Origin of the sequence: Erwinia persicina NBRC 102418 (assembly GCF_001571305.1) — a bacterium.
Classification (GTDB): domain Bacteria; phylum Pseudomonadota; class Gammaproteobacteria; order Enterobacterales; family Enterobacteriaceae; genus Erwinia; species Erwinia persicina.
In genome coordinates, this window is the sequence record NZ_BCTN01000006.1 from 173,015 (window position 1) to 230,685 (window position 57,671).

The 57,671-nt window shown below is 55.9% G+C and carries 53 protein-coding genes and 1 other RNA gene (2 of these 54 running past the window's edge); 21 read left to right on the top strand and 33 right to left on the bottom strand.

Features of this window, described 5'->3' with window-relative positions:
- Positions 1–198, top strand: partial view of a PTS lactose/cellobiose transporter subunit IIA gene (locus EPE01S_RS08880; RefSeq protein WP_174522415.1) — the 3' portion only. Its footprint begins 144 nt before the window's first position; the window shows 198 of its 342 coding nt (coding positions 145–342); the start codon falls outside the window, past its left edge; the stop codon is at positions 196–198.
- A gap of 76 nt (positions 199–274) precedes the next feature.
- On the opposite strand, the gene lysA is transcribed toward EPE01S_RS08880, so the two are convergent.
- The gene (gene lysA, locus EPE01S_RS08885; protein ID WP_062744273.1) at positions 275–1,528 is read right to left on the bottom strand and encodes a diaminopimelate decarboxylase; all 1,254 of its coding nucleotides are present in this window, start codon (positions 1,526–1,528) and stop codon (positions 275–277) included.
- 123 nt (positions 1,529–1,651) lie between these two features.
- Between lysA and EPE01S_RS08890 the strand changes: the two genes are divergently transcribed.
- Entirely contained in the window at positions 1,652–2,572 is a 921-nt protein-coding gene (locus tag EPE01S_RS08890; RefSeq protein WP_062744274.1) for a LysR family transcriptional regulator, read from the top strand.
- Here EPE01S_RS08890 and EPE01S_RS08895 read toward each other — a convergent pair.
- Positions 2,569–3,732: an MFS transporter gene (locus EPE01S_RS08895; RefSeq protein WP_062744275.1), complete on the bottom strand. Its 1,164-nt coding sequence runs from the start codon at positions 3,730–3,732 to the stop codon at positions 2,569–2,571. The two genes, EPE01S_RS08890 and EPE01S_RS08895, sit on opposite strands and share 4 nt — an antisense overlap.
- 482 nt (positions 3,733–4,214) lie before the next feature.
- Here EPE01S_RS08895 and EPE01S_RS08900 point away from each other — a divergent pair, with 482 nt between their 5' ends.
- Positions 4,215–4,838 carry a trypsin-like peptidase domain-containing protein gene (locus EPE01S_RS08900; protein WP_062744276.1) on the top strand — a complete coding sequence of 208 codons (624 nt, stop codon included), beginning with the start codon at positions 4,215–4,217 and terminating at the stop codon, positions 4,836–4,838.
- A 77-nt stretch (positions 4,839–4,915) separates the two neighbouring features.
- Here the strand turns inward: EPE01S_RS08900 and EPE01S_RS08905 are convergent, their stop codons facing one another.
- The 3 genes from EPE01S_RS08905 to prfB form a co-directional block, all read right to left on the bottom strand.
- Positions 4,916–5,416 (bottom strand): cupin domain-containing protein, encoded by a 501-nt coding sequence (locus EPE01S_RS08905; protein WP_062744277.1) that lies wholly within the window; start codon positions 5,414–5,416, stop codon positions 4,916–4,918.
- 114 nt (positions 5,417–5,530) lie between these two features.
- Positions 5,531–7,051 (bottom strand): lysine--tRNA ligase, encoded by a 1,521-nt coding sequence (lysS, locus tag EPE01S_RS08910; RefSeq protein ID WP_062744278.1) that lies wholly within the window; start codon positions 7,049–7,051, stop codon positions 5,531–5,533.
- 9 nt (positions 7,052–7,060) lie between these two features.
- Positions 7,061–8,159 (bottom strand): peptide chain release factor 2 gene (gene prfB / locus EPE01S_RS08915; protein WP_137269027.1). Its coding sequence is split into 2 segments (ribosomal slippage): positions 7,061–8,083 and positions 8,085–8,159, totalling 1,098 coding nucleotides; the frame shifts between segments, so codons are not numbered across the junction.
- A gap of 211 nt (positions 8,160–8,370) precedes the next feature.
- On the opposite strand from prfB, the gene EPE01S_RS08920 reads away from it, so the two are divergent.
- Entirely contained in the window at positions 8,371–8,994 is a 624-nt protein-coding gene (locus EPE01S_RS08920; protein ID WP_062744280.1) for a LysE family translocator, read from the top strand.
- 70 nt (positions 8,995–9,064) lie between these two features.
- Here the strand turns inward: EPE01S_RS08920 and recJ are convergent, their stop codons facing one another.
- From recJ to xerD, 3 genes are read right to left on the bottom strand one after another with little or no spacing between them, the layout of a single operon-like run.
- Positions 9,065–10,783 (bottom strand): single-stranded-DNA-specific exonuclease RecJ, encoded by a 1,719-nt coding sequence (gene recJ / locus EPE01S_RS08925; RefSeq protein WP_062744347.1) that lies wholly within the window; start codon positions 10,781–10,783, stop codon positions 9,065–9,067.
- A gap of 4 nt (positions 10,784–10,787) precedes the next feature.
- Complete coding sequence (gene dsbC, locus EPE01S_RS08930) at positions 10,788–11,492, bottom strand: bifunctional protein-disulfide isomerase/oxidoreductase DsbC (RefSeq protein WP_062744281.1); 705 nt, start codon at positions 11,490–11,492, stop codon at positions 10,788–10,790.
- A 45-nt stretch (positions 11,493–11,537) separates the two neighbouring features.
- Complete coding sequence (gene xerD / locus EPE01S_RS08935; RefSeq protein ID WP_062744282.1) at positions 11,538–12,431, bottom strand: site-specific tyrosine recombinase XerD; 894 nt, start codon at positions 12,429–12,431, stop codon at positions 11,538–11,540.
- Positions 12,432–12,611: 180 nt separating this feature from the next.
- Between xerD and fldB the strand changes: the two genes are divergently transcribed.
- Positions 12,612–13,130 (top strand): flavodoxin FldB, encoded by a 519-nt coding sequence (gene fldB, locus EPE01S_RS08940; RefSeq protein WP_062744283.1) that lies wholly within the window; start codon positions 12,612–12,614, stop codon positions 13,128–13,130.
- A gap of 97 nt (positions 13,131–13,227) precedes the next feature.
- On the opposite strand, the gene creD is transcribed toward fldB, so the two are convergent.
- The 5 genes from creD to sdhE all read right to left on the bottom strand — a co-directional run bounded on the left by creD (position 13,228) and on the right by sdhE (position 17,444).
- Positions 13,228–14,589 (bottom strand): cell envelope integrity protein CreD, encoded by a 1,362-nt coding sequence (gene creD / locus EPE01S_RS08945; RefSeq protein ID WP_062744284.1) that lies wholly within the window; start codon positions 14,587–14,589, stop codon positions 13,228–13,230.
- Between the two features lie 82 nt (positions 14,590–14,671).
- On the bottom strand, positions 14,672–16,096 hold the full coding sequence (creC, locus tag EPE01S_RS08950) for a two-component system sensor histidine kinase CreC (RefSeq protein ID WP_062744285.1): 1,425 nt from the start codon (positions 16,094–16,096) through the stop codon (positions 14,672–14,674).
- Positions 16,096–16,791 carry a two-component system response regulator CreB gene (creB, locus tag EPE01S_RS08955; protein ID WP_062744286.1) on the bottom strand — a complete coding sequence of 232 codons (696 nt, stop codon included), beginning with the start codon at positions 16,789–16,791 and terminating at the stop codon, positions 16,096–16,098. Before creB ends, creC begins: the two co-directional genes overlap by 1 nt.
- Positions 16,784–17,197, bottom strand: coding sequence for a protein YgfX (locus EPE01S_RS08960; protein ID WP_062744287.1), 414 nt, complete (start codon positions 17,195–17,197; stop codon positions 16,784–16,786). Before EPE01S_RS08960 ends, creB begins: the two co-directional genes overlap by 8 nt.
- Entirely contained in the window at positions 17,178–17,444 is a 267-nt protein-coding gene (gene sdhE / locus EPE01S_RS08965; RefSeq protein WP_062744288.1) for an FAD assembly factor SdhE, read from the bottom strand. Before sdhE ends, EPE01S_RS08960 begins: the two co-directional genes overlap by 20 nt.
- A 226-nt stretch (positions 17,445–17,670) precedes the next feature.
- Here sdhE and ygfZ point away from each other — a divergent pair, with 226 nt between their 5' ends.
- Positions 17,671–18,657 (top strand): tRNA-modifying protein YgfZ, encoded by a 987-nt coding sequence (gene ygfZ / locus EPE01S_RS08970; protein ID WP_062744289.1) that lies wholly within the window; start codon positions 17,671–17,673, stop codon positions 18,655–18,657.
- A gap of 15 nt (positions 18,658–18,672) precedes the next feature.
- Here ygfZ and trhA read toward each other — a convergent pair whose 3' ends face one another.
- Positions 18,673–19,326 carry a PAQR family membrane homeostasis protein TrhA gene (gene trhA, locus EPE01S_RS08975; RefSeq protein ID WP_062744348.1) on the bottom strand — a complete coding sequence of 218 codons (654 nt, stop codon included), beginning with the start codon at positions 19,324–19,326 and terminating at the stop codon, positions 18,673–18,675.
- A gap of 209 nt (positions 19,327–19,535) precedes the next feature.
- Between trhA and EPE01S_RS08980 the strand changes: the two genes are divergently transcribed.
- Complete coding sequence (locus EPE01S_RS08980) at positions 19,536–20,144, top strand: HD domain-containing protein (RefSeq protein WP_062744290.1); 609 nt, start codon at positions 19,536–19,538, stop codon at positions 20,142–20,144.
- A gap of 104 nt (positions 20,145–20,248) precedes the next feature.
- On the opposite strand, the gene EPE01S_RS08985 is transcribed toward EPE01S_RS08980, so the two are convergent.
- The 8 genes from EPE01S_RS08985 to EPE01S_RS09020 form a co-directional block, all read right to left on the bottom strand.
- Complete coding sequence (locus EPE01S_RS08985; RefSeq protein ID WP_062744291.1) at positions 20,249–20,992, bottom strand: SDR family oxidoreductase; 744 nt, start codon at positions 20,990–20,992, stop codon at positions 20,249–20,251.
- A gap of 80 nt (positions 20,993–21,072) precedes the next feature.
- Positions 21,073–23,934 carry an aminomethyl-transferring glycine dehydrogenase gene (gene gcvP, locus EPE01S_RS08990; RefSeq protein WP_062744292.1) on the bottom strand — a complete coding sequence of 954 codons (2,862 nt, stop codon included), beginning with the start codon at positions 23,932–23,934 and terminating at the stop codon, positions 21,073–21,075.
- 78 nt (positions 23,935–24,012) lie between these two features.
- Positions 24,013–24,396 (bottom strand): glycine cleavage system protein GcvH, encoded by a 384-nt coding sequence (gene gcvH / locus EPE01S_RS08995; protein WP_062744293.1) that lies wholly within the window; start codon positions 24,394–24,396, stop codon positions 24,013–24,015.
- Positions 24,397–24,414: 18 nt separating this feature from the next.
- Complete coding sequence (gene gcvT, locus EPE01S_RS09000) at positions 24,415–25,527, bottom strand: glycine cleavage system aminomethyltransferase GcvT (RefSeq protein WP_062744294.1); 1,113 nt, start codon at positions 25,525–25,527, stop codon at positions 24,415–24,417.
- A gap of 443 nt (positions 25,528–25,970) precedes the next feature.
- On the bottom strand, positions 25,971–27,173 hold the full coding sequence (gene ubiI / locus EPE01S_RS09005; protein WP_062744295.1) for an FAD-dependent 2-octaprenylphenol hydroxylase: 1,203 nt from the start codon (positions 27,171–27,173) through the stop codon (positions 25,971–25,973).
- A gap of 13 nt (positions 27,174–27,186) precedes the next feature.
- The gene (ubiH, locus tag EPE01S_RS09010; protein ID WP_062744296.1) at positions 27,187–28,365 is read right to left on the bottom strand and encodes a 2-octaprenyl-6-methoxyphenyl hydroxylase; all 1,179 of its coding nucleotides are present in this window, start codon (positions 28,363–28,365) and stop codon (positions 27,187–27,189) included.
- Positions 28,362–29,678 (bottom strand): Xaa-Pro aminopeptidase, encoded by a 1,317-nt coding sequence (pepP, locus tag EPE01S_RS09015; RefSeq protein ID WP_062744297.1) that lies wholly within the window; start codon positions 29,676–29,678, stop codon positions 28,362–28,364. The genes ubiH and pepP overlap by 4 nt, the downstream gene beginning before the upstream one ends.
- A 57-nt stretch (positions 29,679–29,735) precedes the next feature.
- On the bottom strand, positions 29,736–30,314 hold the full coding sequence (locus tag EPE01S_RS09020) for a YecA/YgfB family protein (RefSeq protein ID WP_062744298.1): 579 nt from the start codon (positions 30,312–30,314) through the stop codon (positions 29,736–29,738).
- A gap of 170 nt (positions 30,315–30,484) precedes the next feature.
- Here EPE01S_RS09020 and zapA point away from each other — a divergent pair, with 170 nt between their 5' ends.
- From zapA to EPE01S_RS09035, 3 genes are all read left to right on the top strand, one after another.
- Positions 30,485–30,814 (top strand): cell division protein ZapA, encoded by a 330-nt coding sequence (gene zapA, locus EPE01S_RS09025; protein WP_062744299.1) that lies wholly within the window; start codon positions 30,485–30,487, stop codon positions 30,812–30,814.
- 41 nt (positions 30,815–30,855) lie between these two features.
- A non-coding RNA gene (gene ssrS, locus EPE01S_RS09030) (6S RNA) lies at positions 30,856–31,040 on the top strand.
- A 91-nt stretch (positions 31,041–31,131) separates the two neighbouring features.
- Positions 31,132–31,719 carry a 5-formyltetrahydrofolate cyclo-ligase gene (locus EPE01S_RS09035; protein WP_062744300.1) on the top strand — a complete coding sequence of 196 codons (588 nt, stop codon included), beginning with the start codon at positions 31,132–31,134 and terminating at the stop codon, positions 31,717–31,719.
- Positions 31,720–31,798: 79 nt separating this feature from the next.
- On the opposite strand, the gene serA is transcribed toward EPE01S_RS09035, so the two are convergent.
- Together serA and rpiA are read right to left on the bottom strand one after the other, a co-directional pair.
- Positions 31,799–33,037: a phosphoglycerate dehydrogenase gene (serA, locus tag EPE01S_RS09040; RefSeq protein WP_062744301.1), complete on the bottom strand. Its 1,239-nt coding sequence runs from the start codon at positions 33,035–33,037 to the stop codon at positions 31,799–31,801.
- 334 nt (positions 33,038–33,371) lie between these two features.
- Positions 33,372–34,031 (bottom strand): ribose-5-phosphate isomerase RpiA, encoded by a 660-nt coding sequence (rpiA, locus tag EPE01S_RS09045; protein WP_062744302.1) that lies wholly within the window; start codon positions 34,029–34,031, stop codon positions 33,372–33,374.
- A 202-nt stretch (positions 34,032–34,233) separates the two neighbouring features.
- Between rpiA and EPE01S_RS09050 the strand changes: the two genes are divergently transcribed.
- On the top strand, positions 34,234–35,133 hold the full coding sequence (locus EPE01S_RS09050) for a LysR family transcriptional regulator ArgP (RefSeq protein WP_062744303.1): 900 nt from the start codon (positions 34,234–34,236) through the stop codon (positions 35,131–35,133).
- 79 nt (positions 35,134–35,212) lie between these two features.
- Here the strand turns inward: EPE01S_RS09050 and EPE01S_RS09055 are convergent, their stop codons facing one another.
- From EPE01S_RS09055 to epd, 6 genes are all read right to left on the bottom strand, one after another.
- A complete protein-coding gene (locus tag EPE01S_RS09055) occupies positions 35,213–35,938 on the bottom strand; it encodes an oxidative stress defense protein (RefSeq protein WP_062744349.1) in 726 nt (241 codons plus the stop codon).
- Between the two features lie 158 nt (positions 35,939–36,096).
- Positions 36,097–36,711 carry an arginine exporter ArgO gene (gene argO / locus EPE01S_RS09060; RefSeq protein WP_062744304.1) on the bottom strand — a complete coding sequence of 205 codons (615 nt, stop codon included), beginning with the start codon at positions 36,709–36,711 and terminating at the stop codon, positions 36,097–36,099.
- A gap of 212 nt (positions 36,712–36,923) precedes the next feature.
- A complete protein-coding gene (gene mscS, locus EPE01S_RS09065) occupies positions 36,924–37,799 on the bottom strand; it encodes a small-conductance mechanosensitive channel MscS (protein ID WP_062744305.1) in 876 nt (291 codons plus the stop codon).
- 182 nt (positions 37,800–37,981) lie between these two features.
- Positions 37,982–39,061 carry a class II fructose-bisphosphate aldolase gene (gene fbaA, locus EPE01S_RS09070; protein ID WP_062744306.1) on the bottom strand — a complete coding sequence of 360 codons (1,080 nt, stop codon included), beginning with the start codon at positions 39,059–39,061 and terminating at the stop codon, positions 37,982–37,984.
- Positions 39,062–39,142: 81 nt separating this feature from the next.
- Positions 39,143–40,309: a phosphoglycerate kinase gene (pgk, locus tag EPE01S_RS09075; protein ID WP_062744307.1), complete on the bottom strand. Its 1,167-nt coding sequence runs from the start codon at positions 40,307–40,309 to the stop codon at positions 39,143–39,145.
- Positions 40,310–40,358: 49 nt separating this feature from the next.
- Entirely contained in the window at positions 40,359–41,378 is a 1,020-nt protein-coding gene (epd, locus tag EPE01S_RS09080; protein WP_062744308.1) for an erythrose-4-phosphate dehydrogenase, read from the bottom strand.
- Between the two features lie 378 nt (positions 41,379–41,756).
- Here epd and EPE01S_RS09085 point away from each other — a divergent pair, with 378 nt between their 5' ends.
- The gene (locus tag EPE01S_RS09085; protein WP_062744309.1) at positions 41,757–43,619 is read left to right on the top strand and encodes a sulfatase family protein; all 1,863 of its coding nucleotides are present in this window, start codon (positions 41,757–41,759) and stop codon (positions 43,617–43,619) included.
- Between the two features lie 81 nt (positions 43,620–43,700).
- Here the strand turns inward: EPE01S_RS09085 and tkt are convergent, their stop codons facing one another.
- Positions 43,701–45,692, bottom strand: coding sequence for a transketolase (gene tkt / locus EPE01S_RS09090; RefSeq protein ID WP_062744310.1), 1,992 nt, complete (start codon positions 45,690–45,692; stop codon positions 43,701–43,703).
- 289 nt (positions 45,693–45,981) lie between these two features.
- On the opposite strand from tkt, the gene loiP reads away from it, so the two are divergent.
- Positions 45,982–46,734, top strand: coding sequence for a metalloprotease LoiP (loiP, locus tag EPE01S_RS09095; RefSeq protein WP_062744311.1), 753 nt, complete (start codon positions 45,982–45,984; stop codon positions 46,732–46,734).
- Positions 46,735–46,780: 46 nt separating this feature from the next.
- On the opposite strand, the gene speB is transcribed toward loiP, so the two are convergent.
- Positions 46,781–47,701 carry an agmatinase gene (gene speB / locus EPE01S_RS09100; protein ID WP_062744312.1) on the bottom strand — a complete coding sequence of 307 codons (921 nt, stop codon included), beginning with the start codon at positions 47,699–47,701 and terminating at the stop codon, positions 46,781–46,783.
- A gap of 100 nt (positions 47,702–47,801) precedes the next feature.
- Entirely contained in the window at positions 47,802–49,778 is a 1,977-nt protein-coding gene (speA, locus tag EPE01S_RS09105; RefSeq protein ID WP_072277432.1) for a biosynthetic arginine decarboxylase, read from the bottom strand.
- Positions 49,779–50,570: 792 nt separating this feature from the next.
- Between speA and metK the strand changes: the two genes are divergently transcribed.
- From metK to ruvX, 8 genes are all read left to right on the top strand, one after another.
- Positions 50,571–51,725 (top strand): methionine adenosyltransferase, encoded by a 1,155-nt coding sequence (gene metK, locus EPE01S_RS09110; RefSeq protein WP_062744314.1) that lies wholly within the window; start codon positions 50,571–50,573, stop codon positions 51,723–51,725.
- 378 nt (positions 51,726–52,103) lie between these two features.
- The gene (locus tag EPE01S_RS09115) at positions 52,104–53,501 is read left to right on the top strand and encodes a sugar porter family MFS transporter (protein ID WP_062744315.1); all 1,398 of its coding nucleotides are present in this window, start codon (positions 52,104–52,106) and stop codon (positions 53,499–53,501) included.
- A 190-nt stretch (positions 53,502–53,691) separates the two neighbouring features.
- On the top strand, positions 53,692–54,204 hold the full coding sequence (locus EPE01S_RS09120) for a SprT family zinc-dependent metalloprotease (protein ID WP_062744316.1): 513 nt from the start codon (positions 53,692–53,694) through the stop codon (positions 54,202–54,204).
- Between the two features lie 121 nt (positions 54,205–54,325).
- A complete protein-coding gene (gene endA, locus EPE01S_RS09125) occupies positions 54,326–55,039 on the top strand; it encodes a deoxyribonuclease I (protein ID WP_062744317.1) in 714 nt (237 codons plus the stop codon).
- 53 nt (positions 55,040–55,092) lie between these two features.
- Entirely contained in the window at positions 55,093–55,824 is a 732-nt protein-coding gene (rsmE, locus tag EPE01S_RS09130; RefSeq protein ID WP_062744318.1) for a 16S rRNA (uracil(1498)-N(3))-methyltransferase, read from the top strand.
- Between the two features lie 66 nt (positions 55,825–55,890).
- The gene (gene gshB, locus EPE01S_RS09135) at positions 55,891–56,835 is read left to right on the top strand and encodes a glutathione synthase (RefSeq protein ID WP_062744319.1); all 945 of its coding nucleotides are present in this window, start codon (positions 55,891–55,893) and stop codon (positions 56,833–56,835) included.
- Between the two features lie 90 nt (positions 56,836–56,925).
- Positions 56,926–57,489 carry a YqgE/AlgH family protein gene (locus EPE01S_RS09140; RefSeq protein ID WP_062744320.1) on the top strand — a complete coding sequence of 188 codons (564 nt, stop codon included), beginning with the start codon at positions 56,926–56,928 and terminating at the stop codon, positions 57,487–57,489.
- Positions 57,489–57,671 carry the beginning of a Holliday junction resolvase RuvX gene (gene ruvX, locus EPE01S_RS09145; protein WP_174522416.1) on the top strand. 240 nt of this gene lie beyond the right edge of the window, so only the first 183 of its 423 coding nucleotides appear in the window; the start codon lies at positions 57,489–57,491; the stop codon falls past the right edge of the window. Before EPE01S_RS09140 ends, ruvX begins: the two co-directional genes overlap by 1 nt.

Here is a 57,671-nt window from a genome sequence, read left to right on the forward strand (position 1 = left end):
GGGGCCCATAAAATCCAGACCCAGCTGATTGGGGCCGATGAGGGCTGCGGCAAGGTGCCGGTGACGCTGATCCTGGTCCATGCGCAGGATCATTTGATGAATGCGATGCTGTGTCGGGATCTGGCGGAGGAGATTGTGTTACTGAGGAAAGAGATGTTTGCCGGACAGGACACCCTATCGGCACGGGGTGAGCGATAAAACGATCCGCCCCGCAGGGGATTGCCGTCCGGGGGCTGACCTTCTTTTCCGGTCAGCCCATCCGCACGTTGCCCGATTACAGCTCCAGGGCCAGTAGTTCTGCCACGGTTTGTGCACGACGGATCTGGCGCGGCTGACCATTTTCAAACAGCACTTCCGGGATCAGCGGGCGGCTGTTGTAATTCGACGACATCGATGCTCCGTAAGCGCCGGTATCGTGGAAGACCAGATAATCACCCACCTGTACCGCAGGCAGCGCACGCGTTTCGACCTTGCCGCCTTCCAGCTGGGTAAAGACGTCTCCCGATTCACACAGCGGCCCGGCCACCACGCTGTCCACGGTGTGGTGCTCGTCCAGCAGACGACCATCTCCGGCGATGGCTGAGATATGGTGATAGCTGCCGTACAGCGATGGACGCATCAGGTCGTTAAACCCGGCATCCACCAGCACAAAGTGGCGGCTGCCCATCGATTTCACGGCGCGTACCTGGCTTATCAGCACGCCCGACTCCGCCACCAGGAAACGTCCCGGTTCAATCTCCAGTTTCACCGGATGGCCGAGATGCTGCGCCACCCGCTGACGCGCGGCATCCCATAGGCCGAAATAGTGGCGGGTATCGATAGTTTCTTCACCAAAGTGATACGGAATGGACAGCCCGCCTCCGGCGGAGATCGCCTCCAGATCCTGACCAAAGCTCACCACCAGGCTGACCATCGCATCACATACCTGCTCCAGGTGGCTGTAATCCACACCGGAACCGATATGCATGTGGATCCCCACCAGCTTCAGCTGATACTGCTGAATAGCCTCCAGCGCCAGCGCCATATCGCCATGCCAGATACCGTGTTTGCTGTTTTCACCACCGGTATTGGTTTTCTGACTGTGCCCGTGGCCAAATCCCGGATTAACGCGCAACCAGACCGGATGTCCGGCGGAAACCTGCCCAAGCTGATGCAGCATATCGACAGAACCGGCATTGACCGGCACCTTCAGTTCAGCCACCCGCGCCAGGGTCGGTTCATCCAGCAGGTCGGCGGTAAACACAATTTCATCGCCCCCCGCCACGTAGCCCGCCGCCAGCGCGCGTTCAATCTCGCCCAGCGACACGGAGTCGACCTTGACACCGGCGCTGCGCATCAGGCGCAGGATATGAATGTTAGAGCAGGCTTTCTGGGCAAAGCGCACCACGTCGAACTGTTGCAGCTGGCGGATGCGTTCATGAATAATCGCAGCATCATACGCCCAGAGCGGGCCGTCGTATTGCAGCGCCAGCGGCAGCAGGTTGTCCTGAGTCAGGGCGGTGGTGGTGTCGGTCAGCAGGCGTGGCATAAGCGTTCTCCCTAAAATGATACGGCCATTACGCCACAGCCTGATGTGGGATAAAAATATCTTTTTTATTGGACTCTATTCACCCATGATATGGGTTATCTGCACACAATCCGGTAATCATCGATGGCAGGCATTTCTCTGCGTCATATTGAAATTTTTCATGCCGTGGTCACCACCGGCAACCTGACTGAAGCCGCCACGCTGCTGCATACCTCACAACCTACCGTCAGCCGCGAGCTGGCCCGTTTCGAAAAACTGACCGGTTTGCAGTTATTTGAACGAGTACGGGGCCGGTTGCAACCCACGGTGCAGGGGCTGCAGCTGTTTGAAGAAGTGCAGCGATCCTGGTACGGGCTTGACCGCATTATCAGCGCCGCCGAGGGGCTGCGCCAGTTTCGTCAGGGGGAGCTGTCAGTCGCCTGCCTGCCGGTGTTTTCCCAATCGCTACTGCCGCTGCTGTGCCAGCCGTTTATGCAGCACTACCCGGAGCTGAGTCTGAATATTATTCCGCAGGAATCTCCGCTGCTGGAGGAGTGGCTGTCGGCACAGCGTTACGATCTGGGTCTTACTGAAACCACGCATACACCGGCGGGTACCGATCGCACTGCCCTGTTTACCGGCGATGAAGTCTGTGTGCTGCCCGCCGGGCATGCCCTGGTGCAGCGAACCACGCTGACCCCAGCGGATTTCAACGGACAGAACTACATCAGTCTGTCGCGCACCGACAGCTACCGACAGATACTGGATGGTATTTTTGCCGAACACGGGGTGCAGCGGCGAATGGTGATGGAGACGCACAGTGCAGCGTCGGTCTGTTCAATGGTAAAAGCGGGGATTGGCGTGTCAATTGTGAACCCGCTGACGGCGCTGGATTACGCCGACAGCGGGGTGGTGATACGGCGTTTCAGCATCGCCGTGCCGTTCACCGTCAGTCTTATCCGGCCACGTCACCGGCCCGCCTCTGCGCTGGTCGACGCCTTTAGCCGGCACCTGCATCAGCATATCGCGCCGTTCAGCGAGCGGCTGGTACAGCGGCTGCGTTAAGCGCGGGCCTCCTGGGGGCGACCGCGCGATCCCCGGAAGGTATACAGGCAGACCAGCAGCCCGGCCACCGCCAGTAACGCGGCTGAGACCGGCACCGCCGTCAACCCGTAGCCACCGCCAATGACGGCGCCACCGACCCAGGCGCCCAGCGCGTTGCCGACGTTAAAGGCGGAAATATTCAGCGTCGAGACCAGGTTCGGGGCATCTTTGCCGTGGCGGACCACGTTAATCTGCAGGGCAGGAACCATCGCAAAGGTAGCCATTGCCCACAGGAACAGGGTGATTTCTGCCAGCCACAGCGAATGGCTTGTCCAGCTGAACAGCAGGGAGAACACCGCAATCAGCGAGAAGCTGAGGATCAGGCTGAAGGACACTTTCCAGTCTGCCAGTTTGCCACCAAGGATATTCCCGACTGTCAGACCAGCACCGATCAGGAACAGCGTCCAGCTAACCCCCCGGTCAGTGATACCGGTGACTTCTAACAGCAGTGGCGCGATATAGCTGAACAGCGCAAACATGGCAGCAGCGAAGAAGACGGTCATCAGCAGGGACAGCCAAAGCTTGCCGTTATTGAGCGCACTTACCTCTGACGCCAGGTGCACCGGTTTTTCATCTTTGTTGGTGGGCAGGCTGACAATCAGGCCAATAAAGGCCAGCACACCAATCACCGCTACGCCCCAGAACGTGGCGCGCCAGCCAAACATCTGACCAAACCAGGTTCCCAGCGGGACACCCAGCACGTTCGCCAGCGTTAAGCCGGTAAACATCAGTGCGACTGCCGAGGCCTGTTTACCCGGCGCCACCAGGCTGGCGGCCACCACGGCCCCGATACCAAAGAAGGCCCCGTGACAGAGTGCGGTCACAATACGCGCCAGCATCAGCAGGTTATAGGTATAGGCCAGTGCGCAGAGGACATTGCCCACGATAAAGATTGCCATCAGCAGGGTCAGCGTCCGCTTACGCGGCAGTTTGGCGGTCAGCAGGACCATAATCGGTGCCCCGATTGCCACGCCGAGCGCATAGCCGCTGATCAGCCAGCCTGCAGAGGGTATAGACACCCTCAGGTCATTCGCGACCTCCGGCAACAGCCCCATAATGACAAATTCGGTGGTGCCGATAGCAAAGGCACTCAACGCCAGCGCCAGTAATGAAACAGGCATGTCACACACTCCCAGGAGAATAGAAAACCCGCCCTCTGCCAGCAGAGAACTCATTCGGGTATTGATTTAAATTAACGCAGTCGCTCAGGATGAGTGATCTGGGTCACAGCAACTTATTAAAACATAGCAGCAGAAAGGCTTACAGCGCGGATTCAGCAAGAGACTGTTGTCTTACAGGCAAGAATCGTCTGATTCAGCTCATCACAAGACGAAAAAAAAGCGATCGAGTGCACATTTCGTCAACGTAGTTCGCTATACTTTGCCCTAATCCCAAATTACATCATTATTTCTAATGATTCTTTTTTGCGATTCATCCTAAGATTTTAACTGAAGACTGAGCTTTATCGGGCCCTGGGGAATATGCTGATTTGTTTTTTGCGTATTCAATACATTAAAGTTTTACGAACGCGAGCCGATATATCCGTAAACGAGGTAATGACCTCTCCTGCTGTGCCTGAATCACTCATTACTGAGGAGACCCGATGCGACTCGCCATTTGCCTGCTAGCCCTTTTTCTGGGCGGGTGTTCTGTAGGGAAGTATCAGTACAGCAGTGAAGCGCATGACCGGGTGGATATGACCGTCACCGGCATTCCAACTGTTCTGGGGCTGGGGACGCTGGGCACCATCATCCCACTGACGGCCAACTACAGTCTGACGGCGGCCCATGTCGCTAAGTTCTCTATGTACCGGGTGAAGTCCTATCATCCCGAGTGCGATCTGGCAGTGGTTTATCACAAAAATGATAATCCCCCTCCCCCGCATTTTCGTAATGGTCTGATCGGCGACAAAGTGAACATGTATGGCTACAGCTTTATCTCGGCGATGCCGGTGGCCTCAACCGGCACTAACCTGATCAATACCGGGCTGAAAAATTCCTGGAATAAAGTCAGCTGCGTGGTGGTGGCATCAGATGCGGGCGTGGTACAGGGCATGTCCGGCGGCGCGGTGTATAACGCCTCTGACGACTCTATCGGCGGGGTGATTGTGGGCTACAGCAAGCGCATTAACGACATGAAAACCGGCAAAACGCTGTATAAAGATGTCTCGCTGTATATTCCCTACGCCCGCTTTAAAGACTGGCTAAATGATGCAGTAAAATCCTGAAGCTCAGCGCAGCACATGGACGCCAGCAGAAACACCTTCGTCGCCCGGACAGGTATCGTACTGCCCCAACGTTTTTCTCATGGCCCTTTTTTCAGTATGTCAGGCAATCCGTCGTGAGGGCCAAAATCCTGTTCTGGCGGGTTTTCCCAGCGGTCCTCTCGCGTTGAGAGGTAGACCGGATTTTTGGGATACCAGATGCGGTTATCTTTTTTATTCGCTTCGCCGACCACCATAAAGCGGGCCTCACGATCGCTATTATTGATAAAGGTATGACAAATACCGCTGCCCGCCGGGAATGCCACCGCATCTCCGGGCCTTAACCGATGCAGCTCGCCGTTGATCCATACGTCCGGTTCGCCTTCCAGCACAAAAACAAACTCTTCTTCCGCACTTTCTGCGTGGGGGTACGACATTCGCCGCCCCGGCAGTAAGCGTTCATGGTGAATCCCCAGACGCGTCAGGCCCAGAGCTCTGCCAAGCGGGGCGCCAATCGACATCAGCTCGTCGCTGTCCGGATAGTGTTCATTATCCTCTCCCTCCAGTTCCTGCCAGTGGCGGATAAAACCAGGTCGGGCCATGGGGATTCTCCCTGCAGTACGATGTGATAAAACGTAACTATTGGCTATTTTGCCGAGGGACGCAAAAAAAAACGGCCAGCGATAAGGCTGACCGTTTGATGCTGCGATATACGCTTACTTGTTGCCTGGCCGCATTGCCGGGAACAGGATCACATCACGAATGGTGTGGCTGTTGGTAAACAGCATCACCATACGGTCAATACCGATCCCCAGACCTGCCGTTGGCGGCAGACCGTGCTCCAGTGCTGTCACGTAGTCTTCATCGTAGAACATCGCTTCGTCATCACCGGCGTCTTTCGCATTAACCTGCTGCAGGAAACGCTCTGCCTGATCTTCCGCATCGTTCAGCTCGGAGAAGCCGTTACCGATTTCACGGCCGCCAATAAAGAACTCGAAGCGATCGGTGATCTCCGGATTCTGGTCGTTACGGCGTGCCAGCGGCGAAACCTCTGCCGGGTATTCCGTGATGAACGTTGGCTGGATAAGATGCGCTTCGGCGGTCTCTTCGAAGATCTCGGTAACCAGACGGCCCAGGCCCCAGCTCTTCTCGACTTTGATGCCCAGAGACTGTGCAATCACTACCGATTTATCAAAGTCATCGAGATCGGCCAGAAGGGTTTCCGGACGATATTTCAGAATGGCTTCTTTCATCGTCAGCTTTTCAAACGGCTTACCGAAGTCGAACTCCTGATCGCCGTAAGGCACCACGGTGTTGCCCAGAATATCCTGCGCCAGCGTACGGAACAGGCTTTCGGTCAGTTCGATCAGGTCTTTATAATCCGCATAAGCCATATAGAGTTCCATCATGGTGAACTCTGGATTATGGCGTGGGGAGACCCCTTCATTACGGAAGTTACGGTTGATTTCGAAGACGCGATCGAACCCTCCCACCACCAGGCGCTTCAGATACAGCTCCGGGGCAATACGCAGGTACATATCAATGTCCAGCGCATTATGATGGGTGATAAACGGACGCGCCGCCGCGCCGCCGGGGATCACCTGCATCATCGGGGTTTCCACTTCCATAAAATCGCGGCCCACCATAAAGCTGCGGATGCCGGCCATGATCTGGGAGCGGATTTTAAACGTGTTGCGCGACTCGTCGTTAGCGATCAGGTCAAGGTAACGCTGACGGTAACGGGTTTCCTGATCGGCCAGGCCGTGGAACTTGTCCGGCAGCGGGCGCAGGGCTTTGGTCAGCAGACGCAGTTCGCTACAGTGAATCGACAGCTCACCGGTTTTCGTCTTGAACAGCTTACCGCGTGCCCCGACGATATCGCCGAGATCCCACTTCTTGAACTGTTCGTTATAAATACCTTCTGCCAGATCGTCGCGGGCAACGTAAAGCTGAATACGGCCACCCACATCCTGCAGCGTGACGAAAGAGGCTTTACCCATAATGCGACGGGTCATCATACGGCCTGCCACGCTGACTTCGATGTTCAGTGCTTCCAGCTCTTCGTTCTCTTTGCCATCAAATTCGGCATGAAGCGTATCGGAAGTCCGGTCACGGCGGAAATCGTTCGGGAACGGCAGACCGGCTTCACGCAACGCGGCCAGCTTCTCACGGCGCGATTTCAATTCATTGTTCAGCTCAAGTGCAGCATCAGCGGCCTGCGGTTGTTGTTCAGACATGTGAGTTCCTTATAAACCTGCTTTCAAACTTGCTTCGATAAAACGATCCAGATCGCCGTCCAGAACCGCCTGAGTGTTGCGCGTCTCTACGCCGGTACGCAGATCCTTGATGCGGGAATCATCCAGCACGTAAGAGCGGATCTGGCTACCCCAGCCGATGTCAGACTTGTTGTCTTCCGCCGCCTGTTTATCCGCATTTTTCTTCTGCATTTCATATTCGTAAAGCTTCGCACGCAACTGCTTGAAAGCCTGGTCTTTATTTTTATGCTGAGAACGATCGTTCTGGCACTGCACCACAATGTTGGTCGGTAAGTGGGTAATACGCACCGCCGACTCGGTCTTGTTAACGTGCTGACCACCTGCCCCTGAAGCGCGGTAGACGTCGATACGCAGGTCGGCCGGGTTAATATCAATATCGATGTTGTCATCCACTTCCGGGTAAATAAACACCGAACTGAACGAGGTATGTCGACGGCCACCGGAGTCAAACGGGCTTTTACGCACCAGGCGATGCACGCCGGTTTCAGTACGTAACCAGCCGAACGCGTAGTCGCCGATGATTTTGATGGTCGCGGATTTGGTGCCTGCGACTTCGCCGTCAGACTCTTCGATGATTTCAGTCTTGTAACCACGGGCTTCCGCCCAGCGCAGGTACATGCGCAGCAGCATGCTGGCCCAGTCCTGAGCTTCCGTTCCGCCCGAACCGGCCTGGATATCCATGTAGCAGTCGGCGCTGTCGTATTCACCAGAAAACATGCGGCGGAACTCTAACTCACCGAGTTTCTTTTCCAGCACGTCAAGTTCAGCAATCGCTTCGTTAAACGTGTCTTCATCTTCGGCTTCTACCGCGAGCTCCAGCAAACCAGCGACATCTTCCAGCCCCTGCTCCATCAGATCCAGCGTTTCAACAACGGCCTCTAATGCGGAACGTTCTTTACCCAGCGCCTGTGCGCGATCGGGTTCGTTCCAGACATCAGGCTGCTCTAGTTCAGCGTTAACTTCCTGTAAGCGTTCTTTCTTGGCATCATAGTCAAAGATACCCCCGAAGGACGCTGCTGCGTTCAGTGAGATCCTGAATACGGTTCTTTACCGGATTAATTTCAAACATGGTTTTAGAATCTTTTTAGGTGATCGAAAAGGGCGTAATTGTAACCACGCAGTTTAACCGAAATGGCGCACAGTTTGTAGCACTGAACGCGCATTGCGTATTCAGTGCCCCTGAGGGATGGCCTTCTTTTTCGCTCATCCTGCCATAATTTGTCAGGGGTGACCCCCTCTTTCCGGTCAGCCCTGAGTATCGCAAAGATTGGAGCCTGAAAATGTCTGTGACCGATGCCCTGGTGGCCTTTACCTTTGCGGCCACCCTGCTCACCCTCACGCCGGGGCTGGATACCGCGCTGATTTTGCGTACCTCCGCCGTGGAGGGAACGAAAAAAGCGATTCAGGCACAGCTGGGGATTAATGCCGGGTGCCTGGCCTGGGCGGTCGCGGTGGCTTTTGGTCTGGGGGCGCTGATTGCCGTCTCTGAACTGGCGTACAACCTGCTGAAGTGGTGCGGGGCGGCCTATCTCGCCTGGCTGGGCGTGCAGATGCTGTTGAAACCGCGTGCAAATATGGGTGAGGCAGCGCTGGCAACCGGATCACAGAACGCGTTCCTGCGCGGCTTTTTCGGCAACCTGCTTAACCCCAAGGTGGGCATTTTCTATGTCTCTTTCCTGCCGCAGTTTATTCCAACCGGGCATTCGCCGGTGCTATGGACGTTCGGACTGGTGCTGATCCATGTGGTACTGGGTACGCTGTGGTCGTCGCTACTGATTGGCAGTACGCGTAAGCTGTCCGGCGTGCTGAAGCGTGAGAAGGTGGTGAAGTGGCTGGACCGCACCACCGGCACGGTATTTCTGCTGTTTGCTGCCAGGCTGGCATTAAGCCGCCGCCCGGGATGAAACCCGGGCCGGCCTGCTGTTTTGGTCAGCCCGCTGCCTGTCATCATGCCCCCGCCATAGCAGGGGCAGATTACAATGCCCAGAGATGTTCGATAATCAGCTGCACAGTGCGGTTGCCTCGGAACTCATTGACGTCAAGCTTGTACGCCAGCTCGACCTGCCGGACACTCGGATCGGGCCACAGCGTCGTATCAATATTAAAGGCGATGCCGTCCAGCAGCGGCCCGCCGCCCAGCGGCTCAATCATCACTTTAAGATGACGTTCGCCCACCAGTTTCTGCTGTAACAACCTGAACTTACCGTCAAACGTCGGCTCCGGGAACGCCTGCCCCCACGGGCCCGCTTCGCGCAGCAGTTCGGCCGTCGGCAGCGTCAGCTCCTGGGCCATCAGTTCGCCATCGGACCAGATGATCCCCTGCAGAGATTCAGCATCGAGCCAGTCCCCCACCAGTTCAGAAAAACACTGGCGGAAGCGCTCAAAGTTAGCTTCTTCCAGCGACAGGCCTGCCGCCATCGCATGGCCACCAAATTTAATGATCAGCCCCGGATTCAGTGTATCCAGCCGCTCCAGCGCATCGCGCATATGCAGCCCGGCAATTGAGCGTCCCGATCCTTTCAGCGTCCCGTCACCTGCCGGTGCAAAGGCAATCACCGGACGGTTGAAACGCTCTTTCAGACGGGATGCCAGAATGCCGACTACCCCCTGATGCCACTCAGGATGGTACATAGCGATACCCAGCGGCAGCGCTTCGCTGGTGCTTTCCAGTTTATCGCACAGGGCGAGGGCTTCGGACTGCATTCCCTGCTCGATCTCTTTACGCGTCTGGTTCAGCGCGTCGAGCTCGCTGGCCAGCATTCGTGCCTGGCCCAGATCTTCACTCAGCAGCAGCGCCACGCCGACCGACATATCATCCAGTCTTCCTGCCGCATTCAGACGCGGCCCGAGGGCAAAGCCCAAATCACTGGCAGCGAGCTGACGCGCATCGCGGTTAGCGATTTCCAGCAGTGCGCGAATCCCCGGACGGCACTTACCGGCACGGATACGACTCAGCCCCTGCCAGACCAGAATACGGTTGTTCGCATCCAGCGGTACCACGTCGGCCACGGTACCCAGCGCCACCAGATCCAGCAGCTCTGCCAGATTGGGCAGTGGCGTCACCCCGCTGTCGCGCAACTGCGCGCGCAGCGCCAGCATCAGGTAGAACGCCACGCCAACGCCCGCCAGCGACTTGGAGGGAAAATCACAGTCAGCAAGATTAGGGTTAACGATGGCTGCCGCCTCCGGTAACGTATCACCCGGCAGGTGGTGATCGGTCACGATCACCGCAATGCCTTTCTCGTTGGCCAGGGTCACCCCGGCGTGTGAGGAGATACCGTTATCTACGGTCAGGATCAGCTGGGCACCACGGGCTGCGGCCTGCTCCACCACTTCCGGGCTCAGACCATAACCGTCATCAAAACGGTTGGGGACCAGATACTTGACGTTCTGCCCGCCCATGCTGCGCAGTGCCAGCACGGTCAGCGCGGTGCTGGTGGCGCCGTCGGCATCGAAATCACCGACGATCATAATGCAGAGGTTGTCAGCCAGCGCCTGTTGTAAAAGAGTCGCAGCCGTCTGAATACCACTCAGCGACTGGAAGGGGTGCAGATATTTCGCCCCCCGCTCCAGCTCACTGGCCTGCTGTATGCCCCGGCGGGCATACAGACGATGTAACAGCGGGTGAAGATCGGCAGGGAGTGCAGCAGCGTCCGTCGCCTCGCGACGACGGAGTTCAGTTTTACGATTCACCAACTCAGCCGCCGTTTTTCTGGCTATCGAGGAATTTCTTCAGATCCTGCGGGCTCTGGTAACCCGGGATCATCGTCCCGTTTTCCAGCAGCATTGCCGGCGTGCCCTGAATGCCGTAAAGCACACCTAATTTATACTGTTGACCAATATCGATTTTGCCATCAATCGGTGACACTGCCTCGCCTTTCATCGCCGCGTCAAAAGCTTTACGCGGGTCACCCGCCGACCAGATCGATTTCATCTCCTTCGCCACGTTGCCGTTCATACCCTCACGTGGGAAAGCCAGATAGCGCACGGTGATCCCCAGTGCGTTGTAGTCAGCCATCTGCTCGTGCAGCTTGCGGCAGTATCCACAGGTAATATCAGTAAAGACCGTCACCACATACTGCTGCTTAGGTGCTTTATAAACGATCATCTCTTTGCTCAGTGCTTCCACTTTCTTTTCCAGAAGCTGATTAGTGACGTTGACCGGCTGGCTGCCACTGACGTCATAGAGCGGACCCTGGACAAAATGTTTGCCGTCATCGGTCACGTACAGCACACCGCTTTCGCTCAATACCGTTTTAAAACCAGGCAGTGGCGAAGGCTGGATCTCGGTCTGCTGTAAGCCCAGCTTACTGAGAGACTGTTTAATGGCGGCATCGTCGGCATGGGCCAGTCCACTGGCCAGCGCGATGAGTCCCGAAAGTAACAGGTAGTGCTTCTTCATTTCATGTCCTTATAGCCTCACTAAGCGGGCTGTATTTTATATCAATCAGGCACGTGGATGATGCTGCTGGTGTAACTGGCGCAGTCGTTCGGTCGCTACGTGCGTGTAAATCTGGGTGGTCGATAAATCGCTGTGACCTAACAGCATCTGTACGACACGCAAATCGGCGCCGTGGTTCAACAGATGGGTAGCAAACGCATGGCGCAGCACGTGCGGAGACAGTTTTGCGCTATCGATGCCCGCCAGTGTGGCGTAATGTTTAATGCGATGCCAGAAAGTTTGCCGGGTCATTTGTTGCGCGCGGTTACTGGGAAACAGTACGTCCAGCGTCTGGCCGTTAAGCAGCCACGGGCGGCCATACTCAATAAACTGTTCGATCCAGTGAACCGCCTCTTCGCCCATCGGCACCAGCCGCTCTTTATTTCCCTTGCCGATGACGCGCACCACCCCCTGCCGCAGGCTGATATCGCTCAGGGTCAGCCCCACCAGTTCGGTCACGCGCAGCCCGGTGGCGTAAAGCAGCTCGAGCATCGCTTTATCACGCAGCTCAATGGGCTGATCGAGGCAGGGAGCCTGAAGCAGTCTTTCCACCTGCGCTTCAGACAGGTCTTTCGGCAGGCGCTGTGGCAGCTTGGGCGACGATAACAACGCACTGGGATCGTCCGCACGCAGCTTTTCACGGTAGAGATACTGGAACAGGCGGCGCATCGCACTGAGCAGGCGTGCCGAACTGGTGGCCTTGTAGCCCCCCTCAAGCCGTTCCGCCAGGAAGCCCTGTAAAGCTATCGCATCCACGGTCAGCAGCGACAGCTGATGATGCGCCAGCCAGCCGCAGAGCGACCGCAGATCAAGACGATATGACGCCACGGTATTTTGCGCCAGATTACGCTCGATCCACAGCGCATCAAGAAACTGCTCAATCAGATCGTTATCCTGCACCTCAACCTCTCCAGTCTGTCGTTATCATAACGATGAGTGCGCAACTAAAACCCATTTAATGCTTTAAAAACAGCATGATGACATATCGTACTGTCGTACAAAGTGCACCCATTATGCCTTATTCCTGCCGCCTTCTGATATAATCGCCGGCAGACTTTAGGAAAAACGAGTGCCACTACCATGAATATTGGTCTGTTTTATGGATCCAGTACCTGCTACACCGAGATGGCCGCCGAGAAGATCCGTGACTTTATCGGGGACGATCTGGTCACGCTGCATAACCTGAAAGACGATTCTCCGGCGCTGATGGAACAGTACGATTTGCTGATCCTGGGTATTCCGACCTGGGATTTTGGCGAACTGCAGGAAGACTGGGAAGCGATCTGGACAGAACTGCCGCAGCTTAATTTACAGGGCAAGGTGGTGGCCCTTTACGGCATGGGGGACCAGGGGGAGTACAGCGAATGGTTCCTGGATGCACTGGGGATGCTGCACGAGGTACTGGCGCCCTCCGGCGTGCAGTTTGTGGGTTACTGGCCGCTGGAAGGCTACGAGTTTACCAGTAAAAAACCGCTGACCGCCGATGGTAAGCAGTTTGTCGGTCTGGCGCTGGATGATATCAACCAGTTTGAGCAGACTGACGAACGTATTGCCCAGTGGTGTGAACAGATCCTGACGGAGATGGCCGAACTGCTGTAATCGTGGTGCCCAACACAAAAGGGCCGGTCAAAGAGATGACCGGCCCCTGAGCAGGGGCGAACCTTCTGTCACGGTTCGCCCTGTTGTGTTCAGCCGCTTATTTCCACAGACCGAAACGTCCCTTCCCGTCCTGCCCTGCTTCGCTACTCTCCTGCGGTTTAGCCGCTGCGGACAGCCGGTACCAGTCGATATTACGCGTCAGCGCCATTACCGCCGCCAGTGCCGCCATCAGCACGCCGGTGCCCAGCAGCAGCGCGCTGTCTTCCGACTGCAGCAGCTGCCACAGCACCGCATCCAGCGCCAGTACACCGCCAACGAACAGCAGGCTGCGCCGCCATCCCTGCAATACCGCCTGCAGGTAGAAGCCGTTAATGGCTGCACAGGTCAGACTTGCCGTCAGCCAGGCCAGGTTGAAGCCAATATGCTCAGACAGCGCCAGCAGTACCAGGAAGAACATCACCAGCGACAGCCCCACCAGCAGATACTGCATCGGGTGAACGCGCAGTGCGGTCAGCGTTTCAAACAGGAAAAACGCCATATAGGTCAGACCGATCAGCAGAATGGCATATTTTACCGCCCGCTGGGTCAGCTGGTACTGGTCAACCGGATTGACTACCATCGCGCTGAAGGCCGGGAGCGTTTCTGTACTGACGGTAAAATCATCCCGCACCAGCGAGTTGATGTTGTTAGCAAACCAGCTGCTCTGCCAGCGCGCCGTAAAACCTTCAGGCGTGATCTGGCGTTGTTCCGGCAGGAAGCTGCCGGTAAAGCCCGGATGCGGCCAGTTGCTCTTCAGATCAAAGGTGCTGTTTTTACCCAGAGGCACCACTTCCAGCTTCTGTGTTCCCAGCAGTTTGAGCGAGAAGTTCAGCGCCAGGCTTTTCTCCTGTAAAACCTCTGGCGGCAGCTCAACGTGTAACCCTTCGCTATTGCCCGGAAGCTGGCTACCCGGCTGGAAATCGAACTGCTTATCGCCAATATTCAGCGACGTCACGCTGCTGATCCCGCGTGGATCGCCAACGCCCATCACCAGTAGCGGATCGCCCAGAGTGACTCCCGGACGGGTAATATCGGCCAGCTGATCCCGATTAAAGGTGGCATTAATGTTGATGCCCGTACGCCAGACCTGCCCCTTGTAAATGCCGACCTTGCGCTCTTCCACCTGCTGATCGCCCGTCACGTTCAGGCTTTCAGGCAGAAAATAGCGCAAATGGGTGACCTTTACCGTGACCTCCTTTCCCTCACGCATTTCCGTGACGATTTCGCTCCAGGGAATGGCAATCAGCGGTCCGAACAGGCGCTGCGGACCGCTGGTGCTCTGGCTGAGCTTGTCTGCCACGTTGTCGCGCCATACGCTGCGCTCGGTGATCAATGTACTGAGCATACTCAGCGGCACCAGCAGCAGTAACAGGCAGCCGATAAGCGTTAACATTTTCCATAATACGGGGGATTTATTCATGGGCGATTCTCCTGTGTGTATGACGCAGAAGATAGCCCCCCTGAATGGGGAGAAAATGAAGTTATGTGAAGAGACGGTGAAGTCAGACGTTATTTTTTATCGTTAGTTGCGCACAGACGCCACCTTCCGCCCGGGGGGTTAACGTGATGCTCCCCTGATGCAGTCGCGCCACTTCGCGGACAAAGGCCAGCCCCAGTCCGCTGCTCTTTTCACCATTGTTGCGCGGCAGCGAATAGAACCGGTCGAAAATATGAGGCAGTGCATAGTCAGGAATACCGCTGCCACTGTCCAGCACCTGAAAAATCATTTCGTCCGTGCTCTGGCTGACCTCAATACGCACCTCTCCCGCCAGCGGCGTAAAATCGAGAGCGTTATCCAGTAAATTGGCCAGCGCCTGCTCCAGCAGTAGCGGATCAGCCCGAACGGACAGCCCCACCAGTGCCTCAGCATCAAAAGTCAGTCGTTTGCCCTGGGCCTGAACCGCCCGGCTGTCGCACAGTCCCGTGACCAGCGGCAGCAGGCTGACGATCTGCCGCTGGATCTCCGGACGGTTTTCCAGCGTGGCCTGGCGAAGCAGGTTGTCGATAAGCCGCTGCATCCGGATATTTTGTTGCAGGATATTGGCCGAGAAGCGCTGAACCACCGCAGCAGGGGGGCATTCATGCAGAATCTCTGCCGCCCCCCGGATCGCCGCCAGCGGGCTTTTCAGCTCGTGGGTCAGCGCATGAGCATAATGCTCAATATAGCGTTTACCCTCCAGTTTCAGACGCATACTTTCCAGCGCCTGTGCCAGCTTGCGCAACTCACTGCTGTTCATGGCGGGAAGGGGCAGTGCCTCTCCCTGGGTGACGGAGTCGGCGTAACGCACCAGACGCCCCACGGAACGGTTAATCCACAGCACAAAAGTCAGACCGATCAGCAGCGCGATCCCCAGCAGCGCCGCCCCTGCCCACAGGATACGACGCTCACTGCGGCGGATCACCGGCACCATGGTGCTGTTGGCCTTCCCGACGCTGAGGACCCCCAGCAGCCTGGCGCCGTCACGCACCGGTGCCGCGACATACATGACGGAACTGGCATCATCATCCGGATTACTGCGCGAGCTACGTGCGCCGTATTCACCCCGCAGGGTCAGCAGGACATCATTCCAGCGGGAGTAATCCTGACCCAGGGCTACGCCAGCAGAATCGAACAGCACCCTGCCTTTCTCATCGGTCAGATAGACCCGGTACTCATTACGACGCTTGGCAATCCCACTGATATCCGCCCTGACCGGATAGCCGCGCAGCTGTGAGAAAGCAGCGGCAAGCTGCCCGTTCTGCGGCTGGCCACTGAGAATATCGGCCCGCGCAAACTGTGCCAGCAGCGTGGCGGTATCCACCAGCGTCCCTTCGGTCGCGCGGCGGACGCCGGGTTTAACTTCTTTAAGAAAAATACTCAGCACAAACCACGCGGCCACGGCAACGATCAGAAAATAGCCCAACAGCAAACGCATCCCGATGCGCATCAGCCAGCCACCAGGCTGTAGCCGAGGCCGCGATGCGTCAGCAGCACCTGCTCATGCGGATTGATGTCACGGAGTTTGGCGCGCAGCGTTTTAATATGAGTATCAACAGTGCGATCAAGGCTCTCTTCCGCCTCTTTCCACACCAGATTCATCAGTTGCTGTCGGGAAAAAACCCGCCCGGGCGACAGCAACAGGGTTTTCAGCAGCAGATATTCATAGCGCGTCAGGGCCAGCGGCTGCTGGCACCACTCCACACGGGCGGAAGCCTCATCCAGCGTAAAACTGCCAACGTTATACTTTGGCGACTGCGCAATGCGCTGCTGTTTTTGCAGGCGACGCAGCAAAGTACGTACCCGGGCACAGACTTCACGTGGCGAAAAAGGTTTAGCGACATAATCATCCGCCCCAATCTCCAGCCCCAGCAGGCGATCAACCTCTTCACTGCGGGCGGTGAGGAACAGCACAGGCAGATCGGGCTGACTCGCCAGCAGCCGGCGGCACAGCTCAAAGCCGTTGATATCCGGCAGCCCCACATCAAGGATCACCAGGTCGGGCACTTCCTGCCCCAGTGCATCCAGCATCGGCATCCCTCTGGGGAACCAGCGGGTGGAAAACCCCTCAAGCTGCAGCATATACAGCAGGGTATCAGCAATGGCCGCTTCATCTTCTACCAGCCACAGGGTCGCGCTACTCATCACGCCATTCCTTTTTACTGAGCAATTGCTGGCGCAAAAGCCGCCACTCACTGTTATCCATACCATCGGCAAAAAGCCACAACCGTTCATGCCGCCCCTGGTTGTCCCGTAAGGACAGACGCACGGCATGACGGGTCATCCATGGCGGTGAAACCATCTGCCACTGTGCCTGATGCCACTGGACGCGACGGCCGCTGAGCAGTACAAAAAGCCCCTGCCAGCGCCGGGTGCGGCGGCAACTGCGCAGGCACTCCCCCCCTGTCAGCAACAGCAGAGCAACTTTAACCAGCGAGGCTTCGGGAGGCCAGGGTGCCAGCAACAGTAACAGCATCACGCCACCGTGCAGTAGCAGGGATAAGCTCTGCGCGTGCCGTGAAAGCCGAAGGTTACAGTGGCACCGGACCACGTTCTCTGTTTCGGTCCTGGATCAGGGCGACCATGCGCTTTAACTCGTCATCGGCCGGTTCGCCATGATTCATCAGCCAGTTAAACAGATCGGGATCATCATTCTCCAGCAGGCGAACGAAAAGTTGTTTATCCTGATCGTTGAGCGAGTCATATTCATACTCAAAAAACGGCATGATGGAGATATCCAGCTCACGCATACCGCGACGGCATGCCCAGTGAATTCGTGATTTGTTTGAAATATCCATGTCACTCTGTGTCGGTTAACAAAACATGGCGCTCAGTGTACCGCTTTTTTGCTTCACTGTTGATGCAGCAATTTTTCCCCTGCGCGCTGCAACACAAAACAATGACATGGGTTGCAGGGTTATCACACGTTTTGTGCCGCAATTTCCGGAAACAGGTTGCAAAGCCGGGCTGCTCTTTTAACATGAGAAACAAATTTTCATCCCTTGCTGACTTTAGGACTGAACTATGCCGACGATTTCTTTCCCGCCCCGTCAACCCACTGCCTCGGCGCGTCTGCCGTTGACCCTGATGTCACTGGAAGAGTGGGCGCTGGTAACGGCTACGGGTGCCGATCGTGTCAGCTATTTGCAGGGGCAGGTCACGCTGGATGTGGCCGCCCTGGCCGCCGATCAACACCGCCCTGCTGCGCACTGTGATGCAAAAGGAAAGATGTGGAGCAATCTGCGCCTGTTCCACCGCGCCGATGGCCTTGCCTTTATTGAGCGCCGCAGCCTGCGTGATAACCAGCTGGCAGAGCTGAAAAAGTATGCGGTCTTTGCCAAAGTTGCCCTGACGCCCGATGATGAGTCCGTCCTGCTGGGCGTGGCCGGTTTCCAGGCCAGAGCAGCACTGACTAATCTGTTCAGTATGCTGCCTGACGCTCAGACGCAGGTGGTGCAGGATGGCGAGAGCACCCTGCTGTGGTTCGATCTGCCCGCCGAACGTTTCCTGCTGGTCACCAGCGCAGAAAAAGCCGAAGCGCTGCGCGTCGCACTGGCGGACGCCGCACAGCTGACCGACAGCTCACAGTGGCTGGCGCTGGAGATTGAGGCTGGTTTCCCGGTGATTGACAGCGAGACCAGCGCCCAGCTGATCCCGCAGGCCACCAACCTGCAGGCGCTGGATGCCATCAGCTTCAAGAAAGGCTGCTATACCGGGCAGGAAATGGTGGCGCGGGCTAAATTCCGTGGCGCGAATAAACGCGCACTCTACTGGCTGGCGGGGAAAGCCAGCACCGTCCCGGTAGCCAACGGCGCGCTGGAAATGAAGATGGGTGAAAACTGGCGTCGCACCGGAACCATTCTGGCAGCCTGCCAGCTCGACAACGGTGAAGTTTGGGTACAGGCGGTGATGAATAACGACCTGGAGCCGGATACGGTTCTGCGCGTGCAGGGCGATGAGGGTGGGCAGCTAGCCATACGGCCGCTGCCCTACGACATCGCTGCGGGATGACCGGGGCGCTGCCCCCTACATCACGTAGAGATAAATCGCCAGGAAGTGGCAGAAAGAGCCGCCAAGCACGAAACCGTGCCAGATGGCATGATTGTAAGGGATACGTTTCGACACGTAGAAAATCACCCCCAGCGAATAGGTGATCCCGCCTGCGGCCAGCAGCCATACGCTGCCCGCAGGCAGGCGCATTACCATCTGATACAGCACAATCACTGAGAGCCAGCCCATCAGCATATAGGTGATCAGGGAGATGGCTTCAAAACGGTGAGCAAACACCAGCTTGAAGATAATCCCGATCAGCGCCAGCCCCCAGATCACCACCATCAGCCAGTGTGCCAGCGGCGACCGCAGCCCCACCAGCAGGAACGGCGTATAGGTTCCGGCAATCAGCAGATAGATCGCGGCATGGTCGAGTTTTTTCAGCCAGAATTTAGCCCGTTCACCCGGTACTGAGTGGTAGAGCGTCGAGGCAAGAAACAGCAGGATCATGCTGCCGCCGTACAGACTGTAGCTGACGATAGCCAGCGTCCCCGCGTTGTTATTAATCGCCTGATCCAGCATCAGCACCAGACCAATAATCCCCAGCAGGCAGCCGAGTCCGTGGCTGATGCTGTTCGCCCACTCTTCAGCGACGGAATAGCCTGCCGTCGGTACTTTTTGCTTCACCATAATCAATTACTATCCCCGGTTTACCCGCCACCACCATCATAAAATGCCATGACGGAAATCTCATCAGACCTAGCGTAACTGAGAATAATTTCAGAGTACACATGTAAGCTAAAATATACTGCGACATCCTGCACGCACATTCCTGCGCGAAATACGCAATCGTTTACCTTACAATATGGACACCTTTTTTAGCGATAAGTGAGACAGCGATGTCAGACAGGGTAGCAGCCTTAGATTTCGGCGCGATGACGGAAGTGGTGCAGTTTTTAATGGAGCTGGACAAGCTTAAAGGTGTGGAGCGCCGTACCCGCCTGCTCGACAATGCGCGCCAGGAGAACTCGGCAGAACACAGCTGGCACCTGGCCATGGCAGTGATGAGTATGGCCCCCTTCTCGCCGGATCCCATAGATGTACAGCATGCAATAAAACTGGCGCTGGTGCATGACGTGGTCGAGATCGATGCCGGTGATGTCATGGTCTATGACACTGCTGCGCGTGAAGCTATTCAGGTTCAGGAAATTGCCGCAGCACGCCGCATATTTGGCCTGTTGCCGGGCGCGCAGGGTGAATATTTTCGTGCGCTGTGGGACGAATACGAGGCGGGGGACACCGCAGAAGCGCGCTTTGCCAATATGCTGGACCGCGCGCTGCCGGTTATGCTTAATCTGCACAATCAGGGGCAGAGCTGGAAAGACAACGGTATCCGCCTGGTGCAGGTAAAGGCGCGAAATGTGGAACTGGCGCAGCAGTGGCCTGCATTATGGCAGCATCTGGAGCAGCACCTGGACTGCGCACATGCGAAGGGCTGGCTGCTGTAGGGCAGATCCGCCGGCAGGCTGACCAGAAAAGCAGGTCAGCCTGCGTGAGTGAGTGAGATGGCAAGGTGCCCGGGACGACCGCGCCCTTTTTTGTTCGCCCCGTTTTAACGCCCACCTGCCGCGTCAATAAACGTACCGGTGACGTAGGATGCCTCGTCACTCAGCAGCCAGGCTATCGCACTGGCAATCTCCCCGGGGTGCCCGCCGCGCTGCATAGGGATCGCAGAGGCCAGGCGGTCCACCCGCTGCGGTTCGCCCCCGTCAGCGTGCATGTCGGTATAGATATATCCGGGACGGACGCCATTAACCCTGATGCCCTGCGCGGCCACCTCCAGCGACAGTCCCCGGGTCAGCGTGTCCATTGCCCCTTTTGACGCAGCATAATCGACGTACTCCCCCGGTGAACCGGTGCGCGACGCTGCCGAAGAGACGTTCACAATCGCCCCGCCGCCACCGCCGTGATGATGCCCCATGCGTTTCACCGCTTCGCGACAGCAGATAAAAGCACCGGTGACGTTGGTGGCAAAGACCCGGTTTATACGCTCTGCGGTTAACTGCTCCAGTGTCGACTGCTGAAAGAGGATCCCGGCGTTATTGACCAGGGCTCTCAGCGACTCCGGCTGACGGTCAATGTCGGCAAACATCGCCATGACCTGAGCTTCGTCCGCAATATCCGCCTGCACAGCAAAAGCGCTGCCGCCCTGTCGTTCAATCTCTGCCACCACCGACTCTGCCTCAGCGGTACGATGCACGTAGTTAACTGCGACCCGCCAGCCCTGTCGGGCCAGCAGAATCGCCGTCGCGCGCCCAATGCCCCGACTGCCGCCGGTGACTAATGCGATGTTCATCTCGTCTCTCCCATAAAAAAGGGCTGACCGCAAAAGAAGGTCAGCCCCGGCATAACCCGCGCAGGCGATAATGCGAAGGGTTACTCGTATTCGCTCATCGGTACACAGGAGCAGAACAGATTACGATCCCCGTAAACATCATCCAGACGTTTCACGGCAGGCCAGTATTTATTCGCACTTCCTGCCGGGAATACCGCCAGTTCACGGCTATAAGGATGGCTCCACTCGCCGACCATTTCCATCTGGGTGTGCGGTGCATTGACCAGGGGGTTATCTGCCAGCGGCCACTCGCCGTCTGCCACACGATCAATTTCGCTGCGGATAGCCAGCATCGCATCAATAAAGCGATCCAGTTCAACCTTACTTTCCGACTCGGTTGGCTCCACCATCAGCGTACCCGCCACCGGGAATGACATGGTCGGCGCATGGAAACCGTAGTCGATAAGGCGTTTGGCAATATCCAGCTCACTAATACCGGTCTGCTCTTTCAGCGGCCGAATATCCAGGATACATTCATGCGCCACCCGGCCATCACGGCCGGCATAGAGGATCGGATAGGCCGACTGCAGACGATGCGCAATATAGTTGGCATTGAGGATCGCCACTGAGCTGGCCTGTTTAAGACCTTCAGCGCCCATCATGCGGATATACATCCAGCTGATCGGCAGGATTGACGCGCTGCCAAACGGCGCTGCTGATACCGCGCCCTGCCCGGTCAGCATGCCTTCAATTTCTACCACGCTGTGGCCCGGTACAAAGGGGGCAAGGTGAGCTTTGACGCCAATCGGCCCCATGCCCGGCCCGCCGCCGCCGTGCGGGATGCAGAAGGTTTTATGCAGGTTAAGGTGTGAGACATCCGCCCCGATGTAACCCGGCGTGGTGATCCCCACCTGCGCATTCATGTTGGCTCCGTCCAGATATACCTGTCCACCGAACTGATGAACGATCTGGCACACCTCACGGATCGTCTCTTCATAGACGCCGTGCGTGGACGGGTAAGTCACCATGATGCAGGAGAGGGCTTCACCCGCCTGTTCTGCTTTCACACGCAGATCGTGCAGATCGATGTTGCCCTGTTTGTCACAGGCGACCACCACAACGGTCATCCCCGCCATCTGTGCCGAGGCCGGGTTGGTGCCGTGCGCCGAGCCAGGGATCAGACAGATGTGACGTCCCCCTTCGTTACGACTTTCGTGATAGCGGCGTATCGCCAGCAGACCTGCATATTCACCCTGGGCGCCGGAGTTGGGCTGCATACAGAGTGCGTCATACCCGGTCAGCTGCACCAGCCAGCGCGAGAGCTGGCCAATCATCTGCAGGTAACCGCCCGCCTGCTCAGCCGGGCAGAACGGGTGCAGTTCTGCAAACTCTGGCCAGGTGATGGGGATCATCTCTGCTGCTGCATTCAGCTTCATGGTGCACGACCCCAGCGGGATCATTGCCTGATTCAGCGCCAGATCTTTCCGCTCCAGGCTGTGCATGTAGCGCATCATCTCGGTTTCGCTGTGATAACGGTTAAACACCGGATGAGTCAGGATCGGTGCTGTGCGGATAATCGCTGACGGGATGGCGCTGGCATCGCTATCCAGCGCATCGATATTCAGGCCATGCTCCTCTCCCAGCAGGATCGAGAACAGTGCCACTACGTCTTCCCGGGTAGTGGTTTCATCCAGAGTGATGCCCACCGCATTGAGAATATCGCTGCGCAGGTTCATACCGAAGCTCAGGGCGCGCTCCAGTACTGCCGCTTTGTCGCTGACTTCCACGGTCAGGGTATCGAACCAGGTGTCATGGCGCAGTTTCAGGCCGCGCTGCTGTAATCCCTGCGCCAGGATATCGGTCAGCCGGTGAATGCGGCTGGCAATGCGCTTCAGGCCAGCCGGCCCGTGGAATACCGCGTACAGGCTGGCGATGTTGGCCAGTAATACCTGCGAGGTGCAGATGTTGGAGTTCGCTTTCTCACGACGGATATGCTGTTCACGGGTCTGCATTGCCATACGCAACGCGATATTCCCTGCCGCATCCCGGGATACGCCAATAATCCGGCCAGGCATTGAACGCTTGTGCTCATCGCGGGCGGCGAAGAAGGCGGCATGAGGGCCACCATAGCCCATCGGCACGCCGAAGCGCTGGGCAGAACCGAAGACGATATCGGCCCCCTGCTGGCCCGGTGCCTGTAGCAGCACCAGCGACATCATATCGGCCGCCACGCTGACCACCACGTTGCGGCTTTTCAGCCGGGTAATCAGATCCGTATAATCATGTACTTCACCGCCGGTGCCGACCTGCTGCAACAGCACGCCGAACACCTCATCCAGCTCCAGCACTTTCTCTGCTTTGTCCACCAGCACGTCAAAGCCAAAGGTTTCCGCACGGGTGCGCACCACATCCAGCGTTTGCGGATGGATATCATCAGCGACAAAGAAACGATTAGCATTTTTGAGCTTGCTGACGCGTTTTGCCATGGCCATGGCTTCAGCGGCGGCTGTCGCCTCGTCCAGCAGGGAAGCGGAGGCAATATCCAGCCCGGTCAGATCCAGCGTCAATTGCTGGAAGTTCAGCAGGGCTTCCAGACGCCCCTGAGAGACTTCAGGCTGATAAGGGGTATACGCGGTGTACCAGCCGGGGTTTTCCAGCATATTGCGCAGGATCACCGGAGGCGTCAGCACCGGCGTATAGCCCATACCGATAAACGATTTGTAACGCTGATTCTGCGACGCAATCGCCTTTAACTCGGCCAGCGCCAGGTGCTCCGTCAGCGCATCGCCTACCGCAGGCGGGCTGGGAAGCTGGATGTCGGCAGGCACAATCGAGGCAATCAGTTCGGCCAGCGACGTCGCGCCGATGGCGTTGAGCATGACATCCTGCTGTTCCTGCGAAGGGCCGATATGGCGCTCAATAAATGCACCGTGGTGTTCAAGCTGGCTGAGTTTCTGGGTCATGGGTGGTCAATCCTGCATCAGGCACAAAGAGGCGGGACAGGCAGAGAGCCAGTCCCGAAATGACAAGTGAGCGGGCTGTTATTCAATTGTTCCCTGGTAGCCTGCTGCATCTAATAACGTCTCAAACTCGGTATCATCCGTCGCTTTAATACGGAACAGCCAGCCATCGGTATAGGGGGCGCTGTTAACCAGTTCAGGTTCAGCATCCAGCCCGCTGTTCACTTCCACAATCTCACCACTCAGGGGCGCATAAATATCGGAAGCGGCTTTCACGGACTCTGCCACCGCGCAGTCTTCACCCTGGCTGTAGGTATTGCCGACGTCCGGCAGGTCAACAAAGACCATATCTCCCAGCAGCTCCTGCGCGTGTTCGGTAATGCCCACGGTGTAGGTGCCATCCGCTTCTTTGCGCACCCATTCATGGCTGTCACGATATTTCAATTCGGCGGGTACATTGCTCATTAAATTGCTCTCCAAAAGTTACTTCGTTACCGGTTTTCCGGCGCGGACAAAAACGGGCCGGGTGACGCGCACCGGCATTTCACGGTTGCGAATTTGCACCACGGCATGTTCGCCAATCCCGGCGGGTACGCGTGCCAGCGCAATGCTGCACCCAAGCGTCGGGGAGAATGAACCACTGGTAATGACGCCTGCCAGCTGATTGCCTGCGGCATCGCTGAAGTGAACCGGCAGTTCATTACGCAGTACGCCTTTTTCGGTCATGATCAGCCCCACCAACTGGTCGGTACCTTTTTCGCGCTGAAATTCCAGCGCTTCACGGCCAATAAACTCACGATCTGAGGGTTCCCAGCCGATGGTCCAGCCCATATTGGCTGCCAGAGGGGAGACGCTCTCATCCATTTCCTGTCCATACAGATTCATACCCGCCTCCAGACGCAGCGTATCGCGTGCGCCCAGCCCGGCAGGTTTAACCCCGGCAGCCAGCAGTTGCTGCCAGAACCCGGCAACCTGATCGTTGGGCAGGGCAATTTCATAACCCGCCTCCCCGGTATAACCGGTTGTGGCAATAAAAAGATCGCCGGACTGCACGCCAAAGAATGGCTTCATGCCGCTGACGTCCTGCCGCTGCTGGTCATTAAACAGCGTCTGCGCTTTTTGCTGGGCATGAGGGCCCTGCACTGCCACCAGCGCCAGATCGTCACGCTCGATCAGTTCTACGCCGAACGCTGTCGCATGCTCACCTATCCACGCCAGATCCTTTTCACGGGTGGCAGAGTTGACCACCAGGCGGAAAAATTCTTCGTCCATAAAGTAAACAATCAGATCGTCTATCACGCCGGCAGAAGCGTTGAGCATGGCAGTGTAAAGTGCTTTTCCGGGCTGGGTCAGCCGGGCCACATCGTTGGCCAGCAGATAGCGCAGGAACTCGCGGGTGCGGACACCGCGCAGATCAACAATGGTCATGTGGGAAACATCAAACATCCCGGCATCCGTGCGCACCGCATGATGTTCATCCATCTGAGAGCCGTAATGAAGCGGCATCATCCAGCCGTGAAAATCGACCATACGGGCACCGCTTGCCTGGTGCTGTTCAAACAACGGGGTTTGCTGAATCTCGCTTTGCTGAACCATAGTTTTCCTGTGCCTGAGTCGGTTGCTGACGCGCGTCGTTCACCACCCGGGATAGCCGACGCAATCGTTACCTTCACTATGAACTTACCACCGAACCCGTCAATTAACCATAAGGTAAACGAGGTCGAACCCGCTCTGCCTCAAAACAGGGCGCCGTTGATTTTCTGGTTTTTTTCACTAAAAAAATGCGTTATTACACACAAAAACGGCAATTCATTGCGACAAACATAGTTTAAACATACAGCACAGGCATTAACCCGCCGTAAAAAAGCGAAGGGTAACCAAAGGTGGCATTACAAAAAGTAATGCGAAGAGGCCCGTAAAATTAGAATTTTTCAAACGACGGGCAAAAATGGGGCAGATATTGCACAAGCGGGGCGCAGGTTCTCAGGCAGGCAGGAATAAAAAAAGGGGAGCGAAACGCCCCCCTTTCTGCTGGCTACTTAGCGCAGCCAAGCCGGCAGGTCATGCAACCCCATCGCCTGCTTTAACAGCCGTGGCTTCACGCCCGGCAGATTATCGGCTAACGCCAGGCCCACATCTCGCAGCAGTTTCTTCGCCGGGTTGTTACCGTTAAACAACTCGCGGAACCCCTGCATACTGGCCAGCATCACTGCAGCGCTGTGTTTACGGCTGCGCTCGTAGCGCCGCAGATACAGGTGCTGACCAATGTCTTTACCCTGCTGCTGCAGGCGTTTCACTTCACCGATCAGCTCTGCCGCATCCATAAAGCCGAGGTTAACGCCCTGCCCGGCCAGTGGATGAATGGTATGCGCAGCATCCCCCACCAGCGCCAGACGATGTGCGGCAAAATGACGCGCATAGCGGCCCATCAGCGGGAAGGCTTGACGTTCGCTTTCTGCCTCACACAGCCCCAGACGCAGGTCGAAAGCCACCGACAGCTGCTGGTTAAACACCGCTTCCGGCATCGCCTGAAGGCGGGTCGCCTCCTGCGGCGGCAGCGACCAGACGATAGAGCTGAGATGCGGATCGCTCAGAGGTAAGAACGCCAGGATACCGTCACCGTGGAACACCTGACGGGCCACCGACGCATGCGGCTGTTCCGTACGAATATTCGCTACCAGCGCATGGTGCTGGTAGTCCCAAAAGGTGAGCGGAATATCGGCCTTGTTGCGCAGCCAGGAATTGGCACCGTCTGCCGCCACCAGCAAACGGGCCGTCATCATGGTGCCATCCTGCAGCGTCACAAAGGCTTCATTGTCGCCAAACGCTACCTGCTGCAGTTCCGCAGGAGCAATCAGCGTGATATCGCTCAGGCCCTCTGCCCGCTGCCACAGCGCCTGATGGATCACTGCATTTTCAATAATATGCCCAAGGTGGGCCAGGCCCTGCTGCTCATCGTCAAAAACAATGCGCCCGAAACTGTCGCGGTCCCACACTTCCATGCCGTGATAGGCGCTGGCGCGTGCGCTGAGGATGGCATCCCAGACGCCAAGGTGCTGCAACAGTCTTTCGCTGGCGGCATTAATCGCAGAAACGCGTAACGCCGGGGGCGCGCTGGTATCGCGCACCTGCGGGGCTTCACGCTCCAGCACGGCGATGCGCAGACCGCTGCCCTGTAAGCCACAGGCGACTGCCAGTCCGACCATTCCACCACCGGCGATGATCACATCATAGGTTTGCATGACTGCTTTCTCCTCAACGCTTAACCCAGCCCAACGTGCGCTCGGCAAGCAAATTACGTAATGGCGGCAGATGATCCATCGCCATCAGTCCCAGATTTCGCCCTGCGACCAGCGGCGTGTAACGGTTAGCAAACAGTCGAACCAGCCCGTCGGTAATACCAATCGTCGCCTGTGCGTCCGGCTGCCGGCGCTGCTGATAATGTTGCAGTGTAGCGTAAGCCCCTGTTTCGCGTCCGGCACGCCAGGCCGCCGCCAGCGTTTCGGCCAGCGACATGACATCACGAATCCCCAGATTAAACCCCTGTCCGGCGATCGGGTGCAGGGTCTGTGCAGCATTACCAACCAGCGCCAGCCGGTGAGCAATATGCTGAGAGGCGGTTTGCAGCCGTAACGGATAGCTGGTGCGCTGCCCTACCTGTGTAATGCGCCCCAGCCGCCAGCCAAAGGCACGCTGCAATTCAGCGATAAAGCGATCGTCGCCCCAGCGATCCACCGCGTCTTTTTGTGCCAGAGGATGGCACCATACCAGCGAACTGCGGCCAGCGGACATCGGCAACAGCGCCAGCGGGCCGAATTCGGTAAAACGCTCGAACGCACGCCCCTGATGGGCTACCTGCGTCGACACATTGGCGATCACGGCGACCTGCTGATAGTCCGCACTCTGCCACTGGACACCGCAGGCCGCAGCGACCCGGGAGTGCGAACCGTCTGCGGCGACCAGCAGATGGCCAGTCAGCTGCTCACCGCTTTCCAGCGCCACGCACACCCGATCCCGGGTACGTTCGACGCTGGCCACTTTATCCGGGCAGCGCAGGGTGACACCCGGGGCGTTTTTCAGGCGGGAAAACAGCCGCTGGCCCACTTCATGCAGCTCAACCACCTGCCCCAGCGCCGACACGCCGTAATCGGCCGCAGTCAGCGAGACAAAGCTGGCATGGCCGCGATCGCTGACATGTACATCGGTGATGGCCGTCGCGGCGGAGGCCAGCAGTGGCCAGAGGCCGATTGCCGCCAGCTGCTGACAGGTCCCCTCTGCCAGCGCAATCGCCCGGCCATCAAAGCCAGGATGCACACGGCTGGCAGGCTCGGTTCCCTCCACCAGCGTGACCGCCAGCTGCCCCTGCGTCAGGTGTGAAATGGCCAGCGCCAGCGTCGCGCCGGTCATCCCGCCGCCTGCAATAATTATGCTCATGAGCGTTTCGCTGCTGCCATTAATGCTTCAATGTCATCGGCATCTTTTACCACCGTATCCGTGAGGTTTTCGTTACCTTCTGCGGTGATAATGATGTCATCTTCAATGCGTATGCCAATACCGCGATACTCAGCAGGCACATCGGCATCCGGGGCGATATACAGGCCAGGTTCAATAGTCAGCACCATACCGGGTTCGAGCAGACGATCGCGGTCGACGCCGTAATGACCGACATCATGCACGTCCAACCCCAGCCAGTGGCTCAGGCCATGCATAAAGAATTGCCGGTGTGCATTTTCTGCGATCAGGACGTCGACATCACCATGCAGAATGCCCAGCTTAACCAGCCCCGTGACCATCACTTCCACCGCTGCCGCCGTCACTTCACGGATACTGGTACCCGGGCGATAGAGCGCCAGCGAACGGTATAAGGCGGCCAGGACGATATCGTAGAGCGCGCGCTGCGGCGCGGTAAATTTCCCCCCCACCGGGAAGGTGCGGGTAATATCTCCGGCATAGCCTTTCAGTTCACACCCAGCGTCGATCAGCACCAGTTGGCCGTCGCGCATCTGACTCTCGTTTTCGGTGTAGTGCAGAATACAGCCATTATCCCCCGCGCCAACAATGGTGTTGTAGGACGGAAAACGCGCGCCGTGACGGTTGAATTCGTGGTGAATTTCCCCTTCGAGCTGGTATTCATACATCCCGGGACGGGCTTTCTGCATGGCGCGGGTATGTGCCAGCGCACTGATACGCCCGGCTTCACGCAGCACAGCCTGCTCTTCCGGCGATTTAATGAGACGCAGTTCATGAACCCACGGACGCCAGTCGGTTAGTGTCGCGGGCGCAGACAGGTTCTGTCGTGAACCCCGACGCAGCACGTCCAGCGCGTTGAAGACGATGGTGTCGGAAAAGGCATACTGTCCCTGGGCATGGTAGATCACATCCAGCCCGTTCAACAGCAGGTGCAGTTGCTCGTTAATGTCACTCCAGGGAAGAGCACGATCGATCGCCAGCTTTTCCGGTGCAGCCTCCTGGCCCAGACGGCGGCCAAACCAGATCTCAGCCGTCAGATCCCGCACCCGATTAAACAGGACGCTGTGGCTGTGGTTATCTGCACTTTTGATCAGCAGCAGTGCCGACTCGGGTTCGTTGAATCCCGTGAAGTACCAGAAATCACTGTTCTGTCGATACGGATACTCACTGTCATTACTGCGCGTTGCTTCCGGTGCGGCGAAAATAATCGCCGCGCTTGCCGGTGCCATCTTCGCTAACAGCGCCTGACGACGGCGCAAAAACTCCTGCTGGGTCATTTGACCTCCTGAATGCTGTTCCGTTAAATCACCACGGGCGGCCTGACGGACCGCCTCTTAGTGCAGCGTCGGCTTTTTCATCACGACATTGGTCGGCACGGCGCGGGTAAAGGTGTCATGACACAGCAGTGCAGCCACACGCACATACTCAATGACCTCTTCCAGCGACTGTTCCAGTTCTTCCTGATCTTCATCTTCATCATAACCGAGCTGGGCAATGGTGCGCAGATCGTCGATGGCTTCTCCGGTTTCCCCTTTCACCTGGCCAATTTTAGGCTGTACAACGCCCAGGCCAAGCAGGAAATGGTTCACCCAACCTGCCAGCGCATCGGCACGATCAAAAACGGTGATGTCGTCATCTTCCGGCAGGTAAAGCTGGAACAGAAAGCCTTCATCTTCCAGTGTATTACCAATCGCTTCGTGCATCTCCTGCAGGGGCTGCGCCAGCGTTTGCGAAAACGCCATGCCCTCATTGGTCAGGTCGTGCATCAGCGTTTGCCAGCTGCTGTCATGGTTGCCGCCGCAGATCAATCCGCTGATCAGGCCATGCATCTCGGCAGGGGTCATTCCTACGCCCTGCTGCGTCAGTACTGAGGCCAGCGTGTTGTAGCCCGGCATAATGTTCGTTAGTGACATGGGTTTTGTTCGTCGTTGGCTGGTTAAGTTCGTGGTATGCTACCACCAGGTGCCTCAACGATTCCAGAAAGGGGTTGTTTCTTATATTAGGGGTAGTTATAGTAGCGCCCCTCCCAAGCCCTTGAGCGGTAAGGGTGATGGCGGGCGCAGTAATCAGTCAGGAAGGTGGCATGTCTGCACAACCGGTAGATATTCAAATTTTTGGCCGTTCATTAAGAGTAAATTGTCCGCCCGAACAGCAAGATGCGCTGAATCTGGCTGCCGAAGACCTCAATCAACGGTTGCAAGACTTAAAAGTTCGCACTAGAGTCACTAATACCGAGCAACTGGTATTTATTGCTGCACTGAACATTTGCCATGAACTGGCGCAGGAAAAAGTCAAAACCCGTGACTATGCGTCGAACATGGAACAACGAATTCGGATGCTGCAACAGACCATTGAACAGGCATTGCTTGAGCAAGGTCGCATAACTGAACGTACGGGTGCGAAGTTCGAATAACACTTCAACGTTAGCTGTGATACAGTGACGGTGAAGTAAAAAATTCTCTGAGATGTTTGCAAGCGGGCCCGTCCCCTGAGCCGATAATTAATACCAAACAGAGTGTGACGCTCTGTAACCTGTGCGCAAGCTCGGTTCGTCCGAGAAGCCTGATGGTTACGACGGCATACTCACCTTGAACCATGGGTTCAAGGGTTACAGCCTGCGGCGGCATCTCGGAGATTCCCACGTTTTATCTCCACTCTTTTTTCTGGTATTTACACTCTCTGCAAGACCCGGCAATCTGAAGACACCCTTTGCTTTTGGAGTGGCCAGCTATGAGCCTCCTTCTTCGCGACCGTCAGGATATCCGCACCCATATCCGCCACCTCCGGCGAGAACTCAGCCATGAACAGCAGCAGCTTGCTGCCGTGCAGGTCGCTGACCATGCGCTGAATTTTGCCCCGGTACAGCAGGCGAAGAATATTGCGCTGTTTCTTTCTGTCGACGGTGAAATCAATACCCGGCCGCTGATTGCCAAACTCTGGCAGCGTAAGCAGCGGGTTTATCTTCCGGTTCTGCACCCTTTTTCTCGCGGTCAGCTGTTGTTCCTGCGTTACGATGAACACACCGAACTGCGCAATAACCGCCTGCGCATACCCGAACCGCCGCTGGATATCCGTCATTTGCTGCCGCTCAGTGAGCTGGACGTGCTGATGGTACCGCTGGTGGCGTTTGATGCCGGCGGTCAGCGTCTGGGTATGGGGGGCGGGTTTTATGACAGAACGCTGCAGAACTGGCAGCAGCACGGCTTTCTGCCGGTGGGTCTGGCGCATGACTGTCAGCAGGTGGAACGCTTACCCGTCGCGGAGTGGGATGTCCCATTACCGGCGTTGATCACGCCGTCCAGGCTGTGGCAGTGGTGAAGCAAAAGGGGCGACTCAAAAAGTCGCCCCTCAGGGGTATTGTACCGGTGCTGACCTTCTTATTCGGTCAGCCCGTCTGTCAGTACAACAAACGTGCGCGTACAGTGCCCGGAATAGCCTTCATCAGCTGCAGGGCTTTATCAGCCACATCCTGCGGGGCATCGACGTCGATGACCACATAGCCCATCTGCGGCGTGGTTTGCAGATACTGGGCAGAGATATTGATCCCCTGCTCGGCAAAGATCAGGTTGATTGCTGTCAGCACACCGGGACGGTTCTCATGGATGTGCATCAGACGGCTGGCATTTGCGCCGTGCATCGGCAGTGAGGCTTCCGGGAAGTTAACGGCAGACAGCGTCGAGCCATTGTCTGAGTATTTCGCCAGTTTACCAGCCACTTCAATACCAATGTTTTCCTGTGCTTCCTGCGTGGAGCCCCCGATATGTGGTGTCAGGATCACGTTATCAAACTCACACAGCGGCGAGTTGAACGGGTCGCTGTTGGTCGCCGGCTCTTCCGGGAAGACGTCAATCGCCGCCCCGGCCAGGTGCCCGGTGGCCAGGACGTGACACAGGGCCGGGATATCGACCACGGTACCGCGCGAAGCATTGATCAGCAGCGCACCCGGCTTCATCAGCGCCAGTTCGTCCGGCCCCATCATATTCTGGGTAGACGGTGTTTCCGGCACGTGCAGGCTCACCACGTCGCTCATATTCAGCAGGTCGGAGAGATGCTGTACCTGGGTCGCATTACCCAGTGGCAGTTTGCTTTCGATATCGTAGAAGAAGACATGCATCCCGAGGCTTTCCGCCAGCACGCCCAGCTGCATACCAATGTGACCGTAACCGATGATCCCCAGCTTTTTGCCGCGAGCTTCATAGGAACCCACCGCCAGCTTATGCCACTGGCCCCGGTGTGCTTTGGCATTGGCCGCCGGCACGCCGCGCAGCATCAGCAGCAGTTCACCGATAACCAGTTCAGCCACGGATCGGGTGTTGGAGAAAGGTGCGTTAAACACCGGAATGCCGCGCTTCGCCGCCGCATTGAGATCCACCTGGTTGGTACCGATGCAGAAGCAACCCACCGCAACCAGTTTTTCTGCTGCGGCGAAGATCTCTTCGGTGAGGTGGGTACGCGAACGCAGCCCGATGAAGTGCGCATCGCGGATGGACTCTTTCAGTGCTTCGCTGTCCAGTGCGCCCTTGTGAAATTCAATGTTGGTGTAGCCAGCAGAACGCAGATTATCAACTGCACTCTGGTGAACGCCTTCCACCAGCAGGAATTTAATCTTGTCTTTCTCCAGTGATACTTTTGCCATTTCCCGACCCTATTTAGCAGACTTCAGATGTGGCTTAATCCCCAGGCTTTCCCGTTTACAGGCGTAACATCAGCCTGCAGAAAGGATAAAACAGCGGGGAGATAAGATAGCCTTCTGTCAAAATAACAAAATTTACGCCCGCAGCAATACAAACGATTGCCTGGCTGCCAGCATGGCAACACGGTCGGCCAGAACATTGCGATAGAAAATCATGGTGCAGCGCGAACCATCAGGAGGATCGCGCTTCAGGCAGCCCGAATGTGACATAAGTCACTAAATATTGCCTGCAAAAGAAAAGATGTTTTTTAGATAAAAATAACTGCCCGCGGGCAGATCATTTTTGAATGGTTTGCACGCCGTCAGCCGTCCCGATCAACGCAACATCGGCGCAGCGGGCAGCAAACAGCCCGACAGTGACCACTCCAGGCAGCGCGTTAATCGCCGTTTCCAGACGCACAGGGTCGATAATTTTTAGATTATGCACGTCGAGAATAATGTTGCCGTTGTCGGTTACCACGTTTTGACGGTATTCCGGCTGCCCACCCAGCTTGACCAGCTCACGGGCGACATACGACCTCGCCATAGGGATCACCTCAACCGGCAGCGGGAAGCGCCCCAGCACATCCACCTGCTTGGAGGCATCGGCAATACAGATAAAGCGATCGGCCACGGCAGCGATAATCTTTTCGCGCGTCAGCGCCGCGCCGCCACCTTTGATCATCTGCATCTGACCGTTGATTTCGTCTGCGCCGTCCACATACACGGACAATTCGTCGATTTCGTTCAGATCAAAGACGTGGATGCCATACTCTTTCAGTTTGGCCGTGGAGGCTTCCGAACTGGAAACAGCGCCTTCAATCTGATGTTTAATCGAGGCCAGAGCATCAATAAAATGCGCAGCGGTCGACCCCGTTCCCACCCCTACGATGGTGCCCGGCGTGACGTAGTCCAGTGCAGCCCAGCCTACGGCTTTTTTCAGTTCATCCTGTGTCATGGTATGTTTAAAACCTGTGAGTCACTGTGTGCGCGTAGTATAAAGCAACGCTGAGAAAAAAAACCGCCTTACGCGGTCTTTGATTAACAGGAATGGAACCCACCCCACAAAGTGGCGGATTGGTCAGTGATGCCAGCCAAAGGCAAAACATGAAAAATATGGCATAGTGCAGAACCACACCTGAAAGAGAGTACAACGATTAATGAAACGCCCGGATTATCGAACGCTTCAGGCGCTGGATGCAGTGATTCGTGAACGCGGCTTTGAACGCGCCGCGCAAAAGCTCTGTATTACCCAGTCAGCGGTCTCGCAGCGTATCAAGCAGCTTGAGAATATGTTCGGCCAGCCTCTGCTGGTGCGAACCGTACCGCCGCGCCCGACAGAGCAGGGCCAGAAGCTGCTGGCCTTACTGCACCAGGTGGAGCTGCTGGAAGAAGAGTGGCTCGGGGACGATATCAGCGGCACCACGCCCCTGCTGCTGTCGCTGGCGGTGAACGCCGACAGTCTGGCGACCTGGCTGCTTCCCGCGCTGAAAACCGTACTGACCGATTCCCCGGTGCGCCTGAATCTTCAGGTGGAAGATGAAACCCGGACTCAGGAACGCCTGCGCCGTGGGGAGGTTGTGGGTGCCGTCAGTATCCAGCCGCAACCGCTCCCCAGCTGTCTGGTGGATCAGTTGGGTGCGCTCGACTATCTGTTTGTGGGATCGAAGGAGTTTGCCGCCCGCTACTTCCCGAATGGCGTGACGCGCTCTGCGCTGCTGAAAGCCCCGGCAGTGGCCTTTGATCATCTGGATGATATGCATCAGGCATTTTTACAGCAGAACTTTGACCTGTCACCGGGCAGCGTGCCCTGCCACATCGTTAACTCGTCGGAAGCGTTTGTCCAGCTGGCCCGTCAGGGCACCACCTGCTGTATGATCCCGCATCTGCAAATCGAACGCGAGCTGGCGGAAGGCGAGTTGATTGATTTAACCCCGGGTCTGTTGCAGCGCCGGATGCTGTACTGGCACCGCTTTGCGCCGGAAAGCCGCCTGATGCGTAAGGTGACGGACGCGCTGCTGGCGCACGGCCATCGCGTACTGCGTCAGGATACAGAATAACCCCCTGTCAGGGTCGGGGCCGACCTCAGGGGGGATTCTCCCAGGGGCTGACCGTGGTTGTCGGTCAGCCCACCCGGCATTAAGGGTTACGCTGCAGCTCAAACACCACATCGACCTGATCGTCAAAATGAATACTCTGCTGTTCGTAAGTCTGCGCAGCAGAGGTCATCGGTGCCGCGTCGGCGGCCTTGTACATCCGGGCCATCGGCATTGGCTGATAGTTAGCAACATGGTAGCGAATGCTGTACACCGGGCCCAGCTTGCTGCCGAAGCCCTGCGCCAGATCCCCTGCCTGCTTCACCGCATCGTCAATGGCGGCTTTACGCGCCTTGGCTTTGTACTCTTCCGGATTAGCAACGCCCAGTTCCACGGAACGGATCTCATTCAGGCCAGATTTCAGCGCACCGTCCAGCAGCTCATTCAGCTTATCCAGATGACGCAGCGTCACCTGAACCTGACGCACGGCACGGTAGCCTTTCAGTACGGACTTACCGTCTTTCAGGTAATCATATTCTGGCTGAGTCCGCAGGTTGGCGGCATTGATATCTTTCTTCTCGATACCGCTTTTATCCAGGAAGTCAAAATACTGCTGTACGCGGCTGTCAGCCTGTTTCTTCGCTTCGCCAGCATCTTTAGCAGACACACTGACTTCAATCGCGAGGGTGGCGATATCCGGCGCAGCATCCACGCTGGACTGACCGGAGGTCACGACGTGTGGGCCATTCGGTAGTTCATCTGCCTGTACAGCCAGTGGCAGCGTGCCTAATCCAATCATTGCGGCCAGAGCCAGTTTAGTGAGCTTCAAAGCATCCTCCATGGGTTCATCATCAGCGAGAACGCTACCGGATAAAAACGGGTTGCGGTAGCGAATTGTTCCGTCAACATCTGGCGGTACAAGATATTTTAGTGCGCATTGGCGCGTCACACTAGGACATCAATTCTGATAGTGAGTTCCTGCTGGCATCATGAGAGTGCCTGTAAGGCCAGTTTGAGCGCAATCCCCCACATCACCACCCCAACCAGCAGGTTGATAACACGCTGGGCGCGCGCGGTATTGAGCAGCGGTGCCAGCCAGGCCGCCAGCAGCGCCAGGCCGAAAAACCACAGCACGGAGGCACTGGCAGAGCCGAGGGCGAACCAGCGGCGGGCTTCTGCCGGCAGCTGTCCCCCCAGGCTCCCCAGCACCACAAACGTATCCAGGTAAACGTGCGGGTTAAGCCAGGTGACCGCCATCATCGTGGCGACAATCCGCCAGCGTCCCTGCTTCAGCGCGGCCGCAGAGGCCAGCTGCACGTCACCACTGAATGCGGTACGCAGCGCGCCCCAGCCGTACCACAGCAGGAAGGCGACGCCGCCCCAGGTCACTACGTTCAGCAGCAGCGCGGACTGATTAAGCAGCGCGCTACCGCCAAAGATGCCGCCACAGATCAGCACAATATCACTCAGGGTGCAGAGCGCGGCGGTCATCAGATGATACTGACGACGTACGCCCTGATTCATCACAAACGCGTTCTGCGGCCCCAGCGGAAGAATAAGCGCCGCGCCCATGGCAACGCCCTGAAAAAACACCGATAACACAATAATCACCTCACCGTTTTCGATTTTGGCAAAGTGTATAGGGACTTAATTATTAGTGGAAATTGAAAGATTTAATGCCTTATAAAAAATACTAATACTTACGCCTTCACCCCATAAACACGAGCGCAACGTCATGCCTCCGGTTTTCTCATTTTGGGCAAAAAAAAGCCCCCTGACGGTCTGGGTCAGAGGGCTGGCGTCACGGTGTTGAATTAGTCCTGAGCCTGAACCGCCTGCTCCGGTGTTTTCACTTGATGCAGATGCACGTCCATCTGCGGATAAGGAATGCCGATATTATTTGCATCCAGCGTACGCTTGAAGTTTTTCATCAGGTCCCAGTAAACATCCTGCAGGTCACCCGCTTTGCTCCAGCAGCGCACCACAAAGTTCACTGAAGAGGCACCCAGCTCATTCAGGCCAATCTGCACGCCGCGCTCCTGCAACACGCGCGGTTCGGCATCAACCACCTCACGCAGCAGTTTCAGCACCTGGTCGACATCGGCATCATAAGCCACCCCGATAATAAACTCGTTCCGGCGTTCCGGCTCACGCGAAAAATTGATGATGTTTCCGGCGATGATTTTGCCGTTCGGCACCACCACGATTTTGCCATCCGCACTTCTCAGCGTGGTGGAGAAAATCTGCACATTGAGCACTGTACCCATAACGCCGCCAAGGTCGACAAACTCACCCGCACGGAAGGGACGGAAGGTCACCAGCAGCACGCCCGCAGCGAGGTTAGACAGCGACCCTTGCAGTGCCAGCGCAAAGGCAAAGCCTGCGGCAGCCAGCGCGGCGATCACCGATGCGGTCTGTACGCCAACGCGGCCCATGGCGGCAATCAGTGTAAAGGCAATGATGCCGTAGCGCACCAGACCGGAAAGGAAATCCGCCACGGTTGGGTCGATTTTTCGTGTTACCAGGAGCTTATTAACAGCATTAGAAATAAAGCGGGCGGCAATCATCCCGATGATAACAATGACAATAGCCGCAACAATATTTACCGCATAACTCAGCAGTAATGCCTGGTTGCGTACCAGCCATCCGCCTGCATTATTCAGGCCGTTTACCACATTTAACTCGTCCATTACCCTGTCCTGTTGTTTGCCCTGAGCGGGCGTTCAATTCACTGCCGCTGTAACGACAACCGGTGGAGTTAAGGGTAAACAAGAATTGTTGTTGTGCCAAACAAGTCACACAATTACTTAAAAATTCCGGATTTAGCGTATAAAAAAAGGCCCATCAGGGCCTTTTTTAACCAAAGGGGAGATTACAGTACGTCGACTGCGTTCAGCTCTTTGAATGCCTGCTCCAGGCGAACGATCATTGAAGACTGTGAAGCACGCAGCCAGACGCGTGGATCATAGAACTTCTTGTTTGGCTTATCAGCGCCTTCCGGGTTACCCAGCTGCGCCTGCAGATAGCCTTCGTTCTTTTTGTAGTACTGCAGGATACCGTCCCATGTGGCCCACTGGGTATCGGTATCGATGTTCATTTTGATCACGCCGTAACCGATAGACTCTTCGATTTCAGCGGCAGATGAACCGGAACCACCGTGGAACACGAAGTCCAGGGAGTTCTCTGGCAGACCATGTTTCTCACTGACGTATTTCTGAGAATCACGCAGAATGGTTGGTGTCAGCTTCACGTTGCCTGGCTTATACACGCCGTGCACGTTACCGAAAGAGGCAGCGATGGTGAAACGTGGGCTGATCGCGTTCAGCTTGGTGTACGCATAATCAACGTCTTCTGGCTGAGTGTACAGGGCAGAGGCGTCCATGTGGCTGTTGTCCACACCGTCTTCTTCACCACCGGTGCAACCCAGTTCGATTTCCAGGGTCATGTCGATTTTCGCCATGCGCGCCAGGTACTTGCTGGAGATCTCAATGTTCTCTTCCAGTGACTCTTCAGACAGGTCGATCATGTGAGAAGAGAACAGCGGCTTACCGGTTTTAGCGAAGTGCTCTTCGCCCGCGTCCAGCAGACCGTCGATCCACGGCAGCAGTTTCTTCGCGCAGTGGTCAGTGTGCAGGATCACCGGCACGCCGTAATGTTCAGCCATCAGGTGCACATGGTGTGCGCCAGAGATTGCGCCAAAGATGGCAGCAGCCTGTGGTTTGTCTGATTTCAGGCCTTTACCGGCGATGAAGCCAGCGCCACCGTTGGAGAACTGAATAATTACCGGCGCTTTTACTTTCGCAGCGGTTTCCAGTACGGCGTTGATGGAGTCGGTGCCGACGCAGTTAACGGCTGGCAGGGCGAATTTGTTCTCTTTCGCCACTTTAAAGATCTTCTGCACGTCATCACCGGTGACAACGCCAGGTTTTACGAAATCAAAAATTTTAGACATGTTAGCTTGTCCTGTTTCTTCGGTCGTATTAAAGGATCCAGTTCTCACGCGGGGCGTCATGCACCCCGCACTGAGGTTTAATTACTTCTGCTTCGCACGCTCTTCCAGCATAGCAACCGCAGGTAAGGTTTTGCCTTCCACGAACTCAAGGAACGCACCGCCACCGGTAGAGATGTAGGAGATTTTATCTTCGATACCGAACAGATCGATAGCCGCCAGCGTATCACCGCCGCCTGCAATGGAGAATGCGTCGCTGTCTGCAATGGCGTTGGCAATGATTTCAGTGCCTTTGCGGAAGTTCGGGAATTCAAACACGCCTACCGGGCCATTCCACAGAATAGTTTTGGCTTCTTTCAGTAACTTAGCCATGGCCAGCGCAGTCTCATCACCGAAGTCCATGATCTCTTCGTTGTCCTGAACTTCAGACACTTTCTTCACGGTAGACGGCGCAGTTTCAGAGAATTCCGTGCCGACGCGGGAGTCAGTCGGCACCGGGATCTTGTATTCATCACGCAGTTTTTTAGCGGCTTCAACAAAATCAGGCTCGTACAGTGATTTACCCACGTTGTTATCGATAGCAACGAAGGTGTTGGCGATACCGCCACCCACAATCACCGTGTCAGCAATGTTTACCAGTGAGTTCAGCACGTCGAACTTAGTGGAAACTTTAGAACCCCCGACCACGGCAACCATCGGACGCGCCGGGGTTTTCAGGGCTTTGCCCAGGGCTTCCAGCTCATTGGCCAGCAGCGGACCTGCACAGGCAATCGGTGCGAACTTACCAACGCCGTGCGTAGAGGCCTGCGCACGGTGAGCAGTACCGAACGCATCCATCACAAAGATGTCGCACAGTGCAGCGTATTTTTTAGAGAGGGCTTCGTCGTCTTTTTTCTCGCCTTTGTTGAAGCGCACGTTTTCCAGCACAACCAGTTTACCGGCGGTCAGCTCAACGCCGTCCAGGTAATCTTTCGCCAGCGTCACATTGTCTGCACCCAGCTTGTCTTTCAGGTAGTTAACTACCGGCAGCAGAGAAAACTCTTCGTTGTATTCACCTTCGGTCGGACGACCGAGGTGAGAGGTAACCATCACTTTTGCGCCCTGTTTCAACGCCGCTTCAATTGTCGGCAGTGAAGCGCGAATACGTGCATCTGACGTCACTTTCCCTTCTTTAACTGGCACGTTCAGATCCGCACGGATCAGAACACGTTTACCAGCCAGATCCAGATCGGTCATCTTAATTACAGACATGGTGAACCCTCTCGTTGATTCTCAAAGTTTTACAGACGCTGTACGCGCCTTACCTGAAACCGCTTGCGGCCATCGCTAACGTCGTATCGATCATACGGTTGGCAAAGCCCCATTCGTTATCGCACCAGACTAACGTCTTGATCAGGTGCTGACCACTGACCCGCGTTTGGGTGCCGTCAACAATGGCACTGTGCGGATCATGGTTAAAATCAATGGAGACTAACGGCAATTCCGTGTAGTCAACTATACCACTAAATGCCCCTTCTGACGCACTTTGCAGCAGCGCGTTTACCTCGCAGGCGCTGACAGCATCCCGCACGCTGACACTCAGGTCGATGGCCGTGACGTTGATGGTCGGGACGCGAACGGCAATCGCTTCGAAGCGATCGTTAAATTTCGGGAAGAAACGCGTGATGCCGGCAGCGAGTCGCGTATCAACAGGGATAATCGACTGACTGGCGGCACGCGTGCGGCGCAAATCCGGGTGATAGGCGTCAATCACCTGCTGGTCATGCATCGCCGAATGGATGGTGGTGACCGTTCCCGACTCAATACCCCATGCATCATCCAGTAATTTGATCACAGGAATGATGCAGTTCGTGGTGCAGGAGGCATTAGAAACCAGCCGGTGTTCAGGCAGGAGATCTTTTTCATTCACACCAAACACCACGGTGGCATCCAGATCGTTGCCGCCGGGGTGGGAGAACAGGACCTTTTTCGCCCCGGCCTGCAGATGAGCCTCGCCATCCGCACGGCTGCCGTAAACCCCGGTACAGTCCAGCACGATATCAACATTCAGTTCGCGCCAGGGTAGCGCAGGGATATCAGGACGGTGCAGCAGACGGATGGTGTCATCGCCAACGAACAGCAGATCGCGTTCCTGGCGTACATCCCAGGCAAACCGACCATGGCTGGTATCGTATTTTAACAGATGCGCCATTCCGGCGGCCTCTGCCAGCTCATTGATAGCCACCACCGTAATCTCAGCACGGCGGCCGGTTTCATAGAGCGCACGCAATACGTTGCGCCCTATACGCCCAAATCCGTTAATGGCAATGCGAACCGTCATATCACCCCTGCATCAGAATTCACTATGAAATCGGAGGATTAGCCTGAGCCAGACACCGCGATTTGTACAGGACATTCTTGCCCTCTGCCTCCTGTCTGCCGGCAAGAGGATCATGGCTGGACAGAGAACTGAAACGCTTCAGCTAGAATAATTGATGTCAGGAATAATAGGAATGATCGGGATCAATTGCGCCCCTCAACTTTCGATCTACGTCACAAAATCAAATAAAAGTTGTTAAAAAATCGGGCATTTTCCGACACAAAGCGCAGCAGTGAACATTTTTTAGTCAAACCACACCTTATGTCTATCGACGGCAAAGCGAAGCGCTTACTTTCTGTTTTTAACGATTGATTAACACATCAGAGAAAGGAGCCACCCGTGGCCGTACACAAACCAGATAAATCCGGCATTTCACGCCGCACCCTGCTGAAAGGTGCCGGGGTTCTCGCCAGCAGTCAGTTGCTTCCCTCAGCGCTGGCCGCAGACACAACGAACGCCCCCCTTCCACACCCGACGTCCCCTCCACCCCGGGCACCTTTGCAGCTTCCCGAGGGCTACAATATTCTGTTTGTCACTTCCGATCAGGAACGCTACTTCGACCACTACCCTTTCCCTGTACCGGGCCGGGAGCGCCTGATGAACACCGGCACCACATTTACCCGACATTATATCAACAGCTGCGTCTGTACCTCATCGCGCTCAGTGATGTACACCGGCCTGCATATGCCGCAGACGCGTATGTTTGATAACGCCGGCATGCCATGGATGCCCTGGAGCCTCGACCCGCAGCTGGGGACCCTTGCAACACTGATAAAATCGTTAGGTTATTACGCCGCATATAAAGGGAAGTGGCACCTCTCCACCTTGATGGAACACTCGCTGAAGAACGTTCCTTCCGGCAACATCGACGATATTGATCATGCGCCCTTGCATCAACAGATGCAGAAATATGGCTTTGAAGATTATTCCGGAATCGGTGACCTGATAGGCCTGCATAAAGGGGGGTATGTCTATGACAGCCTGACGACAGCGCAGGCCATCAGCTGGCTGCGCGGCAAGGGCCGTAACATGGCGGACGCGCAGCAGCCGTGGTTGCTGGCCGTCAATCTGGTTAATCCTCATGATGTCATGTTCATTGATACCGATGCCCCGGGGGAAAAAGTGCAGTGGCACCAGGCGCTGAATGAAAACCAGCCAATGAGCCCGTCCCAGCCGCCGGAAAACGTGCTGTATGCGGCCCGCTGGGATAAAAGCCCCCTGCCCGAAAGCCGCCATCAGCCCTTTGATCAGCCGGGCAGGCCCGCCGCGCAGTGGGACTATCAGCAGGCCAGAGCCATACTGGTCGGACAGTTTCCTGATGAGGATCGTCGTTGGAAGAAATTGCGTGACTACTATTTTAACTGCATTCGCGATCATGACAGCCATCTGGTTCGCCTGCTGGACGAACTGGATGCGCTGGGCCTGCGGGAGAAAACCATTGTCGTGTTTACCTCCGACCACGGGGAAATGCAGGGTTACCATCAGATGCATGGTAAAGGCACTTGTGTCTATAACCAGCAGGTGCACGTTCCGATGATCATCAGCCATCCTGACTATCCGGGCGGCAAGCGCTGTCAGGCGCTGACCAGCCACCTGGATCTGGTGCCCACTTTGCTGGGGCTGACCGGGCGGCCACTGGCACAGCGTACATCACTGCTGCACGATCGCAAGGGTATCGATTTCAGCCCGCTGATCCGGCAGCCAGAGCAGGCGGGGCTGCATCAGATACGCGATGCAACCCTCTACTGCTACGACATGATGCTGTATATCGACCGGGAATATCTGCGTAAAATATTCCGCCTGCGCGATGATAAGGCCATGACCCCGGATGAAAAGCATCTCGCGATGAATGCGCTCTCCCCTGATTACAGACGGCGAACAGGTATCCGGATGATATTCGACGGGCGTTACAAATTTGCCCGCTACTTCTCTTTGCGACAGCACAATGTGCCGCAAACCTGGGAGCAGTTACTGGCGCTGAACGATCTGGAATTGTATGACCTGGAAAACGATCCGCAGGAAAACAACAACCTCGCCCGCGATCCGCAAACTTCCCGGGCGCTGATTATGGCACTGAATCAGAAGCTGAATACGCGTTATCAACAGGAAATTGGCACGGATGACGGCCATTTCCTGCCTCAGGAAGGTACAGCAGGCTGGGATCTGGATGCAGCACAACTGGCTAACATCGTGCGGGACTGAGCGTTCTTCCGCCATAAAAAAAGGCATCGCCGTGCGATGCCTTTTCAGTTATTCAGGGCTCCGAAGAGCGATAGCCGCCGGTTACAGCAGGCCTTTCGCTTTCGCTACCACGTTTTCTACCGTGAATCCAAACAGATCAAACAGCTTCTCCGCCGGCGCAGACTCACCAAAGCTGGTCATGCCAACGATAGCGCCGTTCAGGCCCACGTATTTATACCAGTAATCAGCAATACCGGCTTCAATCGCCACGCGCGCGCTGACCGCTTTCGGCAGTACCGCTTCACGGTAGGCCGCATCCTGCTTGTCGAACGCATCGGTAGACGGCATAGACACCACGCGCACCTTGCGGCCTTCAGCCGTCAGCTGGTCATAGGCGCCTACGGCCAGTTCAACTTCTGAACCGGTGGCGATCAGGATCACTTCAGGCGTACCTGCGCAATCTTTCAGCACGTAAGCGCCGCGAGCGACGTTCGCCAGCTGTTCTGCCGTACGATCCTGCTGCGCCAGATTTTGACGGGAAAGGATCAGGGCTGTCGGGCCGTCCTGACGTTCAATGCCGTATTTCCACGCAATGGCTGATTCCACCTGGTCACACGGACGCCACAGGCTCATGTTTGGCGTCACGCGCAGGCTGGCCATCTGCTCGACCGGCTGGTGAGTCGGACCGTCTTCGCCCAGACCGATGGAGTCATGGGTATACACCATCACCTGGCGGATCTTCATCAGCGCAGCCATACGCACCGCATTACGGGCATATTCCACGAACATCAGGAAGGTCGCTGTGTACGGCAGGAAACCACCGTGCAGAGTGATACCGTTCGCGATGGCGGTCATACCGAATTCGCGCACGCCATAGTGAATATAATTACCCGCCGCATCTTCGTTGATCGGCTTAGAACCGGACCACATCGTCAGGTTGCTTGGTGCCAGGTCGGCGGAACCGCCCAGGTATTCTGGCAGCAGTTTACCGAAGGCTTCGATGGCATTCTGCGACGCTTTACGGCTTGCAATTTTAGACGGGTTAGCCTGCAGTTGTTCGATGAACTTCTGCGACTCAGCTTCCCAGTTGGCCGGCAATGCGTTCTTCACGCGGCGGGAGAACTCTTCCGCCAGCTCAGGGAACGCTTTGGCGTAAGCGGCAAACTTCTCGTTCCATGCTGCTTCTTTTGCACGGCCAGCTTCTTTCGCATCCCACTGTGCATAAATGTCTGAAGGAATTTCAAACGGCGCGTGGTTCCAGCCCAGCTGTTTACGGGTCAGGGCGATTTCGTCATCACCCAGCGGAGCACCGTGTGAATCATGCGTACCGGCTTTGTTCGGTGAACCGAAACCGATTACGGTTTTGCACATCAGCAGGGAAGGCTTATCGCTCACTGCTTTGGCTTCTTCCACGGCTTTTTTAATCGCGTCTGCATCATGACCGTCCACGCCGCGTACAACGTGCCAGCCGTAAGACTCAAAACGTTTCGCCGTATCGTCGGTGAACCAGCCTTCAATGTGGCCGTCGATAGAGATACCGTTGTCATCATAAAACGCAACCAGTTTGCCCAGTTTCAGCGTCCCGGCCAGCGAGCAGACTTCGTGGGAGATACCTTCCATCATGCAGCCGTCGCCCATAAACACGTAGGTGTTATGGTCAACCACATCGTGGCCTGGACGGTTGAACTGCGCGGCCAGCGTGCGTTCCGCAATCGCAAAGCCTACGGCATTAGCAATACCCTGGCCCAGTGGGCCGGTGGTGGTTTCCACGCCTGCGGTGTAGCCGTATTCCGGGTGACCTGGGGTTTTGGAATGCAGCTGACGGAAGTTAGCCAGTTCATTGATTGGCAGGTCGTAACCGCTGAGGTGCAGCAGGCTGTAGATCAGCATTGAGCCGTGACCGTTAGACAGCACGAAGCGGTCACGATCGGCCCACAGGGGGTTTTCAGGGTTGTGGTTCAGGAAGTCGCGCCACAGCACTTCGGCGATATCAGCCATCCCCATCGGGGCGCCCGGGTGGCCGGATTTGGCTTTTTGCACCGCATCCATACTTAATGCGCGAATGGCGTTGGCAAGCTCTTTACGAGAAGACATTTTCTACTCCAGGTCGGATTTAACGCTTCGCCGTCCTTAACCTATTGTAATGAATGAGTTATCAGGCAAAGCCGAAGGAAAGTCGACCATCAATGTACATGAAATACGGGTAACATGTACATGGCGCAGGATGTAAAAAGAGTCACATAAGTTGCAGTTTGAGATGACGATGACTATGCAACCACGTTAACACGCGCTATAACTCTCCCCACGTCCGTACTTTTTTGTCCGGCGTGTTTTTTCAAATTTATGATTTTAAACAATTTATTACCTAAATGGATGAACTGGAATGAAGACACGTATTTCTTTCGCCGCGCTGGCACTGGCGACTACGCTGACGGGCTGTCAGAATTTTGATGCAAACACGCTAATGAAGTCCGGTACGCAGGCCTTTCAGGCCGCCACACTGAGCGATGCGCAGGTAAAAGAGTTAAGTGATAAATCCTGTCAGCAGATGGACAGCGAAGCACAAATCGCGCCTGCCAGCAGCACCTACGCGAAACGTCTGAACAAAATCTCAGCAGCCCTGGGCGACAATATCAACGGCACCCCGGCAAACTATAAAGTTTACCTGACCAAAGATGTCAACGCCTGGGCGATGGCGAACGGCTGCATCCGCGTTTACAGCGGCCTGATGGATCTGATGACCGATAATGAAGTAGAAGGCGTACTGGGCCATGAAATGGGCCACGTTGCGCTGGGCCACTCACGTAAGGCGATGCAGCTGGCTTACTCTACCACGGCTATCCGAACTGCGGCTGCGTCAGCCGGTGGCGTTGCCGCTTCGCTGTCACAGTCACAGCTGGGTGATCTGGGTGAGAAGCTGGTCAATGCTCAGTTCTCACAGAGCCAGGAGTCCCAGGCAGATGACTACTCCTTCGATCTGTTGAAAAAACGCAACATCAATCCACAGGGCCTGGTCACCAGCTTTGAGAAATTAGCCAAGCTTGAAGGGACGCACGAAAGCAGCATGTTCGACTCGCACCCGGCTTCCCAGGCGCGTGCTGATCATATCAAACAGCGTATTGCAGCAGGTAAATAACGTCTGCACGGGCCGGCCGGTAAAAGGGTCGGCCCAGACGATTCAATTATCCTTTATTGGCTGCCTGAACATGCAACATGTCCAGCGCCAGGCTGGCAGCCGCCAGCGCGGTAATATCAGACTGGTCGTAGCCCGGGGCCACTTCGACTAAATCCATTCCGACAATGTTCATGCCCTGCAGGCCACGTACCAGCTTGCTGGCTTTGTCGCTGGTCAGCCCACCGATCACCGGCGTACCGGTTCCTGGCGCATGAGCGGGATCCAGACAGTCAATATCAAAGGTCAGGTAGACAGGCAGGTCACCCACAATCTGCTTCACCTGGGCGAGGATATCCTCCACGCTGCGGTCATTGACCTGCGCGGCATCCAGCACGTTGAAGCCCAGCGACTTATCAAACTCGGTACGGATACCGATCTGCACCGAGTGCTCAGGCGAGATCAGCCCCTCTTTTGGCGCCGTAAAGAACATGGTGCCATGATCGAAGGTCGGGCCATTTGAATAGGTATCGGTATGCGCATCGAAGTGAACCAGCGCCATTTTACCAAAAGTTTTTGCATGGGCGCGCAGCAGCGGCAGCGTGATGTAGTGATCCCCGCCGAACGTAAGCATACGCTTGCCGCTGGCCAGCAATTTCTCGGCGTGTGCCTGTAATTTATCGCTCAGATCCTGAGAGTCACCAAAAGCGTAAACCAAATCGCCGCAGTCAATCACGTTCAGGCGTTCACGCAGGTTGAACTCCCACGGCCAGCGGCAACCTTCCCACGCCAGGTTAGTGGAGATCTGACGGATAGCGCCCGGGCCAAGACGGCTGCCAGGACGGCCGGAGGTCGCGGCGTCAAACGGGATCCCGGTGATCACCCACTCGGCATCGCTGTCGTAAGGCTGGAAATTGACCGGGAAACGCATAAAACCGAAGGCGTTAGACACCAGCGAGTTATCGTACTGATTACCCAGGGTGTTATTCATAGCAACTCCTATAGTTAAAAAAAATCCCCACCGCGTCGTTAACCCGACGAGGAAGGGATTTGCTGGTTCAGAAACAAAGCCGAAGGTTATCGCTCCGGTTTTACTCGTCTTCTAAGTACGTGTACCCGTAAAGGCCCGCTTCAAACTCTTCCAGGAACTGCGCACGCAGCTCTTCATCCAGATCGCTCTGTTTGATCTGGTTACGGAAGTGGGTCAGCAACTCTGCCGGATTCAGCTGCACGTACTCCAGCATATCGGCGACGGTATCGCCTTCATCAGAAAGCTGGACTTCCACGCTGCCGTCAGGGAAGGCAAACACGTCAACCGCTTCGGTGTCGCCGAACAGGTTATGCATGTTACCCAGTATCTCCTGGTACGCCCCCACCATAAAGAAGCCGAGCATCGGCGGGTTATCGATATCGTATTCAGGCATCGGCATGGTGGTGGCAATGCCATCACCGTCAATATAGTGGTCGATAGTCCCGTCAGAATCACAGGTTATATCCAGCAGTACCGCCCGGCGCTCAGGCACCTGATTCAGGCCTTCCAGCGGCATCACCGGGAACAGCTGATCGATACCCCACGCATCCGGCATCGACTGGAACAGCGAGAAGTTGACGTAAATTTTATCCGCCATGCGCTCCTGCAGTTCGTCGATAATCGGGCGGTGTGCACGATTGCTCGGGTCAAGATGCTGCTGAATATAGTGGCAGATGCTGAGATACAGCTGCTCGGCCCAGGCACGCTGGGTCAGATCGTAAGTCCCCTGCGAATAGCCGGTGTGGATATCGAACAAATCCATCTGGCTGTCATGCAGCCATTCGCGCAGCGAACGACGGTTACTGGGTTCGTGCATCTCCTGCCAGGTATCCCACATGCTGACAATCGGGCGCGGGGAGTCTTCCAGCGGCGGCTGAGGCTCGCTGAACTCGTTGCGCTCCACACCAATAATGTTGGACACCAGAACAGTATGGTGCGCGGTAACGGCGCGGCCCGACTCAGTAATCACCGTCGGGTGCGGCAGGTCGTGCTCGTCACACGCGTCGCCAATGGCCCAGATGACGTTGTTGGCGTACTCGTTAAGTCCATAGTTGACCGAGCAGTCGCTCTGCGAGCGCGTGCCTTCATAGTCAACACCAAGCCCGCCGCCCACGTCGAAGCACTGGATATTTACGCCCAGCTTCGCCAGTTCAACATAGAACCGCGCCGATTCGCGTACGCCGGTGGCGATATCGCGAATGTTAGCCATCTGTGAACCAAGGTGGAAATGCAGCAGTTGCAGGCTTTCCATCCGGCCCGCTTCACGCATGATTTCTACCAGCTTCAGCACCTGAGTGGCTGACAGACCAAACTTCGATTTTTCGCCACCGCTCGACTGCCATTTGCCGGAGCCCTGAGAGGCCAGACGCGCGCGGATACCCAGACGCGGCACCACATTCAGGCGCTCCGCTTCTTCCAGTACCAGCTTCACTTCGGTCATTTTTTCCAGCACCAGATAGACCTTATGGCCCATCTTCTCGCCAATCAGCGCGAGACGGATATATTCACGATCTTTATAGCCGTTACAGACGATCACCGAGCGGGTCATACCTGCGTGAGCCAGTACGGCCATCAGCTCGGCTTTAGAGCCCGCCTCCAGGCCCAGCGGTTCACCGGAGTTAATCAGGGACTCGATCACACGCTTGTGCTGGTTAACCTTAATCGGGTAGACCAGGAAGTAGTCACCGCGATAGCCATAGGACTCACGCGCGCGTTTAAAGGCGGCGTTAATCGAGCGCAGGCGGTGCTGTAAAATCTGTGGGAAGCAGAACAGGGCTGGCAGACGCTGGCCTTCGGCCTCACGCTCTTTAACCAGTTTGGCGAGATCAACGCGCGCTTCCGGCACATCCGGATCGGGGCAGACACTGATGTGCCCCAGCTCGTTGACGTCATAGTAGTTATTACCCCACCAGGCGATGTTGTAGGTACGCAGCATTTTGCTGGCATCCTGATCGCTCATTGCGACCTCCTGCATGGAGCGTAGTACACCCTGTTCGCCTGCTGACGAACCCTTAATTGTCTTCATGTCGTCAGACATCGCGAACCTCAAGTTGTAATGATGCAAAACAGCAATCCGCTACAGGCGTCCCCTGCAGCAATAACCCATTCCCCGCCGGTAATTTCAGCCCTGAAGTTAGCAAGGCCATTAAGCGCGGATTGTTAAGTATAACATTGTAAGACACGTCGCGGACTCCGGGTAACGGGTCAGAGAACTAATAAGGAACACTCTCAGGATAATCTGAGAGCACCGCTATGAGTATAGAAAGCTTAACTGCCGCGGGTGTCGGGATTATGACCAGCGCAGAGATAACTTCGGCTCAGAGGGTAAGGAGTCGTGATAAATGAAGGGGAACTGAACACGCCCGAATGGCGTAATTGACCGGATGAAACGACATCGTGGTTCATTACTGCTATCACCTCCACACACACCACTGTGGCGTATGGAAAACCTGAGACTGAGGGTGAAGGCCAGCACGAAAGGGTTCGTGGCTGACGGGCATTTGCTGCGCCCAATGACAACGACAACGACAACGGGCAACGGCGTTTTATACAGCTCTGAAGGGTAAAATGCAAAATCTAAATGTGCTAAATGCGTAGTCTGTCAGGATATCTTGCCACTTTTTACATTACTTAAAACATTAGTCAGCAAAAAACGCTGGCAATACGCTTATTGAGTAACCTAAAATAGACGTCCAGATGTTAATCCATCTATACTGGTTAACTTCCAAGCGTCCTTTATTACTGTTCATGGCTTTGCCTCCGGGCTGGTTTCCAGTCTTCGCGCTATGCAGTCGATTATTAACCCGTTAGAGTCAAGGTAAAGAATAAAATGGCTAAACACCTTTTTACATCCGAGTCCGTATCAGAAGGACATCCTGATAAAATCGCCGACCAGATTTCTGATGCTGTGCTCGATGCCATCCTCGAGCAGGATCCGAAAGCGCGTGTGGCCTGTGAAACCTATGTGAAGACCGGTATGGTGCTGGTCGGCGGTGAAATCACCACCAGCGCGTGGGTTGATATCGAAGAGATCACTCGCCAGACCGTGCGTGATATCGGCTATGTTCATTCCGATATGGGCTTTGATGCCAACTCCTGTGCCGTACTGAGCGCCATTGGCAAACAGTCACCTGACATCAATCAGGGCGTTGACCGCACCGATCCGCTGGAACAGGGTGCAGGCGACCAGGGCCTGATGTTTGGCTATGCCACCAATGAAACCGACGTGCTGATGCCTGCGCCAATCACTTACGCACACCGTCTGGTACAGCGTCAGGCTGAAGTGCGCAAAAGTGGCAGCCTGCCATGGCTGCGCCCGGATGCGAAAAGCCAGATCACCTTCCAGTACGACGACGGTAAAATCGTCGGTATTGACGCGGTGGTGCTGTCGACTCAGCATTCGGAAGATATCTCGCAGAAAGATCTGCAGGAAGCAGTGATGGAAGAGATCATCAAGCCGGTTCTGCCGACAGAGTGGATCAACGCCAGCACCAAATATCACATCAACCCGACCGGTCGTTTTGTTATCGGCGGCCCGATGGGCGACTGCGGCCTGACCGGACGTAAAATTATCGTCGATACCTACGGCGGCATGGCCCGTCACGGCGGCGGGGCGTTCTCAGGTAAAGATCCGTCAAAAGTCGACCGTTCAGCAGCCTATGCGGCACGCTATGTAGCGAAAAACATCGTGGCTGCTGGTCTGGCCGATCGCTGTGAAATTCAGGTCTCCTACGCCATCGGTGTGGCTGAACCGACCTCTATCATGGTGGAAACCTTCGGTACGGAAAAAATCTCTACCGAACAGCTGACGCTGCTGGTGCGCGAGTTCTTTGACCTGCGCCCTTACGGCCTGATCCAGATGCTGGATCTGCTGCACCCGATCTACCGTGAAACCGCCGCTTACGGTCACTTTGGTCGCGAACATTTCCCGTGGGAAAAAACCGACAAAGCGGCACTGCTGCGTGACGCTGCCGGCCTGAAGTAAATTTAAGCCGGTTGCATCAGGGCACCTTCGGGTGCCCTTTTTTACGCGTATAACAAAGTGGCCACGGCCTTAAAATGATAACGATTACACTTAATAAACCTAAATATTTCATATCATTACATCAACTCTAATCTTATGCTTATTCTGAAAATGCGCTATTTTCAGCGTTGTCTGATAGTGGTTCAGGGGGAAAATAGTTAAAGCTATAAACTGCTATGAGTTACTGGTTACAAAGCGTTACAGCATGATAAAAAGTGTTTTTCAGCGATTTCAGAAGTGTAAGCGATTACACCAATGTGATCTGAAGCACAGTCTGCTGCGCCAGGCTTACCTAACATCTATAACAACAACAAGTGGGACTACTTAATGGAGGCAACTATGCCTGAAAATAAAAAACGGAGCCGGACATCGAACAAGGCTATGACCCTGTTCGTCTGTTTCCTCGCAGCACTGGCGGGCCTGCTGTTTGGTCTGGACATCGGCGTCATCGCGGGTGCACTGCCGTTTATCGCCAAAGACTTTAACGTGACACCGCATCAGCAGGAGTGGATTGTCAGCTCAATGATGTTTGGTGCCGCCATTGGTGCCGTCGGCAGCGGCTGGATGTCATCCTATCTCGGGCGTAAAAAGAGCCTGATGATCGGTGCTGTCCTGTTCGTCATCGGTTCACTGTGGTCGGCCTTTGCCCCTAACCCGGAAATGCTGATCGTTGCCCGCGTACTGCTGGGTCTGGCGGTCGGGGTAGCCTCTTATACTGCCCCACTTTATCTGTCCGAGATTGCTCCGGAGAAAATCCGTGGCAGCATGATCTCGCTGTATCAGCTGATGATTACCATTGGTATTCTCGGGGCTTACCTGTCAGATACAGCCTTCAGCTATACCGGTGAATGGCGCTGGATGCTGGGCGTGATCACCATCCCTGCCCTGCTGCTGCTGGTCGGGGTCTTCTTCCTGCCGAACAGCCCGCGCTGGCTGGCAGCGAAAGGCGACTTCCGCAGCGCACAGCGCGTGCTGGATCGTCTGCGTGATACCAGTGAACAGGCAAAACGTGAACTGGATGAGATTCGTGAAAGTCTGAAGATCAAACAGTCCGGTTGGTCGCTGTTTAAAGACAACAGCAACTTCCGTCGTGCCGTCTATCTGGGCGTATTGTTACAGGTGATGCAGCAGTTCACCGGTATGAACGTCATCATGTACTACGCGCCAAAAATCTTTGAGATTGCCGGGTTCACCAATACCACCCAGCAAATGTGGGGCACGGTGATTGTTGGTCTGATTAACGTGCTGGCAACCTTTATCGCTATCGGCCTGGTGGATCGCTGGGGCCGCAAACCTACGCTGATCTTAGGCTTTATTGTGATGGCTGCCGGTATGGGCATTCTGGGTACCATGCTGCATATGGGGATTCATTCTCAGAGCGCGCAATACTTCGCGGTGGCGATGCTGCTGATGTTTATCGTTGGCTTCGCCATGAGCGCCGGCCCGCTGATCTGGGTACTGTGTTCAGAGATCCAGCCGTTGAAAGGCCGTGATTTCGGCATTACCGTTTCTACGGCCACCAACTGGATCGCGAATATGATTGTCGGGGCAACCTTCCTGACCATGCTGAACAATCTGGGCAATGCCAATACCTTCTGGGTGTACGGCGCACTGAACCTGTTCTTCATCGTGCTGACGCTGTGGCTGATCCCGGAAACCAAAAACGTTTCGCTGGAACACATCGAACGTAATCTGTTAGCGGGTAAAAAACTGCGTAACATCGGTCAGCGTAACTAAACTGTGACCGCTCGTCGGTACGGGGCTCCCCGTACCGACGTTCTTCTGAAAGTGCCCTCATCCTGCTTCGCCGCCCTCCTCTGCCACACGACCTCGACAGCCCGATGCCCCCACAAACGCAATGTAAAGGCAGCCACAGTGATGTCACACCCTCTTGAATTGCTCTTTATCGGCCCGTATTCTTTGCGGCATGAAATCCCTCAGACTCCCTATCGCCCTGCAACAGGCCGTTATGCGTCAGCTGCGCGAAAAATTGCAGCAGGCCAACCTGCGCCTGGAACGTGACTATCCTGAACCCTCCCTGGTTTATCAACAGCGTGGCACAGCGGCTGGCACTGCCTGGCTTCAGCGCTGGGAAATCCGACTGAATCCGGTATTACTGCTGGAAAATCAGCAGGCATTTGTGGATGAAGTCGTCCCGCACGAACTGGCTCATCTGCTGGTATGGAAACATTTTGGCCGCGTCGCCCCGCACGGCAAAGAGTGGAAGTGGATGATGGAAAGCGTGCTTGGCGTTCCGGCATGCCGCACCCATCAGTTCGAGATAGAATCGGTGCGCAGCCGGGCCTTCCCCTATTTCTGTCGCTGTCAGCAGCACCAACTGACCGTCAGGCGTCATAACCGCGTGGTGCGTGGCGAAAGCGAGTACCGCTGCCTGCACTGTGGCGATCTCCTGAAGTCGGGAGACTTCCAGAAATCCTAAAAAAACCTGATATGATTGAAAAATCCGCAATTTAAGACGGGTATTGCCGTGACATATTCGTAATATCTTTCATATCTGTTACTCTCCCCGCCTCTTTCATGGATTACAGATTTACTGGAATATGTCTCGCAAAATTTTGGCCACTGTGGCCTTTGCTCTGCTGTTACCCGCCTTTTTCAGCCATGCCCTCAGCCTGGATAACTATCATCAAAACAGCTTCAGTCAGGCGAAAGCCTATGCCGCGCAGATCAACAGTGGCGCGCCCGGCACGTTCTACTGCGGCTGCAAAATTCACTGGCAGGGGAAAAAAGGGGTGCCTGACCTTGCCTCGTGCGGTTATCAGGTGCGTAAGAATGCCAATCGCGCCAGCCGTATAGAGTGGGAGCATGTGGTTCCGGCCTGGAGTTTCGGCCATCAGCGTCAGTGCTGGCAAAATGGCGGCCGTAAGAATTGTGCGAAAGACGACGGCTACCGCCGTATGGAAACCGATCTGCACAACCTGCAGCCGTCCATCGGGGAAGTGAACGGCGACCGGGGAAACTTTATGTACAGCCAGTGGAATGGCGGCGAGCCGCAGTATGGCCAGTGCGCGATGAAAGTCGATTTCAAAAGCAAACTGGCTGAGCCGCCGGTACGTGCCCGTGGGGCCATTGCCCGCACCTGGTTTTATATGCGTGACCAGTACCAGCTGCAAATGTCCAGACAGCAGACCCAACTGATGAACGTGTGGAGTAAGCAGTATCCGGTCACGCCGTGGGAGTGCGAACGCGATCGGCGTATTGCACGCGTACAGGGGAATCATAACCCCTATGTACAGCAGGCTTGCCAGCAGTAAAATCACTGACCTACACTGCACAGCATTCGTGCACTACTTTTGACAGGATCACCATGCGTATACCCCGCATTTTTCACCCTGAACCGTTAGAGACAGGCAGCGAGACGGCCCTCTGCGAAGACGCCGCCAATCATGTTGGTCGCGTGCTGCGCATGGTGCCAGGCCAGGCCCTGGAGTTGTTCGATGGCACAAATCTGACTTTTGCCGCCGAGATAATTCAGGCCGATAAAAAAAATGTGCGCGTGAAAATCACCGCAAGCCGCGCCGACAGCCGCGAGTCTCCGCTTCATCTGCACCTTGGCCAGGTGATGTCACGCGGCGAAAAGATGGAATTCACTATCCAGAAAGCCGTTGAACTGGGGGTAAATGTCGTTACCCCCTTGTTTTCTGAACGCTGTGGCGTAAAGCTGGATACAGAACGTCTGTTAAAAAAAATGCAGCAGTGGCAAAAAATCGCCATTGCCGCCTGCGAACAGTGCGGACGTAATGTCGTTCCGGATATTCGTCCGGCAATGGCACTTGACGCCTGGTGTGCCGAAGAGGATCGCGGGTTAAGATTGAATCTTCATCCCCGGGCTGAACACAGTATCAACACACTGCCGCTGCCGGTTGAACGGGTCAGGCTGCTGATTGGTCCCGAAGGGGGACTGACGGCCGATGAAATCAGCATGACAGCACAGTTTGGATTCACCGACATTTTGCTTGGGCCGCGCGTTCTGCGGACTGAAACAACAGCACTGACGGCAATAACCGCCCTCCAGGTACGTTTTGGCGACCTGGGCTAACTTTTAGGTATTATTCCGCATAGCTTGAGCCTTCTCTGTCATGGGAAAGCTCAATTTGGAGACACAATGATTAAGCTTGGCATCGTGATGGATCCCATTACGTCTATCAATATTAAAAAAGACAGCAGCTTTGCTATGCTGCTGGAAGCACAGCGCCGCGGTTATGAAATTCATTACATGGAGATGAACGATCTCTATCTGCGCGGCGGCGAGGGCCGGGCACGTACCCGCCAGTTAAGCGTTGAACAGAACTATGACAAATGGTTCGAATTTGGTAGCGAGCAGGATATTGCCCTCAGTGACCTGAACGTGGTGCTGATGCGTAAAGATCCCCCTTTCGATACCGAGTTTATCTACGCCACTTATATCCTTGAGCGTGCGGAAGAAAAAGGCACGCTGATCGTTAATAAGCCGCAGAGTCTGCGTGACTGTAACGAAAAGCTGTTCACCGCCTGGTTCGCAGAACTGACCCCGGATACCCTGGTCACCCGCAATGCCAGCCAGATCCGTGAATTCTGGCAGGAGCATGGTGACATCATCCTCAAGCCGCTGGACGGCATGGGCGGCGCGTCAATCTTCCGTATTAAACAGGAAGACCCGAATCTGTCAGTCATTATTGAAACCCTGACCGAGCACGGCAGCTTCTACTGCATGGCGCAGAATTACCTGCCGGCGATTAAAGACGGAGATAAGCGCGTGCTGGTCGTGGACGGTGAGCCAGTGCCTTACTGCCTGGCGCGTATTCCTAAATCAGGTGAAACCCGTGGTAACCTTGCCGCCGGTGGCCGTGGTGAAGCCCGTCCACTGACCGAAAGCGACTGGGAAATTGCCCGCCGTGTCGGCCCAATTCTGAAAGAGAAAGGGCTGATCTTTGTCGGACTGGATATTATCGGTGACAAGCTGACTGAAATTAATGTGACCAGTCCAACCTGCGTTCGTGAGATCGAAGCCGCATTCCCGATTTCTGTCACTGGTATGCTGATGGATGCGATCGAAAAACGCCTGGCCTGATTGTTGCGGCGGGGCCGGACTGCCCGCTGCTCACCCATTAACGCCCGCGACTATCCGTCCGGGCGTTAACCAGACTACAGAACATTAAGTATGAATTTACAGCATCATTTTTTGATTGCCATGCCAACGCTTCAGGATCCGCTGTTCAAACGTTCAGTGGTCTATATCTGTGAACATAATAGTGATGGTGCGATGGGTCTGATAGTGAATAAGCCGATGGAAAATCTGACGGTTGACGGCATTCTGACCAAGCTAAAAATTTCACCCACGCCACGCGAACCCGACGTCAGGCTGGATAAACCTGTCTTTACCGGTGGGCCGCTGGCAGAAGATCGCGGTTTTATACTGCATTCCGCGCAGAAAACATTCACCTCCAGTATTCGCGTGTCTGACAACACGGTGATCACCACCTCCCGTGACGTGCTGGAAACGCTGGGAACGCCGGAGCAGCCGGATAACGTACTGGTGGCGCTGGGCTACTGTGCCTGGGAAAAAGACCAACTGGAAAATGAACTGCTGGAAAATGCCTGGCTGACGACCTCTGCTAACAGCAATATTCTGTTCCATACCCCGATTGCAGAGCGCTGGCGTGAAGCGGCGAAAAGCATGGGCGTGGATATCCATAATATAGCCAGTGAAGCAGGACACGCCTGATGAGCAGTATGACTATGTTGTCCTTCGATTTCGGGACGAAAAGCATCGGCGTGGCCATCGGCCAGCAGCTGACCGGCACCGCACGCCCTCTGACGGCACTGAAGGCCAACGATGGTGTGCCGGACTGGAACAGAATTGAAGCACTGCTGAAAGAGTGGCAGCCCGACCGCGTGGTGGTGGGA

Excerpts from the sequence above, each read along its gene's own strand:
- lysA (WP_062744273.1), bottom strand. The coding sequence starts at position 1,528 with ATGCCACGCCTGCTGACCGACACCACCACCGCCCTGACTCAGGACAAC.
- EPE01S_RS08890 (WP_062744274.1), top strand. The coding sequence starts at position 1,652 with ATGGCAGGCATTTCTCTGCGTCATATTGAAATTTTTCATGCCGTGGTC.
- EPE01S_RS08895 (WP_062744275.1), bottom strand. The coding sequence starts at position 3,732 with ATGCCTGTTTCATTACTGGCGCTGGCGTTGAGTGCCTTTGCTATCGGC.
- EPE01S_RS08900 (WP_062744276.1), top strand. The coding sequence starts at position 4,215 with ATGCGACTCGCCATTTGCCTGCTAGCCCTTTTTCTGGGCGGGTGTTCT.
- EPE01S_RS08905 (WP_062744277.1), bottom strand. The coding sequence starts at position 5,416 with ATGGCCCGACCTGGTTTTATCCGCCACTGGCAGGAACTGGAGGGAGAG.
- lysS (WP_062744278.1), bottom strand. The coding sequence starts at position 7,051 with ATGTCTGAACAACAACCGCAGGCCGCTGATGCTGCACTTGAGCTGAAC.
- EPE01S_RS08920 (WP_062744280.1), top strand. The coding sequence starts at position 8,371 with ATGTCTGTGACCGATGCCCTGGTGGCCTTTACCTTTGCGGCCACCCTG.
- dsbC (WP_062744281.1), bottom strand. The coding sequence starts at position 11,492 with ATGAAGAAGCACTACCTGTTACTTTCGGGACTCATCGCGCTGGCCAGT.
- fldB (WP_062744283.1), top strand. The coding sequence starts at position 12,612 with ATGAATATTGGTCTGTTTTATGGATCCAGTACCTGCTACACCGAGATG.
- creD (WP_062744284.1), bottom strand. The coding sequence starts at position 14,589 with ATGAATAAATCCCCCGTATTATGGAAAATGTTAACGCTTATCGGCTGC.
- creC (WP_062744285.1), bottom strand. The coding sequence starts at position 16,096 with ATGCGCATCGGGATGCGTTTGCTGTTGGGCTATTTTCTGATCGTTGCC.
- creB (WP_062744286.1), bottom strand. The coding sequence starts at position 16,791 with ATGAGTAGCGCGACCCTGTGGCTGGTAGAAGATGAAGCGGCCATTGCT.
- sdhE (WP_062744288.1), bottom strand. The coding sequence starts at position 17,444 with ATGGATATTTCAAACAAATCACGAATTCACTGGGCATGCCGTCGCGGT.
- ygfZ (WP_062744289.1), top strand. The coding sequence starts at position 17,671 with ATGCCGACGATTTCTTTCCCGCCCCGTCAACCCACTGCCTCGGCGCGT.
- trhA (WP_062744348.1), bottom strand. The coding sequence starts at position 19,326 with ATGGTGAAGCAAAAAGTACCGACGGCAGGCTATTCCGTCGCTGAAGAG.
- EPE01S_RS08980 (WP_062744290.1), top strand. The coding sequence starts at position 19,536 with ATGTCAGACAGGGTAGCAGCCTTAGATTTCGGCGCGATGACGGAAGTG.
- EPE01S_RS08985 (WP_062744291.1), bottom strand. The coding sequence starts at position 20,992 with ATGAACATCGCATTAGTCACCGGCGGCAGTCGGGGCATTGGGCGCGCG.
- gcvP (WP_062744292.1), bottom strand. The coding sequence starts at position 23,934 with ATGACCCAGAAACTCAGCCAGCTTGAACACCACGGTGCATTTATTGAG.
- gcvH (WP_062744293.1), bottom strand. The coding sequence starts at position 24,396 with ATGAGCAATGTACCCGCCGAATTGAAATATCGTGACAGCCATGAATGG.
- gcvT (WP_062744294.1), bottom strand. The coding sequence starts at position 25,527 with ATGGTTCAGCAAAGCGAGATTCAGCAAACCCCGTTGTTTGAACAGCAC.
- ubiI (WP_062744295.1), bottom strand. The coding sequence starts at position 27,173 with ATGCAAACCTATGATGTGATCATCGCCGGTGGTGGAATGGTCGGACTG.
- ubiH (WP_062744296.1), bottom strand. The coding sequence starts at position 28,365 with ATGAGCATAATTATTGCAGGCGGCGGGATGACCGGCGCGACGCTGGCG.
- pepP (WP_062744297.1), bottom strand. The coding sequence starts at position 29,678 with ATGACCCAGCAGGAGTTTTTGCGCCGTCGTCAGGCGCTGTTAGCGAAG.
- EPE01S_RS09020 (WP_062744298.1), bottom strand. The coding sequence starts at position 30,314 with ATGTCACTAACGAACATTATGCCGGGCTACAACACGCTGGCCTCAGTA.
- zapA (WP_062744299.1), top strand. The coding sequence starts at position 30,485 with ATGTCTGCACAACCGGTAGATATTCAAATTTTTGGCCGTTCATTAAGA.
- EPE01S_RS09035 (WP_062744300.1), top strand. The coding sequence starts at position 31,132 with ATGAGCCTCCTTCTTCGCGACCGTCAGGATATCCGCACCCATATCCGC.
- serA (WP_062744301.1), bottom strand. The coding sequence starts at position 33,037 with ATGGCAAAAGTATCACTGGAGAAAGACAAGATTAAATTCCTGCTGGTG.
- rpiA (WP_062744302.1), bottom strand. The coding sequence starts at position 34,031 with ATGACACAGGATGAACTGAAAAAAGCCGTAGGCTGGGCTGCACTGGAC.
- EPE01S_RS09050 (WP_062744303.1), top strand. The coding sequence starts at position 34,234 with ATGAAACGCCCGGATTATCGAACGCTTCAGGCGCTGGATGCAGTGATT.
- mscS (WP_062744305.1), bottom strand. The coding sequence starts at position 37,799 with ATGGACGAGTTAAATGTGGTAAACGGCCTGAATAATGCAGGCGGATGG.
- fbaA (WP_062744306.1), bottom strand. The coding sequence starts at position 39,061 with ATGTCTAAAATTTTTGATTTCGTAAAACCTGGCGTTGTCACCGGTGAT.
- pgk (WP_062744307.1), bottom strand. The coding sequence starts at position 40,309 with ATGTCTGTAATTAAGATGACCGATCTGGATCTGGCTGGTAAACGTGTT.
- epd (WP_062744308.1), bottom strand. The coding sequence starts at position 41,378 with ATGACGGTTCGCATTGCCATTAACGGATTTGGGCGTATAGGGCGCAAC.
- tkt (WP_062744310.1), bottom strand. The coding sequence starts at position 45,692 with ATGTCTTCTCGTAAAGAGCTTGCCAACGCCATTCGCGCATTAAGTATG.
- loiP (WP_062744311.1), top strand. The coding sequence starts at position 45,982 with ATGAAGACACGTATTTCTTTCGCCGCGCTGGCACTGGCGACTACGCTG.
- speB (WP_062744312.1), bottom strand. The coding sequence starts at position 47,701 with ATGAATAACACCCTGGGTAATCAGTACGATAACTCGCTGGTGTCTAAC.
- speA (WP_072277432.1), bottom strand. The coding sequence starts at position 49,778 with ATGTCTGACGACATGAAGACAATTAAGGGTTCGTCAGCAGGCGAACAG.
- metK (WP_062744314.1), top strand. The coding sequence starts at position 50,571 with ATGGCTAAACACCTTTTTACATCCGAGTCCGTATCAGAAGGACATCCT.
- EPE01S_RS09115 (WP_062744315.1), top strand. The coding sequence starts at position 52,104 with ATGCCTGAAAATAAAAAACGGAGCCGGACATCGAACAAGGCTATGACC.
- EPE01S_RS09120 (WP_062744316.1), top strand. The coding sequence starts at position 53,692 with ATGAAATCCCTCAGACTCCCTATCGCCCTGCAACAGGCCGTTATGCGT.
- endA (WP_062744317.1), top strand. The coding sequence starts at position 54,326 with ATGTCTCGCAAAATTTTGGCCACTGTGGCCTTTGCTCTGCTGTTACCC.
- rsmE (WP_062744318.1), top strand. The coding sequence starts at position 55,093 with ATGCGTATACCCCGCATTTTTCACCCTGAACCGTTAGAGACAGGCAGC.
- gshB (WP_062744319.1), top strand. The coding sequence starts at position 55,891 with ATGATTAAGCTTGGCATCGTGATGGATCCCATTACGTCTATCAATATT.
- EPE01S_RS09140 (WP_062744320.1), top strand. The coding sequence starts at position 56,926 with ATGAATTTACAGCATCATTTTTTGATTGCCATGCCAACGCTTCAGGAT.